52 protein-coding genes and 1 tRNA gene (2 of these 53 cut by a window edge) are annotated in these 57,671 nt (G+C 49.6%); 18 read left to right on the forward strand and 35 right to left on the reverse strand.

Annotated features, from left to right (window positions below; genetic code table 11):
• The 4 genes from CRO57_RS23125 to dctP form a co-directional block, all read right to left on the reverse strand.
• A protein-coding gene (locus tag CRO57_RS23125) for a GNAT family N-acetyltransferase (protein WP_170956227.1) crosses the window boundary here: on the reverse strand, positions 1–26 show its beginning. Its footprint begins 532 nt before the window's first position; 26 of the gene's 558 nt are visible here — the first part of the coding sequence; its start codon is at positions 24–26; its stop codon lies off the left edge, out of view.
• Positions 27–367: 341 nt separating this feature from the next.
• The gene (locus tag CRO57_RS23130) at positions 368–1,657 is read right to left on the reverse strand and encodes a TRAP transporter large permease (RefSeq protein WP_097155901.1); all 1,290 of its coding nucleotides are present in this window, start codon (positions 1,655–1,657) and stop codon (positions 368–370) included.
• The gene (locus CRO57_RS23135; RefSeq protein ID WP_141401325.1) at positions 1,648–2,223 is read right to left on the reverse strand and encodes a TRAP transporter small permease; all 576 of its coding nucleotides are present in this window, start codon (positions 2,221–2,223) and stop codon (positions 1,648–1,650) included. The genes CRO57_RS23130 and CRO57_RS23135 overlap by 10 nt, the downstream gene beginning before the upstream one ends.
• Before the next feature lie 71 nt (positions 2,224–2,294).
• Positions 2,295–3,287: a TRAP transporter substrate-binding protein DctP gene (gene dctP, locus CRO57_RS23140; RefSeq protein ID WP_170956228.1), complete on the reverse strand. Its 993-nt coding sequence runs from the start codon at positions 3,285–3,287 to the stop codon at positions 2,295–2,297.
• 647 nt (positions 3,288–3,934) lie between these two features.
• On the opposite strand from dctP, the gene CRO57_RS23145 reads away from it, so the two are divergent.
• Positions 3,935–4,393 (forward strand): Lrp/AsnC family transcriptional regulator, encoded by a 459-nt coding sequence (locus CRO57_RS23145; protein ID WP_097155904.1) that lies wholly within the window; start codon positions 3,935–3,937, stop codon positions 4,391–4,393.
• Positions 4,394–4,535: 142 nt separating this feature from the next.
• Here the strand turns inward: CRO57_RS23145 and CRO57_RS23150 are convergent, their stop codons facing one another.
• The 10 genes from CRO57_RS23150 to CRO57_RS23195 all read right to left on the reverse strand — a co-directional run bounded on the left by CRO57_RS23150 (position 4,536) and on the right by CRO57_RS23195 (position 19,696).
• Positions 4,536–5,180 carry a hypothetical protein gene (locus tag CRO57_RS23150; protein ID WP_141401326.1) on the reverse strand — a complete coding sequence of 215 codons (645 nt, stop codon included), beginning with the start codon at positions 5,178–5,180 and terminating at the stop codon, positions 4,536–4,538.
• A 438-nt stretch (positions 5,181–5,618) separates the two neighbouring features.
• The gene (gene torA / locus CRO57_RS23155; protein ID WP_097155906.1) at positions 5,619–8,066 is read right to left on the reverse strand and encodes a trimethylamine-N-oxide reductase TorA; all 2,448 of its coding nucleotides are present in this window, start codon (positions 8,064–8,066) and stop codon (positions 5,619–5,621) included.
• 110 nt (positions 8,067–8,176) lie between these two features.
• On the reverse strand, positions 8,177–8,791 hold the full coding sequence (locus CRO57_RS23160) for a TorD/DmsD family molecular chaperone (protein ID WP_097155907.1): 615 nt from the start codon (positions 8,789–8,791) through the stop codon (positions 8,177–8,179).
• Between the two features lie 115 nt (positions 8,792–8,906).
• Positions 8,907–10,088 (reverse strand): pentaheme c-type cytochrome TorC, encoded by a 1,182-nt coding sequence (gene torC / locus CRO57_RS23165; protein WP_097155908.1) that lies wholly within the window; start codon positions 10,086–10,088, stop codon positions 8,907–8,909.
• 713 nt (positions 10,089–10,801) lie between these two features.
• Positions 10,802–12,550: a dihydrolipoyl dehydrogenase gene (gene lpdA / locus CRO57_RS23170; protein ID WP_097155909.1), complete on the reverse strand. Its 1,749-nt coding sequence runs from the start codon at positions 12,548–12,550 to the stop codon at positions 10,802–10,804.
• A 12-nt stretch (positions 12,551–12,562) separates the two neighbouring features.
• Positions 12,563–13,864 (reverse strand): 2-oxo acid dehydrogenase subunit E2, encoded by a 1,302-nt coding sequence (locus tag CRO57_RS23175; RefSeq protein ID WP_097155910.1) that lies wholly within the window; start codon positions 13,862–13,864, stop codon positions 12,563–12,565.
• A 13-nt stretch (positions 13,865–13,877) separates the two neighbouring features.
• Positions 13,878–16,559 (reverse strand): alpha-ketoglutarate dehydrogenase, encoded by a 2,682-nt coding sequence (mdeB, locus tag CRO57_RS23180; RefSeq protein ID WP_097155911.1) that lies wholly within the window; start codon positions 16,557–16,559, stop codon positions 13,878–13,880.
• Positions 16,560–16,593: 34 nt separating this feature from the next.
• On the reverse strand, positions 16,594–17,145 hold the full coding sequence (locus CRO57_RS23185; RefSeq protein WP_097155912.1) for an OsmC family protein: 552 nt from the start codon (positions 17,143–17,145) through the stop codon (positions 16,594–16,596).
• Entirely contained in the window at positions 17,138–18,463 is a 1,326-nt protein-coding gene (locus CRO57_RS23190; protein ID WP_097155913.1) for a trans-sulfuration enzyme family protein, read from the reverse strand. Before CRO57_RS23190 ends, CRO57_RS23185 begins: the two co-directional genes overlap by 8 nt.
• Positions 18,464–18,496: 33 nt before the next feature.
• Entirely contained in the window at positions 18,497–19,696 is a 1,200-nt protein-coding gene (locus CRO57_RS23195; protein ID WP_097155914.1) for a methionine gamma-lyase, read from the reverse strand.
• 114 nt (positions 19,697–19,810) lie between these two features.
• Here CRO57_RS23195 and CRO57_RS23200 point away from each other — a divergent pair, with 114 nt between their 5' ends.
• Complete coding sequence (locus CRO57_RS23200) at positions 19,811–20,263, forward strand: Lrp/AsnC family transcriptional regulator (RefSeq protein WP_097155915.1); 453 nt, start codon at positions 19,811–19,813, stop codon at positions 20,261–20,263.
• A 207-nt stretch (positions 20,264–20,470) separates the two neighbouring features.
• Here the strand turns inward: CRO57_RS23200 and CRO57_RS23205 are convergent, their stop codons facing one another.
• From CRO57_RS23205 to CRO57_RS23215, 3 genes are read right to left on the reverse strand one after another with little or no spacing between them, the layout of a single operon-like run.
• Positions 20,471–22,069, reverse strand: a complete 1,599-nt coding sequence (locus tag CRO57_RS23205) for an AMP-binding protein (protein WP_097155916.1) — start codon at positions 22,067–22,069, stop codon at positions 20,471–20,473.
• 26 nt (positions 22,070–22,095) lie between these two features.
• A complete protein-coding gene (dmdD, locus tag CRO57_RS23210) occupies positions 22,096–22,902 on the reverse strand; it encodes a methylthioacryloyl-CoA hydratase (protein WP_097155917.1) in 807 nt (268 codons plus the stop codon).
• A 49-nt stretch (positions 22,903–22,951) separates the two neighbouring features.
• Positions 22,952–24,703, reverse strand: coding sequence for an acyl-CoA dehydrogenase family protein (locus tag CRO57_RS23215; RefSeq protein WP_280176211.1), 1,752 nt, complete (start codon positions 24,701–24,703; stop codon positions 22,952–22,954).
• Positions 24,704–24,846: 143 nt separating this feature from the next.
• On the opposite strand from CRO57_RS23215, the gene CRO57_RS23220 reads away from it, so the two are divergent.
• Positions 24,847–25,854 (forward strand): helix-turn-helix transcriptional regulator, encoded by a 1,008-nt coding sequence (locus tag CRO57_RS23220; protein WP_210200990.1) that lies wholly within the window; start codon positions 24,847–24,849, stop codon positions 25,852–25,854.
• A gap of 188 nt (positions 25,855–26,042) precedes the next feature.
• Here CRO57_RS23220 and CRO57_RS23225 read toward each other — a convergent pair.
• Positions 26,043–26,128: transfer RNA gene (locus CRO57_RS23225), tRNA-Leu, on the reverse strand.
• A gap of 300 nt (positions 26,129–26,428) precedes the next feature.
• Here CRO57_RS23225 and CRO57_RS23230 point away from each other — a divergent pair.
• Together CRO57_RS23230 and CRO57_RS23235 are read left to right on the forward strand one after the other, a co-directional pair.
• Complete coding sequence (locus tag CRO57_RS23230; protein ID WP_097155919.1) at positions 26,429–27,013, forward strand: YqaA family protein; 585 nt, start codon at positions 26,429–26,431, stop codon at positions 27,011–27,013.
• Between the two features lie 44 nt (positions 27,014–27,057).
• The gene (locus tag CRO57_RS23235) at positions 27,058–27,612 is read left to right on the forward strand and encodes a disulfide bond formation protein B (protein WP_097155920.1); all 555 of its coding nucleotides are present in this window, start codon (positions 27,058–27,060) and stop codon (positions 27,610–27,612) included.
• Positions 27,613–27,678: 66 nt separating this feature from the next.
• Here CRO57_RS23235 and CRO57_RS23240 read toward each other — a convergent pair whose 3' ends face one another.
• On the reverse strand, positions 27,679–28,323 hold the full coding sequence (locus CRO57_RS23240) for a DNA-3-methyladenine glycosylase family protein (RefSeq protein ID WP_170956229.1): 645 nt from the start codon (positions 28,321–28,323) through the stop codon (positions 27,679–27,681).
• An 85-nt stretch (positions 28,324–28,408) separates the two neighbouring features.
• Here CRO57_RS23240 and gluQRS point away from each other — a divergent pair, with 85 nt between their 5' ends.
• The gene (gene gluQRS, locus CRO57_RS23245) at positions 28,409–29,332 is read left to right on the forward strand and encodes a tRNA glutamyl-Q(34) synthetase GluQRS (RefSeq protein ID WP_097155922.1); all 924 of its coding nucleotides are present in this window, start codon (positions 28,409–28,411) and stop codon (positions 29,330–29,332) included.
• Here gluQRS and CRO57_RS23250 read toward each other — a convergent pair.
• Complete coding sequence (locus tag CRO57_RS23250) at positions 29,325–30,278, reverse strand: AEC family transporter (protein ID WP_097155923.1); 954 nt, start codon at positions 30,276–30,278, stop codon at positions 29,325–29,327. The two genes, gluQRS and CRO57_RS23250, sit on opposite strands and share 8 nt — an antisense overlap.
• Positions 30,279–30,592: 314 nt before the next feature.
• On the opposite strand from CRO57_RS23250, the gene CRO57_RS23260 reads away from it, so the two are divergent.
• Positions 30,593–31,690: a hybrid sensor histidine kinase/response regulator gene (locus tag CRO57_RS23260; protein ID WP_097155925.1), complete on the forward strand. Its 1,098-nt coding sequence runs from the start codon at positions 30,593–30,595 to the stop codon at positions 31,688–31,690.
• Between the two features lie 270 nt (positions 31,691–31,960).
• Here the strand turns inward: CRO57_RS23260 and CRO57_RS23265 are convergent, their stop codons facing one another.
• Positions 31,961–33,979 carry a protein meaA gene (locus CRO57_RS23265; protein WP_097155926.1) on the reverse strand — a complete coding sequence of 673 codons (2,019 nt, stop codon included), beginning with the start codon at positions 33,977–33,979 and terminating at the stop codon, positions 31,961–31,963.
• A 375-nt stretch (positions 33,980–34,354) separates the two neighbouring features.
• Between CRO57_RS23265 and ccrA the strand changes: the two genes are divergently transcribed.
• Positions 34,355–35,647, forward strand: a complete 1,293-nt coding sequence (gene ccrA, locus CRO57_RS23270; RefSeq protein WP_097155927.1) for a crotonyl-CoA carboxylase/reductase — start codon at positions 34,355–34,357, stop codon at positions 35,645–35,647.
• 78 nt (positions 35,648–35,725) lie between these two features.
• Here the strand turns inward: ccrA and CRO57_RS23275 are convergent, their stop codons facing one another.
• Positions 35,726–36,601 carry a YihY/virulence factor BrkB family protein gene (locus CRO57_RS23275; RefSeq protein WP_097155928.1) on the reverse strand — a complete coding sequence of 292 codons (876 nt, stop codon included), beginning with the start codon at positions 36,599–36,601 and terminating at the stop codon, positions 35,726–35,728.
• 428 nt (positions 36,602–37,029) lie between these two features.
• Here CRO57_RS23275 and CRO57_RS23280 point away from each other — a divergent pair, with 428 nt between their 5' ends.
• The 5 genes from CRO57_RS23280 to CRO57_RS23305 all read left to right on the forward strand — a co-directional run bounded on the left by CRO57_RS23280 (position 37,030) and on the right by CRO57_RS23305 (position 41,835).
• Positions 37,030–37,941, forward strand: a complete 912-nt coding sequence (locus tag CRO57_RS23280; RefSeq protein WP_097155929.1) for a DMT family transporter — start codon at positions 37,030–37,032, stop codon at positions 37,939–37,941.
• Between the two features lie 145 nt (positions 37,942–38,086).
• Entirely contained in the window at positions 38,087–39,766 is a 1,680-nt protein-coding gene (locus CRO57_RS23285; RefSeq protein ID WP_097155930.1) for an acyl-CoA dehydrogenase family protein, read from the forward strand.
• 119 nt (positions 39,767–39,885) lie between these two features.
• Positions 39,886–40,731: an SDR family oxidoreductase gene (locus CRO57_RS23290; RefSeq protein WP_097155931.1), complete on the forward strand. Its 846-nt coding sequence runs from the start codon at positions 39,886–39,888 to the stop codon at positions 40,729–40,731.
• Positions 40,732–40,753: 22 nt separating this feature from the next.
• A complete protein-coding gene (locus CRO57_RS23295) occupies positions 40,754–40,948 on the forward strand; it encodes a twin transmembrane helix small protein (RefSeq protein WP_097155932.1) in 195 nt (64 codons plus the stop codon).
• 479 nt (positions 40,949–41,427) lie between these two features.
• Positions 41,428–41,835, forward strand: a complete 408-nt coding sequence (locus CRO57_RS23305; protein WP_097155934.1) for a response regulator — start codon at positions 41,428–41,430, stop codon at positions 41,833–41,835.
• A 372-nt stretch (positions 41,836–42,207) separates the two neighbouring features.
• Here CRO57_RS23305 and lysA read toward each other — a convergent pair whose 3' ends face one another.
• From lysA to argH, 3 genes are all read right to left on the reverse strand, one after another.
• Positions 42,208–43,476 (reverse strand): diaminopimelate decarboxylase, encoded by a 1,269-nt coding sequence (gene lysA, locus CRO57_RS23310; protein WP_097155935.1) that lies wholly within the window; start codon positions 43,474–43,476, stop codon positions 42,208–42,210.
• 121 nt (positions 43,477–43,597) lie between these two features.
• A complete protein-coding gene (lptM, locus tag CRO57_RS23315) occupies positions 43,598–43,834 on the reverse strand; it encodes an LPS translocon maturation chaperone LptM (RefSeq protein WP_097155936.1) in 237 nt (78 codons plus the stop codon).
• A 120-nt stretch (positions 43,835–43,954) separates the two neighbouring features.
• Positions 43,955–45,355 (reverse strand): argininosuccinate lyase, encoded by a 1,401-nt coding sequence (gene argH, locus CRO57_RS23320; RefSeq protein ID WP_097155937.1) that lies wholly within the window; start codon positions 45,353–45,355, stop codon positions 43,955–43,957.
• Positions 45,356–45,511: 156 nt separating this feature from the next.
• Here argH and tlpA point away from each other — a divergent pair, with 156 nt between their 5' ends.
• Positions 45,512–46,186: a thiol:disulfide interchange protein TlpA gene (tlpA, locus tag CRO57_RS23325; RefSeq protein ID WP_097155938.1), complete on the forward strand. Its 675-nt coding sequence runs from the start codon at positions 45,512–45,514 to the stop codon at positions 46,184–46,186.
• Positions 46,187–46,323: 137 nt separating this feature from the next.
• Here the strand turns inward: tlpA and CRO57_RS25035 are convergent, their stop codons facing one another.
• The 10 genes from CRO57_RS25035 to CRO57_RS23370 form a co-directional block, all read right to left on the reverse strand.
• Entirely contained in the window at positions 46,324–46,500 is a 177-nt protein-coding gene (locus CRO57_RS25035; protein WP_210200991.1) for a hypothetical protein, read from the reverse strand.
• Between the two features lie 177 nt (positions 46,501–46,677).
• On the reverse strand, positions 46,678–46,884 hold the full coding sequence (locus tag CRO57_RS23330; protein WP_097155939.1) for a hypothetical protein: 207 nt from the start codon (positions 46,882–46,884) through the stop codon (positions 46,678–46,680).
• A 177-nt stretch (positions 46,885–47,061) separates the two neighbouring features.
• Complete coding sequence (locus CRO57_RS23335) at positions 47,062–47,943, reverse strand: 3-hydroxybutyryl-CoA dehydrogenase (RefSeq protein WP_097155940.1); 882 nt, start codon at positions 47,941–47,943, stop codon at positions 47,062–47,064.
• A gap of 211 nt (positions 47,944–48,154) precedes the next feature.
• On the reverse strand, positions 48,155–49,084 hold the full coding sequence (locus CRO57_RS23340; protein WP_097155941.1) for an electron transfer flavoprotein subunit alpha/FixB family protein: 930 nt from the start codon (positions 49,082–49,084) through the stop codon (positions 48,155–48,157).
• 22 nt (positions 49,085–49,106) lie between these two features.
• Positions 49,107–49,856: an electron transfer flavoprotein subunit beta/FixA family protein gene (locus CRO57_RS23345; RefSeq protein ID WP_097155942.1), complete on the reverse strand. Its 750-nt coding sequence runs from the start codon at positions 49,854–49,856 to the stop codon at positions 49,107–49,109.
• A gap of 232 nt (positions 49,857–50,088) precedes the next feature.
• Positions 50,089–50,790 (reverse strand): rhomboid family intramembrane serine protease, encoded by a 702-nt coding sequence (locus CRO57_RS23350; RefSeq protein WP_097155943.1) that lies wholly within the window; start codon positions 50,788–50,790, stop codon positions 50,089–50,091.
• Between the two features lie 38 nt (positions 50,791–50,828).
• Entirely contained in the window at positions 50,829–51,407 is a 579-nt protein-coding gene (locus CRO57_RS23355; protein ID WP_097155944.1) for a cob(I)yrinic acid a,c-diamide adenosyltransferase, read from the reverse strand.
• A gap of 146 nt (positions 51,408–51,553) precedes the next feature.
• Entirely contained in the window at positions 51,554–52,123 is a 570-nt protein-coding gene (locus CRO57_RS23360; RefSeq protein WP_170956230.1) for an acyloxyacyl hydrolase, read from the reverse strand.
• Between the two features lie 178 nt (positions 52,124–52,301).
• A complete protein-coding gene (gene hpt / locus CRO57_RS23365) occupies positions 52,302–52,835 on the reverse strand; it encodes a hypoxanthine phosphoribosyltransferase (RefSeq protein ID WP_097155946.1) in 534 nt (177 codons plus the stop codon).
• A gap of 135 nt (positions 52,836–52,970) precedes the next feature.
• Entirely contained in the window at positions 52,971–54,200 is a 1,230-nt protein-coding gene (locus tag CRO57_RS23370) for a zinc-ribbon domain-containing protein (RefSeq protein ID WP_097155947.1), read from the reverse strand.
• 151 nt (positions 54,201–54,351) lie between these two features.
• Here CRO57_RS23370 and ftsE point away from each other — a divergent pair, with 151 nt between their 5' ends.
• The 4 genes from ftsE to CRO57_RS23390 form a co-directional block, all read left to right on the forward strand.
• Positions 54,352–55,011, forward strand: coding sequence for a cell division ATP-binding protein FtsE (ftsE, locus tag CRO57_RS23375; protein ID WP_097155960.1), 660 nt, complete (start codon positions 54,352–54,354; stop codon positions 55,009–55,011).
• Between the two features lie 12 nt (positions 55,012–55,023).
• Positions 55,024–56,094 carry a cell division protein FtsX gene (locus CRO57_RS23380; RefSeq protein ID WP_097155948.1) on the forward strand — a complete coding sequence of 357 codons (1,071 nt, stop codon included), beginning with the start codon at positions 55,024–55,026 and terminating at the stop codon, positions 56,092–56,094.
• A gap of 83 nt (positions 56,095–56,177) precedes the next feature.
• Positions 56,178–56,945, forward strand: a complete 768-nt coding sequence (locus CRO57_RS23385) for a YdcF family protein (protein WP_170956231.1) — start codon at positions 56,178–56,180, stop codon at positions 56,943–56,945.
• A gap of 66 nt (positions 56,946–57,011) precedes the next feature.
• Positions 57,012–57,671, forward strand: partial view of a lysophospholipid acyltransferase family protein gene (locus CRO57_RS23390; RefSeq protein ID WP_097155950.1) — the 5' portion only. It continues 93 nt past the right edge of the window; only the first 660 of its 753 coding nucleotides appear in the window; the start codon lies at positions 57,012–57,014; the stop codon falls past the right edge of the window.

The raw sequence follows: 57,671 nt of genomic DNA on the forward strand, positions 1-57,671 counted from the left end.
AAGATACATCCATCAGACATACGCATAGGCTTGATCCGTATATATGGGAAAACGCTCCTCTCAACGATAAGAAAGCTATCCATTCCCCTTATGATATTCAAGCTAAACGAGCCCTGAAATCCTTGAATTACAGGGATATTATCTGCCCATTTGGTGGTCGTATCGAATAATCTCGCCCCTGTTCATAAGCACCTTTGATCACTTCAAAGATAGCCAACAAGATCACGGATGGATTGGATGAAGGATTCTCCAAATTCACATCCGGTATTCTTCATCTTCGATTACGTCATGATAACCTCCTTAAAAGCTATCATGACGTCAATCTCAAATGATTTGGGAACCCAGATTCTTAAAAGAGCCCCAATACCTATTCGAAGAAGAAATTTGGCAGGAACATTGGTATTTGAGGGATATATGTGATCAGCATCAATGTTGGCAACCATGCGAAGGTGATGAAGATCAATGTTGGCTTCATCATCGCTTGGACAGAAACACCGGTCACTCGTGATCCCAAAAACAAAAGAGGCGCGGTCGGAGGCGTGATATTTCCCATGCCCATATTGACGCCCAACACCGCCGCAAAATGAACCGGATCCATTCCCGTACTGACAGCAATGGGGGTCAGCAAAGAGGCGCTTAGGACAAGTCCACTAAAATCATCCATAAGCATGCCGATTAGGATCATCACAACATTGATCATCAATAGAACAACAACTGGATTGTCAGATACCGAATAAATCATGTTGCGGGCAATTGTAGGTACATCCTCAAAAATGAGGAACTTACTCACAATTAGCACCATGAAGATCATCACCATTACCACACCAATGGTGACACTCGACTCTTTCAAGGTTTCCCAAAAGATTTTCCAGGTCAGCCCTTTGTAAATCCAGAAACCAACAGGGATCGAGTATATCGCAGCAACACCCGCAGCCTCGGTTGGCGTCATGACACCGCCATATATGCCGCCCAGAATAACAACCGGCATCAAAATCGCCGGCACAGCGTTAAAGGTAGATTTTCCCAATGCTACAAACGGACTTCCATCGATTTTGGTCAGCTCGATATTTTTGGCATTTCTCAGCATAACAAAGTTGACGATGATCAGGAAAATGGTGAGTAACAATCCCGCTGCCAATGCTGCCAAGAAACACTTGAGAACAGACTGCTGTGTCAGCCAGGCATAGATCAATTGTGCTCCACTTGGAGGAATGAGCAAACCAAGAGGACTGGCACAAACCAAAAGAGCAGCTGAAAACCCTTCTGGGTACCTGTTACGGCGAAGATGCGGGAACATTATAGAGCCAATACAAGTCAGCGTAGCAGCGCCGCTGCCTGAAATAGCCCCAAACATGGCGCTAGCGAGAACGCAAGCGCCACTGAGTCCACCTTTAATTCGCCCCAACAACAATTCGGCAATAGCAACGATGGGGCCAGCGATTTTACCCCGTTGCATAAGATCTCCTGCCACAATGAACAGCGGGATGACCAGAATGATGATCGTGTTCATTTTCCAATGACCGGTTCCCATAAAGGCCGAGATATTGTGATCACCCAATAGCGCAATCAAAATCAACACCCCACCAAATGCCATGGGCACTGCAACGCCAGCGATCAGCAATGCGACGACAAGGAAAATTGAAAGCCCTAGCAACATTGTTCTTCCCCCATCAATTTGCACTGAACTGGGCTTGGCTCCCGGATCATTTGCGGTCCAAATCTCACAAGAACATAGACATGCAACAAACCATAGAAAGCCATGAAGAAAACCCCGAGAAAGATGCCCAGATGGGCAACAAAGAACGGAATTTTGAGGGCAATTGTTTTCTGCCAGTACGGATATTGCGCAATGCCGCTATCCAACAAAAGATAGGTCCAATACAGCATGACAAAGCAGATCAGTGTTTCCACGACATGCAGGCATAGTCGCCTGAGCCAAATGGCGCGCGCAGATTTGAAATAGGATTCAAGAATGTCAGCCCGGATCTGGGTATCTTGATAACTTCCTACACCACAGGCCAGAAAATAGAGCCAAAATGAGATTGGTAGCAACCATTCTTCATATGCGAAGAGATCCCAATGCAGGATATATCTAAAGATAACAACCATAAGAAAGGTCAGGGGAAGAATAAGCGTCGCAATCGCACTCATTGCCAGTTTCGCGGTCACCAGTTTTCGAACCAATCTCCCAAATCTGGGCGGTAATCCATCCGCTAGTTCCATATCAAAGCAGCCTTTCAGTAAAAAAACGCGCTCAGGCCTAACGACCTGAGCGCGAATATTTGTTTGATGTTTTACTTGCTCAGTCGGTCAAGAAAATCCTGACCAATGACATCTGCGACAGATGGCCAGATTTTTTCCTTTACGACAGCTTTGATTGCGGCGCGTTCCTCTGGGGTGAATGTGACAATCTCCCAGCCTTTTTCCTTGAGCTTACCCATGATCACATCGGTACGCTCCAAGGCTTCATCGGACATACGTCTTGCTGCTTTGCTTGCAGCTGTCTGAATAACTTCCTTCTGTTTCTCGGATAGTTTCGCCCATTTTCCGCCATTCATATAAATGAGCTGATTCTCGGTGAAGGCTGCATAGTCGAGATAAACGCTCCCAACATCACTGGCAGCAAAAGCAGTGTAAGCAAGTTCAGGAGTACAACAGATCGCTCCATCAATTGTGCCAGCTTGAACAGCGGGGAAAACCTCAGCCCAGTTCATGGTAGTTGTTTGATAGCCCAGAAGATCCATGGTCGATTTCGCCAACTGGGAACTCCAGACACGGAGGGTTGTTTTCTGGTTTCCAATACCACGCGGATTTGCAGGCATTTTGGTCGCAACAGCTCCAATCAGCCCTTCGACGACAGTAGACAAGTGTTTGATGCCGTGCTGCTCAAGAATCTCTGTGTAGAGCTTGTTATATTCAGCATTCGGGTTTTGGGTGATTTTGCGAATGTCGTCCGCGCCACCAACAAGAAATGGAAGACTTTGGAAATCAATACGGGGGTCAGCGACAGCATAAACACTGGCATGCACCATATCTACATTGCCAAACTTGGCATCATCCAACAATTCTTCACCAGACCCAAGCTGCCCTGCAGGGAAAAACTTAATATCAATCCCTACATTTGCCCCTTCAATTTCAGCAATCATATCTTCGAGAACACGATTGCTGGCATGCGCTTCTGGTAGGGTTCCTGCCAATTTCAAAGTGACATCAGCAGCCACAGCAGGAACTGCCAAGGTTGCAAGCACGGTCGCACTTACGAGGGTTTTGCGAATTTTCCGAAACATTATTTCCTCCCAAATATAATGAGTTTCAGGAACAAGTTCCCTGCTCATTTATAGAATTGCCAGTTTTTGCTGCATCTGGCCGGGAGTGATTTTTATCTCTATACCTGTTTGAAAATACCCTTGCTTGAAACAAGCAAATTTCCTTCAGACAAGTACAAAAGATATACAATATCTAATAGATGAGGGAATCTCCCTCTCCATTTTCATGGGTCCCAGCCAGGTTATTAACTACCCGGATGTTGAGAAACCTGACAGCACCACATGTCCTCTCGTGCTCTTTTCTTCTTCAACATCCCGGCGCTAGAATCCTAGCGGGATCGACAAAGCGATATGTGCCAAATTCTCCTGTTTTCAATTAAATTTCGACACAAATCATGCATTTGGAAATAAAATTTGGCATTAAATGTCAAAACAAAAAACGCTCTTTTATGTTGACCATCTCTGCATCCCGTACTGGTCGCCAGTGGATTGCACGTTATTGATGGGAGGGACGTCTGTCATTGGAATTGAAGGAATGCATGAAAACCATGCCATTGTGAACAAAGATTTTTATGTTTAGATTGACCGACCTCTCCCTTTGCTCACCTCGCCTCCATTATCTGATTATGATAATGTTCAATGGTGTTCACTGGATGCGGAGAGTGCAAATGGACGTCAAGGATCGCCAGATCATACGGGCTTTACAGGAAAACGGACGTCAAACCAATTCTGAGATCGCAGATCTAGTCAATTTGTCTCCCTCCCCCTGTTTACGCCGGATTCGCAATCTTGAGAAATCTGGCGCAATACGTGGTTATTCGGCAGATGCGGATCCAGTAATGTACGGGCTGTCGGAAACTGTCTTTGTCCGTATCAAACTGGAATGCCATAACAAGGATGGTGTGAAACAATTTGAGCAGAAAATTCAAAATATCGATGAAATATTGGAATGCCACTTGTTAACCGGTCCGATGGACTATCAATTGAAGGTGGTGGTTCCAAACATGGTTTCTTATGAAAACTTTATTCGAAGGAGCCTGCACCCCATACCGGGTGTTGTAACCATCGATACCTGTTTTGTTTATGGCACGATCAAAAAGAAAGCAGCCTTTCCAGAACTTGGCTGATGCCATCAAAAGACAAGAAATCCACTCCAATCGGCGTCATGACCAGGCAATTAGCATTGAGTGAGCATGGGCTGCAGGACGAATGGTTCGGGGCAAGGAACGCTGCAAAGGATCGCACCCAATCCGTCGTTTATGCAACTGATCAATTTACTCTGTGTTCTTGCATGTCTTTGGATCTATATTGCAAAAACTTGATTATCAGATTTCGCTCTTTTTTCGACAAACCAGCTCTTGAAGCCATGGCTTTCACATTCGAGGTCCATTGGTTTGCAGTATATCGACCAGGGACACGACGCTCATGACATGCGGTGCATTTCATGCTGAAAAGCTTATCGGCACGCGCCCATATTGCTTCGGCATCGGTCGTTAACATGTTGCTTGCGACCCAGCCATCCAATGTTGCTCGATGCCAGACAAGGCCTGTTTCAGGATCGGTACTGGCTTCCTTCTCAACAATCGAAACCGCTGCTTTTTTCTTAATAGCCAGATCAAGGATCCGCCTTCCCTGTACTGCATATAGCACTCGCTTGGTACCATGCTGATACCAGCCTTCAATTCTGATCTTTGCTTTGGACCCTTGCTGTTTCAGCAAGATCAGCTTGGCTCCGACCGTCAACAAGCCGATTGCTTTTGCATTGGGCTGATTGGTTTTAAAAATGGCAATATCAGAAACCGGATAAACAACCTTTTCATCAAATGCTCTCGCCATGGCTACCCCACAGCCCACATATGCTAATGCGGTCAGGCAACAACAGACCAATCCCATAAAGGCAGCTTTGAGTTTCATTCTTGCTTCCATGTGGTTGTTTGCAACAAGAAGATTGAACCAGTCGTGTCAGAATGCGCGATCCCCACCGCTCCCGACTTCGACCGGTTCACCTTTGTGGATCTTGTCAAAAATGGGAGGCCAAGTTTTCGATCTTGATAATGCGATGCTGGTACCAAGTGAAACATGCTACCTCAAACCATACCGATATCTTGCAGATTGACTGATAATCAGTCGCATTACCCACGATCAATATGGTCTCTGGACGTCGTATCGCGCCTTGAACTCGTCAGCGACCGAAACCCACCTACTCTTTTTTGCAATCAGATTCAGAACAAGCCGTCTGCCTTGCTTTCGTTCTATCCATGAAGAGGGGGCGTGCCCCCTCTTCTTCTTCTAAAATTTGTTGGTTATGGCGACAGGGATCTGCTGCCATAACCTTGTCGTGGAGAACCTGTATCAACCATTAACCGGAGTATTGAAGACCGTCACAGCTGGCACATCACCCTTAAACTTCTCGACATCAGCAATCGCAGTATGCCCACAATTGCCCTGCGCCAGTTTGGAGGTGCTGCGATTATCGGTCAGATTGTTGATGTCTCCATAGGAGCACAATTTTCCCATAGGAGTTTTGACCGGATCATACCATGCACCTTCACAGACCCGGATCACACCTTTTCGGATGTCATCTGTGACTACAGCACCTGCAAGGCATTGTCCTCGGTCGTTAAAGACTCGAACCACATCTCCATCAACGATGTCACGCGCCTTCGCATCTGCTGGATTGATCAGGCATGGTTCACGATCTGCGACAGTGTATTTTTCGCGCAGTTTGGTGCCACACAATTGACTGTGCAGACGATGTTTCGGATGGCTTGTCGTTACGTGAAGTGGGAATTTGGCATCGGGGCCATCAAGGCGTTCAAATGGTTCCATCCACATTGGATGTGGGGGACAATCATCGTAACCCATTTTCTCGATGTTGCGAGAATAGATTTCTATCAATCCAGATGGCGTCCCCAAAGGCTCCAATAATGGATCTTCGCGGAAGTCTCCATATCTGACATAATTTTTACCTTCATCAGTGATGGGGTAAAGAACATGGCCTTTTTCCCAGAAGGCATCGAAATCAGGCATATCAATGCCGGAGGAGTCCGCCTGATCATAAGCAGTTTTGTAAAACTGCCGGATCCATGCCATTTCATCTTTGCCTTCATCGAAGAATTCTCGACTGCCTAAGCGTTCGGAAATCTCTGCAAAGATATCAAAGTCATTGCGTGCCTCATACATTGGCTCGACGACTTTCTTCATGGCAATGATCGCATTGGCCGAATAGTCGCCATACATGGAAATATCGTTACGCTCATAGGTAGTTGTTGCTGGCAGCACAATATCTGCATGACGCGCTGTTGCAGTCCATTGGAAATCGTTGACGATAAAGGTCTCGACTTTTTCCCAAGCTTTCAGCATACCGTTTCGATCCTGGTGATGCATGAATGGATTGCCGCCGGACCAATAAACCAAACGAACATCCGGGAATATCTGCCTCTTGCCATTAAAATCAAATTCGCCGCCTGGATTTTCAAGCGCTTCGACCAGTCGGGACACCGGCAACGCAGTGGCAGCTTTGGATGGTTTTGAGGATGCCCATTTGCTCTCTTGTCTGCCACCATCAGAAATACCGGAAACTTTCGGGCCTGACGCCGATGGGGAACCGCCATTTGCATAGTGATAGGACAAACCAAAACCGCCGCCGGGCAAACCAATCTGGCCCAGCATGCAAGCCAATGTTACCAACATCCAGTGGGCTTGTTCACCATGATGCATGCGTTGCATGGACCAACCGGAAGACAGCATCGTGCGATTTTCTTTGAAATCACGGGCGAGCTGCTTGATGAGCTTGGCTTCGATGCCGCAGATTTCAGAGGCCCATTCTGCCGACTTTGGCTGACCATCTGTCTCACCCATTAGATAAGGCAGGAATTTGTCAAAACCCGTTGTATAATTTTCAAGGAAATCGGTATCCGACAGGCCTTCCGATTGCAGTGTATGAGCCATTCCAAGCATCATGGCTACATCGGTCTGAGGTTTGGGCGAAATCAGTTCGGCATCAAAATATTTGCATGTATCCGTTTTGATTGGATCAATGCAAATAACTCTCTTACCGGTTTTCTTGAAATCCTCCATACCTTTATAGCCACCATGGTCTGGAATAACCCAACCAATCTGATTGGTGACATAGGGATCGGCTCCCCAGATAACCAGAATATCGGTATTCTCGACAACAACTGGCCATGCCGTTTGTTGCTCATATACTTCCAATGTTCCCATCACATGGGGCATGATCACCTGGGAGGCAGCCGTGGAGTAATCGCCAATATGACTTACAAAACCACCTGATCCATTGAGCATGCGACGTCCCAATGTTCTGGCATTATGCAATTTACCAGGACTGAACCAGCCATATGAACCACCAAACAAACCTTCTGGTCCATGTTCTTTCTGGACACGTTTGATTTCATTTGCCACCAAATCAAGCGCCTTGTCCCAGCTAACGCGGACAAAGTCGTCCATTCCTCGGGTTTCCGGGGATGCTCCCGGACCACCTTCAAGATAAGCGCGCCGAACCATAGGATATTTGATCCTGGTCGGGGAATAGACCGAATCCATGACACCTTCCAGTTGTGAGCTTGGATATGGATCGTGCTCCCACCCTCGAACAGAGGTCCAGCGACCATCTTTTACAGTCGCGCGGAAAGCACCCCAGTGAGAACCGGTCAGTACCTCACCATTTGCCGCTCTGGCGACACCAGAGCCGAGAAGCGAAGGTCCAAACAGCGCACCTAAGCTAGCGACTGCTGTTGTGCCGAGGAATGATCTGCGGGATAAACCGTTTGTTTTAGCCATCATAGTCCTCCTTGGTTTCCTTTTGGTTTGATCAGTTACACTGATCGTTCGGTACCCGGAAAACATATTTTCCGAGTGAGGATTGGGGTTGATCTAGTCCGTTCCAAGGCTCAGGCAGCCTCGGAGAATTGGTTTAGGTCCAGTTCGACAAAACCAGCAACTGCTCCTGCCAAAGCTGCATAAAAGCCATGCCGATCGGATCGCGCACATCTGGTGGCAAACTCACCTATCCAACCTTTGAGCCGAGCCTCCAGGAAAGCTTCAAAATGCTTTGGCTGGTCCTGCCTTGCGGCCAATATGGACGCAACTTCAAGCTCAATGGAAATATGATCAGGTGGCTCAGGAAAATCTTGAACTATATGCATGTCCAATTGTTCCAATTCACGCTGCATTGCGCTGAACGGTTCCTGACAAAGCCGTCCCTCAGAGCTTCCATAGGCACTCTCATAGGGTGGAACACTGTTCCGACCTCCAACCCCAAGAAACAGAAATGCATAGACCGCTGCCAATTCTCTTTCTGTTTCTTTCGGATTTTCAGCCATCAAGGAAATGGCGTCGATCATGGGACGCATGAGTGGCATTTTTGCCAGTTTCAAGACGCCTTCATTGATCAGATTTGCAAGATTTTCTATATTTTCTACGGTTAATTCCCGGGCAAACAGTTCGGAAAAAAGAAGATAGATTTCCGACTTTTCTGAAGCGGTTGGGACTGGGATTTTTTCCATAACGATGGTTCTCAGCGTGTATGAACATCGTGGCGAGCTCTTGACGGATCATGTCGCGACGTTCGATTGAATCCAGTTGTTGTAAGTGCCGTGATCGTTGGATCGCGGAAGACCGTCAATGATGTCCGTTTCCACCGGTATCCGAGGCATGCAGCTGGAGATATTTTTGAACGAACCGATATTCCTGCTTGTTGAGGGAAATGAAACGCTTCATGGACTTCATGACACCAATCCACTGGTTGGCCAGATAGTGATCTGCGGCTGGTTTGCCGTGACAGGTGGTACAGGAAGCGGTATACATTTCTTCAGCCAGTCCCCACAATTCTTCACGATCAGCAAGAAGCTTTTCCGCTTTGACCCAGGCATCGAGACTGACCGGTATCCAAACCAGCTCCGTTTCCGGATCAGTTTTTTCCTCACCCAATTTGACTTGTTCAAGCGCTTTGGGTGACAAGGTAGCGGTGAAGATTCGATGGCTCATCAATTCATAGAATATGCGATCGGCTCCTTTTTGCCGCCAGCCGGAAATACGCACTTTGCGAGCATCACCACTTGTTTCCAGCACCTCAAGTTTGGTCGCTGAAATCAGGAGGCCATCACCACGACCTTGGTCAATTTTGTCCCTATCGAGCCAAAACGGCATCTCGGTCAAAGTAAAAAGCTCACTTGCTTTGGCACCGTCATCCTTCGCCTTTGCTTCTAGCTCTTCAAAGACCAGCTTGTAGCCGCTCGACATGTCTGGCATTTTGTGCGCGATGCCTTTGTGGCAGGAAATACAGGTATCGCCACGTTCTTTGGCCGCCTTCATCTGTTTGGCAGCCTTTTCATGCTGCTTATCAAAGGCCATGGCATCATAGGAATGACAGTTTCTGCATTCGCGACTGTTATTGCTTTCCATCTCGGCCCAGACATTTTTTGCAAGATGCAGTCGTTTGACTTCAAATTTCTCAGGCGTGTCTATGCTTGGGTCGATAAACTTGTAATAAAGTTCTTTGGTGGCGCGTATCTTGCGAACAACTTTATGCTGCCATTCTCTAGGAACATGGCAGTCAGAACATATTGCTCGAACTCCGGACGGGTTGGAATAATGCGGGGTCTTGATATATTCCTGATAAACGGTATCTTCCATCTCATGACAGGAAATGCAGAATCCCAAACTGTTTGTCTTTTCCATGGCGGTATGAAATCCACCCCAGAAAATGACGCCAGCAACTCCACCTGCAACGAGCAGTATGCCCGTTCCCCAGGTTGAACTGGGTTTACGAAACCAGTTCCAGATTGATTTTAGCGGTCCCATTGATTTTTCCCGAAGCCCATTGGTGGGATCTTGTTAGTCTTGCTATTTGATATTGCGAGAGATTAGGTCAGGACGTGCTTTTGGCTATAAGTATAATTCCATCGCAGGCATGACTATACTTAATTTGGCCGTCTATCTTTCGCTTTAGATGTTCATCCAATTATTAGATATTATGTTTTGTCTAATAATTTTGGGTTTTACCTAGATGTAACAAAGCAATGGGTATGGATGCTGGGTTATTGCCGGTTTTTTATTATTGATGATTTCTTTGATTTTCCAACACATGACATTATTTCCTTATTTATGTCGCTTATTATTATGTCAGAATTTCATTGGCAGGTGCTTGCTAATTGCGTAATTCGGAAGCGCTATATTAGCAGAAGATGCCAAATCAAAATAAAAATTGAATATAAAGAAAATATGTCGCAGTAAAATTACTTATTATAGAAGTAATAAATCGATATAATAATTTTTAATATATTTCTCGATCGTCGATATATCTGCATTTGCAGATCGCGAAAACGACCAGGCATTCGTAAACCAAATAGCCGTCTGGCGTTGGCCTATAATCAGGATGAAGGTCGATGCGAAAGGGTAAATTGATTTTTGGGAAGGGACCAAAGAGGTAATATTATATGAAAAACATGCTCATTGATTACCGGTCTGCGGCCAATCGGCAGCAGACCGGTTCTTTTGTGAGCGTTTAACCTTGGTCACAAATCCGTAATTGTGCCTTCAAAGACTTCTGCGGCGAGGCCGACGGATTCCGAGAGAGTCGGGTGAGGATGAATTGTCAGTGCAATATCCTCTGCATCGGCTCCCAACTCGATTGCCAAGGCAACCTCTGCAATCAGATCTCCAGCATTCTGCCCTACAATTCCTGCACCAAGAATCCGTTTGGTTTTTGGGTCAAAGAGCAACTTTGTCAGCCCATCGTCACGGCCCATTGCGAGAGAACGGCCAGACGCCATCCAGGGAAACACAGCTTTCTTGACAATGATCCCTTGCTCTTTTGCTTCATTTTCCGTCAAACCGACCCAAGCAACTTCAGGATCGGTATAGGCAACTGAGGGTATCACTGCAGCATCAAAGGCTGCCTTATGGCCTGCTATGACCTCCGCAGCAATATGTGCCTCATGAACAGCCTTATGGGCAAGCATTGGCTGCCCGACAACATCACCAATGGCTAAAATATGCGGAATATTTGTTCGCATCTGCCTGTCAACCTTGATAAACCCACGCTCATCAACAGCAACTCCAGCAGTTTCAGCTGCTATTTTTTTGCCATTTGGCGCGCGCCCGACGGCGACCAGAATCTTGTCATAGGCCTCCCTACGGGTTTCCTCGCCTTTTTTGAAGGTTACGATAAGACCATCTGCAGCTGCCTCAACCGCAGTTACCTGCGTTTGGAGCATGATTTCCTTGAAACGGGAGGAAGCCCGTTTCATCAAGGGAGCAATCACATCCTTGTCCGCTCCTGGAATGATTTGTGGCATCATTTCTACAACGGAAACTTGTGAACCAAAACGCTGATACACTTGCCCCAGCTCCATTCCGATAATTCCGCCACCCAGAACCAGCAAACGCTTTGGAATATCCTCCAGCTCCAAAGCGCCTGTACTATCAATCACACGTGGGTCTTCTGGAATGAACGGCAATTTAACAGGAGAGGAACCGACAGCAATAATCGCATTTTGGAATGATACAGTCTTCTTTCCTTCAGCAGTTGAAACAACAAACTGATTGGGACCGCCAAAGGTACCAAATCCCTGAATAGTCGTGACCTTACGCTTTCTGGCGAGACCTTTCAGGCCCCCGGTCAAGCGAGAAACCACACTTTTTTTCCAATCTCGAACCTTATCGAGATTAAAACTCGGTGTGCCATAGTCTACACCATGCGCCGAAACCTCTTCTGCCTCATCCATAACCTTTGCGATATGCAGCAATGCTTTGGAGGGAATACAGCCGACATTGAGACAAACGCCGCCCAAAGTGTCACCATTGTCGATCAAAATGACTGATTGCCCCAGATCCGCAGCACGAAATGCTGCACTATAGCCACCGGGACCAGCTCCCACGACAACCGTATCAGCATGGAGGTCACTCCGAGGCAAATCCGCCATTTTCTCGGATGGAACAGTGCCAACCGGATCAGAAGCAATATTTGGTTCTACCCCTTGAGAGAGCAAGGATGCTTCTTGCGTAGCAGCTTCATTTTCCGTTGGCTTTGCTGCCTCAAGCATCATGATCGCAGAGCCCTTGCTCACAAGGTCTCCCTCTGCAACCAAAATTTCGGTAACTTTGCCCGCAATTGGTGCCGGGACTTCCAAAGTTGCCTTATCGCTTTCTAGCATCAAAAGAGGTTCATCAATCTCAACGACGTCACCCTGTGAGACATTGAGCTCAATGACAGGGACATTAGAAAAATCGCCAATATCCGGAATCTCAACCTTAACTGTCATGGTTTCCTCCAATCACAGGTTAATTCGACGGAAATCCTGAAGGATCGTCTGTACAGTTTTGAGGAAACGGGCTGCTGCAACACCATCAACCACACGGTGATCCCAGCTCAGACTCATTGGTTGAATCAGCCGGGGCTGGAAGGTCTCTCCATCCCATACTGGTTTCACTGCTGAGCGCACCATACCCAAGATGGCCACTTCCGGTGCATTGATGATTGGGGTAAAATTTTCACCACCGATTCCACCAAGGGAAGAGATTGTAAAGGTGCCACCTTGCATATCAATTGGTTTGAGTTTGCCTTCACGCGCTTGACCAGCAAGAGAACCCATTTCCGCCGCGATCTCTTTCAAACTCTTTTGATCGGCATCCTTAACAACAGGAACCACCAAACCATCAGGCGTATCAGCGGCTACACCGATATGATAATATTCCTTCATCACCAGCTCATCACCATCCAATGAACTATTGAATTTCGGATACTCTTTTAGAGCTGCGACAACGGCTTTTACCACGAAGGCCAGAATTGTCATCTTCACGCCTTCTTTTGCTTCCGAATTTACCTGCTTGCGGAAGGCTTCCAAATCGGTAATGTCGGCGCTCTCAAAATTCGTCACGTGAGGAATGATCACGGAATTGCGCGCAAGGCTTGGACCGGATATCTTCGCAATACGCGAGAGTTTCTGACGGGACACCGGACCAAATTTGGCATAGTCGACAGAAGGCCAGTCCGGCAATTCCAGACCAAGTCCGGGGCCGGCATTTGTTGGTGAGGAAGGCGAAGTCTGCAGCGCTTGCTTAATCCAGTTTGCAATATCCTCGCGCGTGATACGCCCTTTGAGACCGCTTCCGCTTACCTGACTAATATCTACGCCCAATTCACGCGCAAATTTGCGAATGGACGGGGAGGCATAAACCATATTGCCAGACATGGGACCGGGCAATGGAAGAGAATCCGAAAGCTTCGGAGTAGGGCTTTCAGCCCCTTTTTCAGAGGCAACAATTTCGACCACTTTGTCTGGTTCGGCCTTTGTCTCAGGAACAGCGTCCGATACTGGTACCGATCCGGCAGTGTCCACTGCATCCAACAGAGCGATCAAATCTCCCTTTGAAACTGTATCTCCCTCCCCTAAAAGCACTTCGGCTACGGTGCCAGCAGTCGGAGAAGGAACATCCAAAGTTGCCTTGTCGCTTTCGAGCACCAGAATGGTGTCGTCTTCCACGATTTGATCACCGATCGTGATCGGAAGCTCAATCACAGGAACATCATTGAAATCGCCGATATCGGGTACACGCAATTCAATTTTCTTTGTCATTGTCTTCGCTTTCTCACACAGTCCAAGGGGCAGGCTTGCCCGCGCTCATTCCAAACCTTTCAATGGCTTGCTTTTGCACGTCTGCATCGATTTTGCCTTCACGGACCAACGTTTCAATTGCTGCAAGTGCAATATTCTGACGATCCATTTCAAAGAAAGCCCGCAAAGCTTCTCGCTGATCACTACGTCCGAATCCGTCGGTGCCAAGGGCAACAAAACGCTGAGGGAGATATTGTGCAATCATTTGTGGAACGGCACGCACATAGTCAGTTGCAGCAATTGTTGGGATTTGGGTGCCAAGAGTATCTTGCAAATGTGAAGTGCGAGGTTTTTCTTGCGGCTCATAACGGTTCAGCCGCTCCATCTGCTCTGCATCGCGCGACAATTCCGAGAAACTGGTGACACTGAAGATATCGGAAGCAATATCAAATTCAGCCTCTAGGATTTTACCTGCCTCAATTACTTCCAGCAGAATGGTACCCGCACCAAGCAGATTGACCTTTGCCTTAGTGTCGGAACTCCCATTCTCGTCGACCTTATAGAGACCTTTGATAATCCCTTCTTCGCTCCCGTTGGGCAATGATGGTTGCGCATAGTTCTCATTCATCACCGTGATGTAATAGAATTCATCAATCTGCTCTTCCATCATTCGCTTGGTGCCATGATCCATAATGACGGCAAGCTCATAAGCAAATGCTGGATCATAGCTTCGGCAATTTGGAATAGTCGCTGAAATCAAATGGCTAGACCCATCCTGGTGCTGCAGACCTTCGCCTGAAAGAGTAGTCCGTCCAGCTGTTGCACCCAAAAGAAAACCGCGAGACCGTTGATCAGCTGCAGCCCAGATCAAATCACCAACGCGCTGGAAGCCAAACATCGAGTAATAGATATAGATCGGCAGCATTGGCATGCCATGTAGTGAATAGGATGTCGCTGCAGCAGTCCAGGACGACAATGCTCCCGCTTCGGTGATGCCTTCTTCAAGAAGCTGGCCATTCTGAGCTTCTTTGTAATACATCATTGAGCCTGCATCTTCCGGCTCGTAAAGCTGACCATCAGGTGCATAAATCCCGATTTGGCGGAACAAATTGTCCATTCCAAATGTGCGCGCTTCATCTGCAACAATAGGCACCAGACGCGGGCCGAATGCTTTGTCTTTCAGCATTCCGCCCATCATGCGTACGACAGCCATGGTCGTCGACATTTCCTTGCCATTTGCTTCCAACGCAAATTTGGCATATTTCGTAATATCTGGAACCTTGGCCAATGCCGGCTCCGGCGCCTTCCGAACGCGGGCTGGCATGTATCCACCAAGAACCTTGCGACGCTCGTGGAGATATTGCATTTCCTCGCTATCGGCATCAGGCGTGAAGATGCGCATGTTTTCGACATCTTCATCTGTCATGGGCAGTTCAAAACGGTCGCGGAATTGGAACAGTGCATCGGTGTCCAATTTTTTGGCCTGATGGGCAATCATGCGCGATTCACCAGCACCACCCATGCCGTAACCTTTCTTCGTTTTGGCGAGGATGACCGTTGGACGCCCTTTGTGAGCCTTTGCAGCAGCAAACGCCGCGTATAGCTTTCGGAAATCATGGCCACCACGCTTGAGATTGTTGATCTCCGCCTCGGTCATATGTTCCACAAGGGCGGCGCTGCGTGGATCGGCATTGAAGAATTTCTCACGATTATAATCGCCATCCTTCGCACCCAGATTCTGATATTGGCCATCCACGGTTCCTGCAAAGCGGCTTAAAAGGATATTTTCCTTGTCACGGGAGAAAATTTCATCCCATTCAGATCCCCAGAGAACCTTGATCACATTCCAGCCAGCTCCGATGAACAGAGATTCCAATTCCTGAATTACCTGGCCATTGCCACGAACGGGACCGTCCAGACGCTGCAAGTTGCAATTGATTATGAAGGTCAGATTATCAAGACCTTCGCGGGCGGCCAGGGTCAAACCAGCAATCGATTCCGGTTCATCCATCTCTCCATCACCGTAAACACCCCAGACATGGCGGCCTTCGGTATTGCCTAGACCACGTGCCTGAAGATACCGCATATATCGTGCCTGATAGACCGCACTCAACGGACCAATTCCCATAGATCCGGTGGGAACTTGCCAAAAATCCGGCATCAACCAGGGGTGCGGATAGGAGCACAGGCCATTGCCTGCTACTTCCTGACGATAATTGTCCAGTTGTTCACGGCTCAGGCGTCCTTCAAGATAGGCTCGCGCATAAATGCCAGGTGCAGAATGTGGCTGATAATAGACCAGATCCCCACCAAACTCATCCGTACGGGCTTTGAAAAAGTGGTTGAAACCAACCTCAAAAATCTCCGCTGCAGAGGCATAGCTCGCAATATGCCCCCCCAAGCCGCCATAGGCTTCGTTTGCCCGGACCACGGTCGCCAAAGCATTCCAGCGAATGATCGATGTCAGTCGATTTTCAATTTCCAAGTTGCCCGGATACGATCCCTGCTGTTCAACAGAGATCGTATTTCTATATGAGGAATAAGGCTGCTCTCCCGTTAGCAATCCCTCCACACGAGCTGTCTCTTCAAGCGCCTTGAGGATGAATTGTGCACGTTCATCTCCTGCGGCTTCCTTGGTGCTGATGAGAGCATCAAGCCATTCCTGTGTTTCAGCTGGATCGATATCTGCTTGAGGGTTTTGCGAACGAGTTTGCATAGGCTTAATCCTAATTATTATTTGAATTTGGGCTTCAGTCAGTGACCGTTGTGCTGATGATCTCACCCATCAACTGTACTGGATTGATAACCGTCTGAGCATTGGGACTGTGAGCGATTGCTTTGCGATGCAGTTCTTCAAACTGCTCGGGCGTACCATTCCCGGCTACATGAATTTTGTAGTTTATTTGCGGGAACCCAACAGGGGTGTTTGTGGTAATTCCCATAAAGCCACGCAAATCAAGCTCACCGTCAAAATCTATTTTTACGGATTCCAGCTGGATCCCTGCAGCACTCGCTCCTGCAAGAAAAGCGACCATCATGCAAGATCCCAAGCCAGATAGCAGAAGCTCCTGAGGATTTGGTCCGTGATTGTTTCCCATCAACTGACGTGGTTCATCCGCTTTCCAGGAAAAGGATCGGTTCACACGATGGGGGCCTACCATCATTGGTTTTGTCGATATATTTGATCGAGTACCACTTTCCCAATCAATTTCGATTCCATAGTTCATCACACCCTCTTCAGGACTATCTGAAACTTCATTGACAAACTCACTAAGAGCGGCGGTAGGAATGGCGTTACGCATTTGCTGCTTCCTTATTATGTTTGGCGATTGCGTTGAGGGCATAATCAAAGTCGGAAATGAGATCGTTGGCATCCTCGATCCCGACCGACAGTCGGACGCATCCAGGATGAATTCCAATATCTTCTCGTTGTCTGGAGGTCATGGTTGCCTGAGACGAGTTGAATGGAAGGCTGATCAAGCTTTCAACTCCGCCAAGGCTGGTCGCCTGTTTTGGCAGCTTGAGATAGTCCAGCAAACGCAATGCAGCCTGATCCCCACCTTTGACGAAGAAGGTCACATTTCCTGTACCCATTTTCATCAGTTTCCTGGCTCTCTCATGATCCGGATGGCTCGGCAACATGGGATAGAGGACACCCTCTACCTGAGGATGGCTCTCAAGGAATTTAGCGAGCGCAGTTGCGCTCTCTTCATGGGCACGCATGCGGATTGGAAGCGTTTTTAGACCGCGTTCCAATAGGAAGCAGGCATGAGGATCAAGCGATCCTCCATAATTCAATAACCGAGGCCAAACTACATCCACCAATTTGCGTGGGCCAGCTACAACACCTGCGATCAGATCAGAATGACCATTGAGGTATTTTGACGCAGAATGGACCACCAAATCCACGCCCAATTCCAATGGGCGCATAACAGGAGGTGGCGCGAAAGTTGAATCCACCACAAGACGAAGATTGTACTTGCGCGCAATCTCCACCAAACGAGGAATATCTACCACCTTCAGCACAGGATTGGTGATGACTTCAAAATATAACAGTTGAGTATTTGGTTGAATGGCAGCTTCGATACCGTCCAGATCATAAGAATCGACCAAAGTGGTAGACATGCCTAAAGACGGAAATTCCTGATTGAACAGATTATAGGTTCCACCATAGAGATCACTTGCAGCGACCACATGCGCGCCCTTGTCAACCAACGCCAGAACCGCTGACGTGATCGCCGCCATGCCAGAACTGAAGACAATTGCCGACTCGGCCCCTTCGAGAGCAGCCAGCTTTTCCTGGACTGCCCATTGAGAGGGATTGCCATAACGGCTGTAGATGAAGCGATCTCGTGCGTATCCGCCTTCTACAGATTCATATTGATCGGTATCCAACACAAATGTTGAAGTCTGATAGATGGGGGTACCAACTGCACCAGTTCTTGGATCATCATGCGTTCCCGCATGAACTGCCCGCGTGGATAAACCCAATTCCCCAACATGATCCGTACCAAAAGATGGCCCCGTCTGTCTTTTCCGCTCTAGTGAGTTCAACCATTTGTCTGCTGCAAGGGTAGACATATTGCTAGAACTGTCTCCGCGAATATTGGACTTCGACATATGACTCTCCTATCTGAGAAATGATCTTGCTTTTCAGACTAAAACTGTTTCGTGTGCATCAAGCGCCGTCATCAGATCGGCAAGAATGTCTTCAACATTCTCCAGCCCCACAGACAGACGAATAAGTCCCTCTCCAATGCCATGCTGAGCGCGCTCTTCCGGGGTATAGGTAGAATGGGTCATGCTGGCGGGATGCTGTATAAGGCTTTCGGCATCACCCAGGCTGACCGCCCGCTGGATCATTGACAGTCGGTTCATGAAGGTAATGCCGCCTTCTTTCCCACCGACCACCTCAAATGGAATCATCCCGCCAAAATTCGACATTTGACGCATCGCCAAGGCTTTTTGCTCAAAACTGTCCAAGGAAGGATGATAAACTTTGACGACCGCTGGATGCTGTTCAAGAGCCGCAGCAATCTGGGTTGCGGATTTGCAATGCTGTGCAACTCGAAGACTAAGGGTTTTCAGGCCACGCATTACCAGCATTGCTGTCATTGGAGCCATCACGGCTCCGGTCATATCCTTGACACCCACAAGTCTGATATTTGCAATATCCTCATGACTACCGATCACCATACCTGCTACGAGGTCTCCGTGACCGCCGAGATATTTGGTCGCCGAGTGCACTACAATGTCTGCACCATGTTCCAGAGGACGGGTCAAAACCGGAGTAGCGTAGGTGTTATCGACAACAACCTTTGCATTCACTTGATGTGCAATATTGGAGATTTGCGCAATATCAATCAGGCGGTTGTTGGGATTGGCGGGGGTTTCAAAATACACAACCTTGGTCTGATCATTGATCGCGTCCTGCAAATTCGCAGGATCCGTCATGTCCACAACCGTAACCTTGACGCCAAATCGGGTAAGACCGTGGGTCAGAAAGGCAAAAGTGCACCCATAGAGAGTTTTGTCGACAATCACTTCATCTCCTGAACTGATCAATGACCAAAACACCGATGTAATAGCACCCATACCTGAAGCCGTTGCAAGTCCAGCTTCACCCGCCTCCAAGGTTGCCATGCGCTTCTCCAGCAACACACAGGTAGGGTTCGCAATCCGAGAATAAAAATACCCTTCCCGCTCTCCTGCAAACATCTCACCCCCTGCTTCGGCATCCTCAAATGCAAAGGTCGAGGTCATATGGATCGGTGGTGTCAATGCACCGTCATGGTCCTGGGGGTTATAGCCATGGTGGATAGCACGTGTTGCGAAACCTTTGTCGACAGTCATGATGGGTACTCCTGCAATCATATTGCCCAAGCATCCCACACTCGGAGAGGCGATAACTTGCTTTTTATACCCAAATATGAAAGACAGTTGGCATTAAATGCCAAGGAATGCTAAATGGACAGCAAAGATCGCCAAATTCTTCGCGCACTTCAGCGCAATGGCCGAATGACAAATCTGGAGCTTGCCGAAGAAGTCAGCTTGTCACCATCCCCGTGCTTGCGTCGGTTACGAAATCTGGAATCATCGGGTGCGATCACCGGCTACAGTGCAAAGGTAGATCCAAACACATATGGCCTCCCTATCACCGCCTTCGTTCATGTTCGTTTGAAACAACACGATGATGAGACCGTTAAACAGTTCGAAAACCGCATCCAGCAACTTGATGAGGTTCTGGAGTGTTTCATGTTAACCGGAGGAACGGACTATTTCTTAAAGGTGATGGTATCCGGCCTTGATGCCTATGAAGAATTCATTCGAAACAAATTGCATAAAATCAATGATATTGGATCGATCGACACCAGCTTCATTTATAGCGTCGTGAAACAGACAAATGTTTTTCCGCTCTGAGCAATTGGTCAGTCTTGATCGCAATTGCGGCTCAATGATACAGATTCGCCAGAATTCCTGAGTAGAAATGCTGAAGAGGCTTTCTGGCGGCAGGCGAGCATCCTCTTTCCTGCATACTAAAAAATGCTTCGATACAAGTCTTTGTTTCGAAGCATTTTTGGAGGTATTTTCACAGAAAACAAAACCGAAAATACATTCCCTGACACGCTATTGCATGTCGAGTTTTCGCGCTAAATTTCGCAAATGGAATTTCTGGATTTTCCCGGTTGATGTTATCGGCAGATCGCGGAAAACAACCGTTTTGGGCGTCTTGAAACCCGGTAATTGCTCACGACAAAAGGCAATGATCTCTTCACTATCTATTTCAGCATCATCGCAAAGTTCCACAAATGCGCAGGGGACTTCTCCCCACTTGTCATCAGGCTTGGCTACGACCGCCGCAGCGGCAACAGCAGGATGCCTATAAAGCACAGCTTCAACCTCTACCGATGAGACATTTTCACCGCCGGAAATTATCACATCTTTCAAACGGTCACGAATTTGAAGATACCCATCTGAATGAATGACTGCTCCATCGCCTGACCAGAAATACCCGTTTCTAAATGCTTCTTTTGTTGCTGCTGGATCTTTGTAATAACCCTTCATTACCGTGTTGCCGCGAATGGCGATTTCCCCTTGTCTTTGCCCATCTCTCGGGACCTTGGTGCCATCTTGTCTGTCATATACTTCGATAGCTTCCACCATAGGAAACCGCACGCCCTGCCACGATCGACGCTCAGCAGTTTCTGCTGGCGTCAATCCCGCCCATGTTTCCTGAGGCAAACACTGAGAGACATGACCGTAGGTTTCAGTCAATCCATAGACGTGCATCACATCCATACCCAGAGCATCTGTCGCTTCCAGAACGGATGGCGGCGGTGGCGCTCCGGCGGTCATTACCTTGATGCGCGGTTCAAAAGGCTGCGCTGGGACTGCCTCGCTTTCAGCCATCATCTTCAATACGACAGGAGCTGCACCAAAATGAGTCACAGATTCCCTCTTCATAAAGTCAAACAGCATCTCGGGATGATTGGTATCACTAAACACAATGGTACCGCCAACAATTGCCAGCATCCAAGGATGCCCCCATCCGTTACAATGAAACATAGGGACAACTGACAAATAAATCGGTCGCGCCGAGATCTGCCACGCAGCAACAGTACCCAACGCCATCAAATAAGCCCCTCGATGATGATAGATCACACCTTTGGGTCTTCCTGATGTTCCTGATGTATAATTGAGTGAAATGGCATCCCACTCATCAGAAGGCAAGCTAAGCCGATCAACAGGTTCGGCCAATAGAAGATCACTATAATCATCATCATCCCCACCAATCTGTATGATACGAAGCAAGGCTCCGGACAAGGACAAAGCCTTTTCCAACAACGGTCTCATCTTTTCACTAACAAAGACAAATTGGCTATCGGAGTGGGCAAGGATATAGGCGATACTTTCAGCTTCCAGACGAATATTGAGAGTGGAGATTACTCCACCCGTAGCAGGTATCGCAAAATGCAACTCCAATAATTCGGGGCAGTTTTCCGAGAGTACGCTGATGGTGGTTCCTTTCACCACCCCAAGATCCGACAAACCTTGAGACAAACGGCAGGTCCGTTGATGGGTCTGTTTCCAAGTCCGCCGAACCTCTCCATGAACAACAGCAATCACATCGCCATATACATCGCCAGCTCGTTCCAGAAAAGAAACCGGTGAAAGATTCACAAAATTTGCGTCACCTTTGTCAAATACATCGAAATGTTGCTGCATCCTAGTTTCCTCTTGTTACCAGTCCCTTATGAATTCGGGCGTATCCGTGCGGCGGTTTTGTTGGCAAAAGCCTCCAGGCGAGCACGGGCGGCCGGTTGGGTATTCACGACACCTGCCACTACCGCTTCAGCGTAAGCTGCGTCCATTCCAGACATATTGTTGAGATGGCTAATGGCCGAGCAAATAGCAAAGTTGGTAAGTGGTAAATTTGCAGCGACCTTATCGGCTAACTCAAGGGCCATCTCATAGCTGGAACCTTCCGTGATATATTGTGCAAGGCCCAGATCAACCGCGTTCTGGCCTTGATAAACCCGGCCGGTGAGGATCATATCGATCATCCGCGATTTGCCAATCAGGTCGGAGACGCGAATAGTAGCCCCCCCACCCGTGAATATGCCTCTTTGTCCTTCTGGAAGCGCGAAGTATGTGGTCTGATCCATGATCCGCACATGAGCTGAACTGGCCAACTCCAGCCCGCCTCCAACGACCGCACCATTGAGCGCAGCAATAACCGGCACACCGCCATATTCCATCTTGTTGAACGCTTCATGCCAACGCAAACAAACATGCATGAACTCGTCCGGACTACGATCTTCTTTCCAGTGTTCGATAAGATCAAGCCCAGCACAAAAGTGATCGCCTTCTCCACGCAAGACAACCGCCCTTACACCATTCTGATGGGCTGTGCTAAAGAAAGTCACCAGATCTTCAATGGTTTCAAGATCAAGAGCATTGCGTTTGGTAGGACGATTGAGCGATATTACATGCACTCCATTGTCATGCCCTTGAATAGCCAGCTTCCCTCTTGCATTAATTTCCTTGTAATGATGCATGGGATATTTCCTTTCAATTTTTCAGATCTTTGCCGGGCATTGATTTCTGTTAAGCAGCACTGTTATTGGCAGCTATCAAATTATCTACCCCTGCAATGACCCGCGCACCATCCGCCATCACATCAACCAGCACATGCTGAGCATAAAAGAGAGCGGTGGTAACCTTGCTGGTCATGAATTCAGTGTCTTCATTACTTCGAATTTTTGCTTCAGCCACCAAAACCGAGCGCCCTAGCTGCCAACAAGTGGCTAAATTGCTCGTAAGCATCAGAAATGGATGTGCACCAGAAAAAGCTGCATTCATGTTTTTAGGGGCAGTTTCAAGAAGCCAATCCAAAGAAGTCTCAAAAGACTTCCGTGCGGTTTGCAATTGAACAGAAATCTTTTTCGCCTTGATACTGCCTGTCATTAAAAGCCGCTCGGTCTCGGCGACCAAGTTGGCAAATTCGCAGGCTGTTCCGCCTCCATCATGCAATATCTTGCGTCTCAAAAAATCATTGGCCTGAATGCCCGTCGTACCTTCATAAATGGGTAATATACGTGCATCTCGATAGAGTTGTGCTGCACCAGTTTCCTCGACAAACCCCATGCCACCATGGATTTGAATATTTAGTGAGGTGATCTCTACTGCCTTTTCAGTACAATAGGCCTTGACGAGTGGCGCCAGAAATTCAGCCAGTGATTGTGCAAGAGGCCTTTGCGTATCTTCCCCATATTTGCCCAGATCCATCCAACCTGCCAACGAGTAAGCCAGGGCTCGGCAACCTTCAGTCAAAGCTTTCATTCGCATGAGCATACGCCGAACATCCGGATGGTGTTTGATTGCAACAGAATCAGAACCATCAAGCGCGCGGCCTTGTATTCTCTGAGCTGCAAAGGCCAATGCCTGCTGATAGGCACGTTCAGAAATGGCGACGCCCTGCATACCAACAGCAAAACGGGCGTTCATCATCATCACGAACATATAGGTGAGACCATGTCCTTCCTCACCGATCAGATAGCCCTTTGCTCCCTCATATTCCAGAATGGCAGTGGGACTGGCGCGCACTCCCAGTTTGTGTTCAAGGCTTGAGCATTGAATGTCATTGCACTTGGTATATGTACCATCTGCGCTCTCCAGATATTTAGGTACAATGAAGAGGCTGAGGCCCTTTGATCCTGGTGCTGCACCGGGGGTGCGAGCCAATACCAAATGGATAATGTTGTCCGAGAGTTCATGATCGCCATAGGTAATAAAAATCTTGGTGCCAAAGATCCGATAAACTTCGCCCTCAACCGGCTTGGCCTTGCAGCAAATCCGCCCAAGATCACTACCAGCCTGCGGCTCGGTCAGATTCATGGTAGCCGACCATTCCCCAGAAATGAGTTTGGGCAGATATCGATCCTTCTGCATCTTCGAGCCTTGAGCATCCAATAGATGGATTGCCCCATCGGTTAGCAGAGGACAGAGCCCGAAGCTCAGGTCAGCAGAATTCAGCATTTCTGTTGCTGCAGCTCCGACTATTCCGGGAAACCCCATTCCTCCATAATCGACAGAATGTGTAAGACGCTGCCAGCCCATTTTGACAAATTCTTGATAAGCAATACCGAATGGTTCGGGCAGAACCACCTTGTTGTCGACGAGTTGAGCACCAACCTCGTCACCAATAGAACTGAGAGGAGCAATCAACTCGGAACAGAAGCGTGCAAACTCTTTAAGAACCGCCCGGATATCATCATGATCCACATGAGAATAATGAGGAAGATCACCGACATCGGACCAGTTTGACAGATATTCAAGACTGAATAGCATATCTTTCATCGGTGCATCATACGCCATCTTGCATACCTCTAGATTGTTTCTTATTGACAATAGAAAGGTTTCAAAGGCCAAAACAAGCTCATATTTGGACATCCTACTTTCCAAAAGTGACAAAATATGCTTATTAATTGGATATTATGTCCATGTCCGATCCTGTAAATCTTGCGACTGTTTCCTCTCAATTCATTGGCGATTGGCTTGATGCGTTGAGCGGTTATTGCTCGGAGGATGAGCTCGACTCTTTTCTCTATCGATCAGGTTTTCCAAGCCGTTCATCTCAAGGAACCACACGAGTGACCCTTGATCAGATCGTGCGTCTATATCAGATTGCAGCGGTCGAAACAGAAGACGAAATGATGGGACTTTGGAGTCGGCCTATTCGCGCAAGGGCTTTGCAGCATCTTTTGACGACAGTTCGCGAGGCGTCCTCATTGCCCTCAGCTTTGTTCCGTTTTGTGACATTCTGGAACCTGTTGCTCGACGATTATCAATTTGATCTGGAGGACAAGGGCGATCTGATCACACTAAGGCTAATGTCGAAAGAGCGGCAATCAATACAGCGTTTTGGCCATATGTTGATCTTGAAATTAAGCCACGGACTACTGTCTTGGCTGGCTGGCCGGGAGGTGCCTGTCCGGGCGGTACAGTTTGCGTTTGATTGCCCCGATTTTGCTGAGGATTATTCGATCATCTTCCCCGCTTCGGTTTCCTTTAATGCATCTTTTTCGGCCATTACCTTCGAGCCAGACACATCGGCACATCTCACCCCCCGCAGCAAGGCTGAATTACTACAATTCCTTACACGAGCTCCCAGAGACTGGATCTTTACCGCATTTCACGAACACAAACAGTCTCTGCGTGTGCGTGATTTTCTCTTCCGGTCCGGTTGGGAGCAATGTGGCCTTATTGATGCAGCCAAAGAAATGAATATGACTCCGAGAACATTAATGCGCCGATTGGAAGAGGATGGTACGTCTTTTCAAGCCATCAAAGATGGCCTTCGCAGAGATATGGCCATCCGTAGCCTGAGGAACGGTCGCAAGAGCATTGAACAAATCTCCCAAGAGGTAGGTTTCTCATCTGCCGCGAATTTTCACCGGGCCTTTCTGCGCTGGACCGGTGCCACCCCTAGCACCTACCGACCATCATAATCCGTCCGACCAACCCCATAAAGCCATTGGAGATATTGTCTGAGCGCAGGGGTGCAGCATCCCTAACCATACCCGAATACCATGTGCTGGGGTATCAAGTGTTCAGCTATGTTCTGGATGATGCTCTGAAATAGACGAAAAGCTCAATATTCATGAGCCTTTTGAATTTATCCATGTTCAAGGAAAGATGGTGCCCCTGGCCCGACTCGAACGGGCACGTCCAGTGGACAGCAGATTTTGAATCTACCGCGTCTACCAGTTCCGCCACAGGGGCACGTGAGGAGCGAATATAGAAACTTTTTGCGCCCCGTCAACAGATATTGAGCGCAATTGTCATATCTTCAACACGATTTATCGCTCCCTTAACAATTCCACCATTCCCCTTTGCTAGGACAGCATCAAGCATTAAAGCCTTTCCCATGATTGTTGAAGCACGGAAAAGGCTTGAACTTAATCTTTGGAAGCGAATTCTTGTCCGAAAAGTACTTCAATTTTTCAGGAATGCGCTCTAGATAAGGGCGATCACGGATTACCCGGCAACTCAGAATTAACGGATCAAGGAAAGAGAGAGCAGATGCTGAGAAAACTCTATGACTGGACCATGTCGCTGGCGGCATCACCAAGAGCCAGCTGGGCCTTGGGGTCAGTCTCTTTCATCGAAAGTTCCGTTTTCCCGATCCCGCCTGATACGCTGCTGATCCCGATGGTGATCGCAAAGCGCCAAAAAGCATGGATTTACGCCTTCATCTGTACCATCACATCCGTGCTTGGTGGTTTGCTTGGCTATGCCATTGGCGCATTGTTGTTTGATCAAGTCGCTCAGCCGATCCTGCAATTCTATGGCTATGCCGACAAATTCTCAGACTTTGCCAATCGCTACAACGAATGGGGCGTCTGGATCGTTCTGATCGCAGGTCTCACCCCCTTCCCTTACAAGGTGATCACCATTGCATCCGGTGCAACCGGCCTGCCAATCACCGTCTTCACGTTGGCATCCGTTGTCGCAAGAGGCCTGCGCTTCTTCATTCTTGCAGCGCTTCTCTACTGGCTTGGCCCTCCTATCCGCGACTTTATAGAGCGGCGTCTGGGCCTTGTATTCACAGGGGCGATGGTTTTATTGATTGGTGGATTTGTCGCTGCCAAATATTTGCTGCAATAGGCGGCGATAAAAGCAGCACGAAGTTTGTTTATAAGGCGCAAATCATGGCACTGACCCAATCCACCGGCACAACTCAGAAACTGGCAGCCCTTCTTTTGTTGCTGGGCGCAATTGCTCTGCTCGCGGGCGCTCTGGGTTTTCAGCACATTGGCGGCTATGTACCTTGCAAGCTCTGTCTTGCCCAGCGTGAGCCGCATTATGCCATGATCCCCTTCTCGCTTGCGCTTTTGTTCGCCGCCTGGCGTCAATGGCCCGCCACTCTGATTAGGATCACATTTCTGGCGCTAGCCGCCGTGATTCTCTATGGCGCTGGAATTGGTGTCTATCAAGCCGGTGCGGAATGGGATTTCTGGCTCGGCCCCAATGATTGTGGTGGCGGCGTAGCAATCACTGAAAGCGCCACCGATCTGCTGGCCCAGATCAACAAGACCAAGATTGTCAGCTGCAACACCGCCTCCTGGCGCATGTTCGGCCTGTCCTTTGCAGGCTGGAATGTGGTTGCTTCCAGCATTCTGGCAGTCATTGCGCTGATCGGCGCTTTGGCACCTGCTCTCTATGCAGATCGCCTTCTTGAAAAAGTCATCAAGAAAAACGCCTAGAGAGTGTTCCCGAAAAGTTGCAGCACTTTTCGGATAAGAGCTCGCTTTAAAACAATAGTTAAAGCCTTACAGAACACCGTCACGCCCTGCTTTCAGGGCGTGATAATAAGCCCAGAAAAGATGCGCCGCTGCACTGCGTTCCGGCGTCCAACGATCGCTCGCGATTCTAGCAACTGACTTGGCGTCTGGTTTGTCTGCCAGACCCAAACCCTTCCCCACAGCCACTTGCAAAGCCAAATCTCCTGCCGGGAAAATATCCCGATGACCAAGGCAGAACAGCAAATAGATATCTGCCGTCCATGGGCCAACTCCGTGCAATGAGCAAAGCCTGGCGTGCGCTTCGTCCCCCGGCATCTCGACCAAAGCTGCCAAATCAAAACCGTCCTGAAGCGCGGTGCAGATGGCTCTCACCGTGCGTACTTTGGGACGGGATAGAGATAATGCACGCAAATCCTCATCACTCGTTCCAGCAATCACGTCCACATCACAGTCAGGAAATGCCTCGCTGAACCGCCCCCAAATTGCGCGGGCAGAGGCAACTGAGACCTGCTGAGCCAGAACAATGGCCAGCAAACCCGCCAATCCTTTCTCTCGTTGGCGCAAGGCAATCGGACCGGGCAAGCAGGCATCTCGAACATTTTGCAGTCGATCATCAAGCGACAGCAAGCGCTCCATGGAGTGATCCAAATCCTGCTGAGATCTCAATTGCATTGATACCATTCCTTCGGGTCGAACTGGACGCTTATCATCAGGCACGCTATCAACAAACAAGAGCAAATCAAACAGACAAGAATTCATGTCAGTCATTCTTCGTTTCGCCCCCAGCCCCAATGGTGCCCTGCATCTCGGCCATGCCTTTTCCGCCCTTCTCAATTTTGAATTGGCAAAACGCATGGATGGCCGCTTTTTGCTGCGGATCGAGGATATTGACCTCGCCCGCTGTACCGATGGGCGGATCAACCAGATGCTGGATGATATGAGATGGCTTGGCCTTGAATGGGAGGACGAGGTTCTGAAGCAATCCAGCCGCTTCGATGCTTATCAGCAAAAACTGGATGAACTGAAAGAGAAGGGCTGGCTTTACCCCTCTCATGCCAGCCGAACGGACATCAAAAAGGCCGTAGTGATTGCCAATCAGAACGCATCTGAGCCATGGTCTTCTGATCCCGATGGCGCTCCGCTCTATCCCCGCCATTTGCTGGGTGAAAAAGAAGATCCAAACCAGCAAAACCAAACGCCTCCGGCCTGGCGACTGGATATGACAGCAATCTTGAACCAGCATCCGAAGCTCAAAGAGCAGGTTTGGCGCGAGTTGGGACCTCATCCAGATGGCGAAACTATCCTGAACCAACAGATGGCAATGGATGCTGCAAGATGGGGAGACGTGATTCTGGCCCGAAAAGACTGCCCGACATCCTATCATCTCTCGGTCACGCTGGATGATGCCTTGCAAGGCATCACGCATATTGTTCGCGGGCAGGATCTATTCTGGGCCACGGGCCTGCATCGGCTGTTACAAGTTTTGTTCGATCTACCGGAGCCGACTTATTTTCATCATGGCTTGATCAACAACGATCAGGGGCAAAAGCTCTCCAAGTCCAAGCAGGATATCAGTCTGAAAGCCTTGCGCGAGCAAGGCTACAGCGCAGCAGACATCCGAAAGGCCTCAGGCATCGATGATATCGATCTGGACAAATTGGCTGCTTCTCTTCTTAGCTGACAACAACCAACCAGAATGGGAAGGCAACAAAAGCCATCAGAACAGACAATGTGATACTGTTGGCGGCAATGCCATGGCCCACTTCAAACTGTTCTGCAAGCAGATAGGCATTCACGCCGGTTGGGCAAGCCGAAACCAGCACAATAGCTGCAGCCCACAGCGGATCCATCGGCAGAACGAAGAAGGTCACCCAATAGCAAAGGGCGGGGAAAGCAAGCACCTTCAAAAGTGCCAGTACAAAACCGGGAGCAATATTACCGCGCAATCCATAATGGCGCAGCCCCATCCCCATGGAAATGAGCGCAAGCGGTAATGCGACCGGCACCACCCGATCAATCACCAGTCCAGCCAAATAAGGAATAGGCCATCCAAACACACCCCAAATTCCTCCAGCCAGAATACCGTAAATGATCGGGTTTTTGCCGAGGCTGAAGAAAACCCGTTTAATCATACCCCACCAGTCCAATTGACCCAATCCACCGCCATTTTCCTTGGCAGCAAAGCCTTCCACCATGGCCGATGTGACCAGCATCATGACCGGCAGATGGATGGAAAGCAGAATCAGAACTGGAACCAATCCTTCATCTCCAAAAGCCCCGGAAACCACCGGGATACCAAACAGAACCGTATTGGAAAAGGCCGCTGAAACACCGGCAATCACAAGGGCTGGTCCTTTGCGCGAAAAGCCCCAGCGCACGGCTAACATGGCAGCAAGCCAGATGACTGCGACGCAAAAGAAATAGGAAATCCAAATCAGCCAAGGCGCCTGTTCAGCCGGGTCGTTGCTGGCCAAAGCCCGGAAAATCAATAAAGGGATCGGTACCATGAAGGTGAATTTCGACAGGATTGTCCCGCTTCCTTCCGGTAACAACTTGCTGGCCAACAATCCATAGCCAAGCGCGATGAGGCCAAAAATTGGAAAAACAAGCGAGAAGACATCAACCATTATGGCCAAACCTGCATAATCTGAAAAACAATATGTTCAGGGACTTGCCAAAGGAGAAATGGCAGTGAAGAAAAGTCTATATCCTTGTAACCACAGGATATGTTGAACCCATAAACAAGCTCATGATATGGATATAGTAACAAGATTGCTTCCATAATGGCGTAAAACTGGTTGAGCTGACCAGTGCCAATTGGCCGGCATCGGGGTGAGTAGCGCTTTTTCCCCATTCCCAATGCTCGAACCTTTGTTTTGAGCCTATTCATATCCGAAAACCGCGCTCACTTTTCGGGAATACGCTCTGGCAGGCTGTGACAATGAAAAAAAGACCCGATATCACACCCAAAGTGCTGGAGACAGACAGTCTGCACCATGATTTACGAACTCATATCACCGCCATTATTTCCCTCAGCAATCTTATAAAAAAGTCCGGAACGCAAAACCAGACCAATCATCTGATCGACGCCATCCACTTGGCTGCTGACAATGCTTTGGCCATCATGGATGGTGGTGTCCGTGAGCCGGCCCAGCCTTGCATGGATGGAACATCCTTACAGCAATGCCTCAGTGATTTTCGAACGCTAGCGCTTGGGCTGGTCCATAGTACCAGTTCCAGCTTTTCACTGACCTTGCATGACACCATCAAGGATCTGCCACCGATCATACTGGATGTGGCTCAATTACACCGGGTTCTGATGCTGTTGCTTGATAACGCGCTGGCCTATGCAGGCCCGGCTGATATCAGCCTTGCTGCGAAATTGCACAGCCAGAGCCAGCAGCTACAAATCACGCTTTGCGACACCGGCACCGGCTTTGGGCAAGAAGATCCGGAAAAGCTCTTCATGCCCTATCATCGGGGAGCCAAGGTGCCGGAAAAATCCGGCTCAGGCCTTGGCCTTTGGAGTGCACGCAACATCATCAGCGTCATGGGCGGAACAATCACTGCCCAACGAAACAGCCCCAAGGGCGCTTGTTTCCAGATCCTGCTACCGCTGATTCCTGTCTTCTCACAATCGGATGAGGAGAATGCTGCATATTCAGAAGAACAGGCTTCCTCAAAAGCACTTTCAGATTTGTCCATTTTGGTCGTTGACGATAACAAAACCAATCATCTGATTTTGGGTGAAATGCTCAAAGCGATGGATATCCGCGTCCATCATGCGGTCTCAGCCGAGCAAGCACTACAGGCTTTGAAACAAACCATCCCGGATCTAATCTTCATGGATATCCGCATGCCCGATATTGATGGCTGGGCCCTTGCCCGCACCATCCGCAATGACAAGCGTTGGGAAAAAATCCCCCTTATCGCAACCTCATCGGATAAAGCTCCCAAAAGCTTGGTGCTATTCGATGGCTGGCAACAAAGACCCATCCGCGCGGCAGATCTGGTCAGTCATATTCGGAATAATATTTGATTCTCTCTCACGGCAATTCGACGCTACGCGTCGGCCTCCGAGTGGGCGGGCCATGCGGCCCGGTCACCTATCGGTTCCCGGCGGAAACCTATGTTTCCGCCGAATTCTTTTATCCTTGAGAGATTGATTTGGGAAAAGGACCCGCAAAAGGAAATCCTTCCTTTTGCGACGGCCGATAGGCAAGCGCGAAGCGCCCCGTCTGGAGCCCTGATCAAAGATCAGGAATAGCGCGAAGACGTATTAATGCTAGGAACAGCCGGTAAGAGCAAACTAAGCCTGCTTACCAACCAGATCGGCAATGTCCTTCATGATCTCGTTCAGCTGGAAGTCCTTTGGCGTATAGACCGCAGAGACACCATAGCCTTTGAGTTCTTCTTCATCTGCTGGCGGAATAATGCCACCGACAATCACAGGCACATCATCCAGCTCGGCTTCCTTCATCTGCTGCATCACATCGCCGACCAAAGCCAGATGTGAGCCGGAGAGAATGGAAAGACCAACCACATGCACGCCTTCTTCCAGAGCTGTATTGACGATCTGCTCAGGTGTCAGACGGATCCCCTGATAGACGACTTCCATACCGCTATCGCGGGCTCGAACGGCAATCTGTTCCGCACCATTGGAATGGCCGTCCAAACCAGGCTTACCAACCAGAATTTTCAAACGACGCCCAAGCTTGTCTGATGTTGCATTCACAGCATCGCGAACGTCGCTCAAGTCATCGCCATTCACACGGGCGGCTTTGCCAACACCAGTCGGCGCACGATATTCACCAAAGACATCCCGCAGAACCTGACCCCATTCACCGGTGGTTACACCAGCCTTGGCGCAAGCAATGGATGGCTCCATGATATTCTCACCAGCTTCAGCAGCCTGACGAAGCGCTGCCAAGGTTGCTTCCACAGCACTATTGTCGCGCTGAGCACGCCACGCTTTGATTTTATCCACAGCTTGGCCCTCAACCTGTGGATCAACGGTCAAAATACCGCTGTCTTCACCGCCGGACAGAGGAGATGGTTCAGTCTGATTGAACTTGTTCACACCCACGAGGGTCTGATCGCCGGTCTCAATGCCTTCCAAGCGCTTGGCGTTTGATTCGACCAGTTTTTGCTTCATATAGCTTGATTCAATGGCCGAAATCGCGCCGCCCATTTCTTCGATCCGGGCCATTTCTGCCTTGGCCTCAGCTTTCAAAGCCTCAACCTTGGCGTCGATTTCCTTGGACCCATCAAAGATATCGCCATATTCCAGAAGATCAGATTCGAAGGCCATGATCTGCTGCATACGCAAGGACCATTGCTGATCCCATGGACGCGGCAAGCCAAGTGCTTCGTTCCATGCTGGCAGCTGGACCGCCCGGGCACGGGCCTTCTTGGACAGCACAACAGCCAGCATCTCAATCAGGATACGGTAGACATTGTTTTCCGGCTGCGGCTCGGTCAAGCCAAGGCTGTTGACCTGCACACCATAGCGGAAGCGGCGATACTTTTCTTCGCTAACCCCATAGCGTTCAAGGCAAATTTCGTCCCACAAATCCACAAATGCGCGCATTTTGCAGATCTCGGTCACAAAGCGCATACCAGCATTCACAAAGAAGGAAATCCGGCCAACTGCCTTGGGGAAATCTTCTTCCGATACCGCTCCTGTTTCTTTCACAGCATCCAGAACCGCAATGGCTGTGGACAAAGCATAGGCCAATTCCTGCACCGGCGTCGCACCTGCTTCCTGCAAATGATAGGAGCAGACATTCATCGGGTTGAATTTCGGCATTTCCCGGTAGGTAAAGCCAATGATATCAGTGGTTAGACGCAGACTTGGCGCTGGCGGGAAGACATAGGTGCCGCGCGACAGATATTCCTTGATCAGATCGTTCTGCGTGGTGCCGGACAGTTTGGAGCGATCCGCGCCCTGCTCATCTGCTACAGCAATATAAAGCGATAAAAGCCAAGCTGCTGTTGCGTTGATGGTCATGGAGGTATTCATTTGCTCCAGCGGGATCTGATCAAACAATTCCCGCATATCACCAATATGGGAAATCGGCACCCCAACCTTACCAACTTCCCCCCGAGAGAGAGCATGATCGGGGTCATATCCGGTCTGGGTTGGCAGATCGAACGCCACTGACAAACCGGTCTGCCCCTTGGATAGGTTCATCCGATACAAGGCATTGGAATCCTTGGCCGTTGAGTGACCGGCATAAGTACGGAAAATCCATGGGCGATCTTTTGGCTTGCTCTGGCCAGCAGCATCAGATGCTGATTTTGGGTCCAGGGTCCCTGTTTTGGTCATGACGATTTCTCCCGACACATATTACTAAAGCTCATCCTCGAAAAGTTGCCGGACTTTTCATAATCGGATCGGCTTATCTCTCGAAAGCACAAGTTGGTCCAAGTGATATCACTGTACCTACGGCGAAATACCCTCTTCTCAATCCGCACGAACTGCGCTTTTTTCATCATGCAATTATATAACCGCACAACGGCATGACACATAGTCTTCTTCGCATGCGCAAAATGCAAATTGGCAATAAGAAGCATATCATTCAATGTATTTTTTTAGGATAGTTTCGCGACTGCGTTATAAATTGTCGCTTGCGTCGAACCCCTGCTGCGGTGCAATATGCGATTGACTGAGACTTAGAGTAAGACCATTCAGGAGGAGAAAATGGCTGAAGAACTCCTTGCTCAAGGCACAACCGGCGAGAAAAAAGATCTCTATGAACTAGGTGAGATCCCACCTCTGGGCCACGTTCCTAAGGAAATGTACGGATGGGCCATCCGTAAAGAACGTCATGGCACCCCGGAAAAATCATTCCAGTTGGAAGTGGTTCCAACCTGGGAACTGGACAGCCACGAAGTGCTGGTGCTAAACATGGCCGCTGGCGTCAACTATAACGGCGTCTGGGCTGGCCTTGGTGAGCCAATCTCTCCTCTGGATGTTCACAAGAACCCGTATCACATTGCTGGTTCTGACGCGTCCGGCATCGTTTGGGCCGTTGGCCGCAAAGTGAAAAACTGGAAAGTGGGCGACGAAGTTGTCATCCATTGTAACCAGGATGATGGCGACGACGAAGAATGTAATGGCGGCGATCCAATGTTCTCACCAACCCAGCGCATTTGGGGCTATGAGACACCAGACGGATCCTTCGCTCAATTCTCTCGCGTACAGGCTCAGCAGCTGATGCCGCGTCCAAAGCACCTGACCTGGGAAGAGAGTTCTTGCTACGTTCTGACCCTGGCAACCGCTTACCGCATGCTGTTCGGTCATGCTCCACATGATCTGAAGCCTGGCCAGAATGTTCTGATCTGGGGCGCTTCCGGCGGTCTGGGCGTGTTCGGTGTGCAGATTGCTGCCGCCGCTGGTGCAAACGCAATCGGCGTGATCTCTGATGAGACCAAGCGCGATTATGTCATGAGCCTTGGCGCACGCGGCGTTCTGAACCGCAAGGACTTCAATTGCTGGGGCCAACTGCCAACAGTGAATTCCGACGAATATAAGGACTGGTTCAAGGAAGTTCGCAAATTCGGTAAAGCGATCTGGGACATCACCGGTAAAGGCAACAATGTCGACATGGTGTTCGAGCATCCGGGCGAAGCAACCTTCCCAACCTCCACTTTCGTTGCCAAGCGTGGCGGCATGGTCGTCTTCTGTGCTGGTACCTCTGGCTTCAATCTGACCATGGATGCCCGCTATGTATGGATGCACCAAAAGCGTGTCCAGGGTTCTCACTTTGCTCATCTGAAGCAGTCCATGGCTGCCAACCAGATGGTGATCAACCGTCAGGTTGATCCTTGCATGTCCGAGGTTTTCTCCTGGGAGCAGATTCCAAAGGCACACGAACTGATGCTGGCAAACAAGCACGCACCGGGCAACATGGCTTGCATGGTCAATGCCACCCGCACCGGTCTGCGTACGCTGGAGGACACCATCCTCGCCTCCCGTGGCGAAGAAGTCTAATTAGCTGGCAATTGCCATATGATCAAAAAGAAAGCCGGGTAATGCCCGGCTTTTTCTTTATTCTCTTGAACACGATATTCAGTTGGTGCTGCCTGGATGTTCCAGTTCTGCGCGAGAAATCCTGTTCTGCTTCATCCGAAGCAATCGCATCCGCAGTGCATTCACTTCTGCTCCAATCAAAAAGATGGAGGAAATGATATGCAAAAAGATGAGTGTCGTCACAACACCAGCCAAACCCGCATAAACACGGGAGTAGGAGGCAAAATTCGAGAGATAATAGTTGTAACCCTGCCCGGCCAGATACCATAGCACCAGCGTGACCACCACACCGGGCCATAAATCCCGCCATTCAATTACCCGCATCGGCAGCCAACGGTGACTGGCCACCAGAAAAGCCAACAACATCGGCAAGGCAATGCCAAGGCGAATGATATCGAAGGTAAATTCAAAATTCTCCAGCCACTGGGCGTGTGGCAGTGCCAGGTTCCAGATGATCGGCGCAAAAAACAGACCAGCCGATACCGCCACAAGCACCAGCCCCGCGCCAAGAATGGCAATCAAACCGCCAGCCCGACGAGACCAGATGGAGCGGCGCTCATAATAGCCATAAGCGCGATTCAGACCTTCCCTGAGACTTTCTACTGCACCGGTCAGTGTCACCAGAAAGATCAAAGCCGAGACAGAGAGCAGGCGGCCACTGCTTGCGCTCACCACTGCATCCACTTCCGGCTGCAAGATATCGGCGATGGCATCGGGAAGTAAAATGGACAAGGCATGCTGAACAACCGGCCCCAATTGATCCCCACCAGCCAGAATTGTGAAACCTGTGACCAGCAGCAAGAAAGGAAACAGAGAAAGAAGAAGCGAGAAGGCGATGTTGCTTGCCAGAGCAATGCCATGATTGTCCAAAAAGCGCCAAAAAAGCCGCACCGGTAGTGATATCCACTCAGCCATATACCCGATCTATCCTTAATCCCGTTGCCGGGAAGGTCTGACAGAAACAATTCATCCTATGACTTTGACATAGGAGTGAAGAACAACTTTTCCACCTGTCAAAACACATCTGATGACTATTGCATTTGCAAGCGGCGCTTTATTTCTCTGTTTCAACGCGCATCCCTGTCCGAAAACGACCTCAACTTTTCAGAGTTGCGCTGAAGAGCCAAAGATTCGCAATCATTAGCTATTGCATAGCAAATCCGACAGCAATCAGCATCCGAAAGTGACATTATTACCCAAAGAGCGTTCAATCGCGCCACAATGGTCTATTTTCCTTGAAGCTTTGCTCCAAAACTGGCAAGGAGGCTTCATACCCTTCCCTTCTGCGACCCACCTTGATGTTGATGGGTCTCTCTTTTCGCTGAATAGAAAGTCCCCGGCTCATGACCAGCAGCTTCTCTCAGAAACTGGGCCAGCTAACTCCCATCCTGTTCGTCTTTCTCTGGTCCACCGGATTTATCGGTGCACGCATGGGTGCTCCCTATTCAGAGCCAATGACATTTCTGACCATTCGCTTTGTCATAGTTCTGGTCTTGCTGATTCCCCTTGCCCTTTTGTTGAAGGCAAAATGGCCCTCAGCCAAGGAAGCCTTTCATGCCTTCATCGCAGGTTTGCTGCTTCATGGCGCTTATTTAGGTGCCGTATTCTGGGCGATTGATGATGGAATGCCAGCGGGGCTTGCTGCACTGGTCATGGGATTGCAACCTGTTCTGACGGCCTTTTTTGCGGCAATGGTGCTTAAGGAAGCCATCACCCGCAATCATGTCATGGGTTTCATTCTGGGCATGATTGGTATTTCCCTGGTTCTCTATCCACGCCTGCAGGGTGGAGATTTCTCGGTGACGCCTGCCCAAATTACGGCATCTCTCATTGCTGTTCTCAGCATTTCCGTTGGTACCATTTATCAAAAGCGTTTTGCCAGCAATCTGGACATGCGCACCTCTACCGTATGGCAGTATATTGCTGCAGCGCTTTTGGTCGGTATTGTTGCCTATATGACCGAAACCCAAACTCTGGACTGGACGCCTGACTTTATCTTCGCACTTGGCTGGCTGGTCCTGGTTTTATCTATCGGCGCCATTTTCCTTTTGCTCTTTCTCATTGAGCAGGGAGCAGTCTCAAATATTGCTGGACTTTTCTATTTGATTCCTGCCGTAACCGCCATTTTCTCCTGGATCTTGTTTGATGAACCGATCACGCTCATCCAGATTGTCGGCATCATCATTACAGGCGCGGGAGTTTTCCTCGCCAGCCATGCGAAATTGGCGAACATGCGCAACAAAACATCACATTAATCCTATGGCCTATTGCGTTTGTTGCAGAGCAGCGTCACTGTGCACTGCAGCAAACAAAACCAAACCTGTATGACTAGCAGGATCAGTCGCCCCGGTTTGAGCACACTTTGCTCTGATTGACTGATCACAAGGGAGTGCCATATCCATGTCTCTGACCATCGAAACAGTGACCATTGAGACCCCGGATTCTTTTAATTCCGACATGGAAGCCGCCGTCAAGGCAAGTGAAACCCTTCTTGACGCCATCATTGATGCCGTGCGTGAGAAAGTCGTGGTGGACGGCAAAGTCAACTCCAAGAAGGTAGAAGCCGAACAGCGTGCCACTCATGGCCTCGCCTGGTTCGCCACCTATGTGGAAGCTTTGAAAGAAATGAAGGGCTATGCCGCTACCATGAGTGCTGAGGGGCGCTTTGGTGAGATGGAAAGCCTGATCACCCGTATGGCATTTGGCGAATATCTGGCCCAGATCTTTGGCGGCATCCCTATGAATCAGGGTGAAATCGTTCGCCTATCTGATTTCGGTGTCTCCGAAGATGCTGTTGCAGCCGCTCAGACCTCAGAGGTCAAGCGTCTGATGGCTGAGGGTAACACGCCAGAGATCCGCACCCGTCTGGTTGCTCTGATGGAAGCGGCTGAAGGCTCTGCTTCGTTTGGCGATGCCGGTCTGGATGAAACCATGGAAGCCTTCCGCGAGGAAATGCGCCGCTTCGCGGACAGCGAAGTCACCCCGCATGCTCACGAATGGCATCTCAAAAATGAATATATCCCGCTCGATATTGTCAATCAGATGGCAGAAATGGGCGTATTCGGCCTAACGATTCCAGAAGAGTTCGGTGGTCTTGGTCTGGGTAAGGAATCCATGTGCGTGGTCTCCGAAGAGCTGTCCCGGGCCTATATCGGCGTTGGCTCCCTTGGCACCCGTTCCGAGATTGCAGCCGAGCTGATCATCTGCGGTGGTACCGAGGAGCAAAAGGCCGAATGGCTGCCAAGGATTGCTTCCGGTGAAATTCTGCCAACCGCCGTCTTTACCGAGCCAAACACCGGTTCCGACCTTGCCAGCCTGAAAACCCGCGCTGTTCTGGATGGCGAGGCTTACAAGGTCACCGGCAACAAGACCTGGATTACCCATCCGGTTCGCGCCGACATGATGACCCTACTCACTCGCACCAATCCAGATGAGCCAGGCTACAAAGGCCTCTCCATGCTGTTGGCGACCAAACCTCGCGGTGATGATGCCATCCCATTCCCTGCAGAAGGCATGGATGGCGGTGAGATTGAGGTTCTCGGCTATCGCGGCATGAAGGAATATGAAATCTCCTTCGACAATTTCGAAGTCAAAAAAGAGAACCTGTTGGGTGGTGTGGAAGGCCAAGGATTCAAGCAGCTGATGCAGACATTTGAGTCCGCTCGTATTCAGACCGCAGCCCGCGCCATCGGTGTGGCTCAGTCCGCGTTAGATCTTGGCCTGCGCTACGCTCAGGAGCGCATCCAGTTCTCCAAGGCTCTGATCAACTTCCCGCGTGTGATTGACAAGCTGGCAATGATGGCTGTGGAATTGATGATTTCTCGCCAGCTCACCTATTATTCCGCACGTCAGAAAGATCACGACAAGCGCTGTGATCTGGAAGCTGGTATGGCAAAACTGCTCGGCGCTCGCGTTGCCTGGGCTGCTGCGGATAACGCCTTGCAGATCCATGGTGGTAATGGTTTCGCGCTGGAATATGCCATCTCCCGTGTTCTCTGTGACGCCCGTATCCTCAATATCTTCGAGGGCGCTGGCGAAATTCAGGCGCAGGTCATCGCTCGTCGTTTGCTGGATAAGTAAATGATGGCGGGGATTACCCGAGAAAAGACAAAAAGAGTGATCGCTCCGCGATCACTCTTTTCTTTTGCCCTGAGCTTTCCTACATCTGAACGAGCAATTTCAATGTAGGTGAGATTTTCATGACCAAACGTTCCATCCTGATTACCGGCTGCTCCACCGGCATCGGCCTTTGCTGTGCTTTGGCCCTCAAAGAAGAAGGATGGGAGGTTTTCGCAACAGCACGAAAAGATGAGGATCTTGAAAATCTGCGCAATCAGGGTCTGAATGCGCTGTATCTCGATTATACCGAACAAAACTCCATCGACGCGCTTGTAAAAACCGTTCTCGAGCAAACTGATGGTACGCTGGATGCGCTGTTTAACAATGGTGCCTATGGACAGCCGGGTGCTGTTGAGGATCTGCCAACTTCGGCTCTTCGCACACAGTTCGAAACCAATTTCTTTGGCTGGCATGAACTGACCCGCCAGATCGTCCCCGTCATGCGCAAACAGAGGCATGGCCACATCATTCAATGCTCATCGGTTCTGGGCCTCGTAGCCTTGCCTTATCGAGGTGCCTATAATGCCTCCAAGTTCGCACTGGAAGGTCTGACTGACACATTGAGACTGGAGCTGCATGGCAGCAATATTCATGTGGTGCAGATCGAACCCGGCCCCATTACCTCCCATTTCCGCCTTAATGCGTTGGAAAAACTCAAGGCCAATATCGATACGGAAAATTCTGTCCATGCGGAGAAATATAAGGTGCGCCTTGCCCGGGGCACGTCAGTAGATCCAGCAAGTGCAGACAAGGATACCTTTGAGCTTCCACCCGAAGCCGTGCTGGCGAAATTGCAAAAGGCATTGACCTCAAAAAATCCCAAAGCCCACTATTATGTAACGGTTCCTACCTATATCATGGGCATTTCAAGAAGACTGCTACCAACGAAGCTGCTTGACAAAATCTTGCGTGCCAATGGTGGCTAGCTAAAGACCTTCAGGAGACCCCATGTCCGCCATCTTGCCCAGTCTGGTCCCTATTGCCCTGATCATCGTTGCCATCGTGCTGGTCATGGGACTTCTCAATATGCTCAAGGGCAACAATCCCAATCGCTCGCAACAACTCATGCGCTGGCGCGTCATCGCACAGTTCGTCGCAATCATCTTGATCATGCTCACTATTTATGTGACATCGGGAGGTTAAAACCTCCCGTTTTTAACTCTCACGGCTTTATACCTCTTACCGGCGGTTCCTCGCTTTGCTCGGGCCTGCGAGAGCACGCACTTTCGCACGAATCCTGATCCGAAAAGTCTGCAACTTTTCGGGGATACGCAGTGCGCTTGCCTATCGGCCGTCGCAAAAGGAAGGATTTCCTTTTGCAGATTCTTTTCCCTCACAAATCTCTCAAGGATAAAAGAAGTCGGTGAAAGCATCGCGCTTTTACCGGGAACCGACAGGTGACCGCAGCTTGGCTGCGCACTCCCGTAGGCCCTGATCATCAGATCAGGAATAGCCGCGAGGGGCATAAAGCCGCGAGAGAAAATATGTTTCCCACGGCTAAAATTTGCGCATCCATCCCCAAACTCCAATTCCTTTGCATTTGATCAACTATTTTATTGTCATGATAGGTCAATAACTGAAGTGATTCAGGTGCGATAAAAGAATGATGGGAGTGGTAGTGGATGGCCCGTATTCTTCTAACAGAAGATGATGATGGGGTTCGCATGTTTGTCCAGCGGGCATTGATGATGGATGGTCACGATGTCGAAATCGCTGAAGACGGCATGGATGCCATGGATGTGCTGAACGAGCAGGACGGTGATTTTGATTTGTTGCTGACAGATATCAAAATGCCGATGATGGATGGCATTGCTCTTGCAAAATCAGCTTCCAAAGATTGGCCAGAGATGACCATCTTGATGATGACCGGCTTTGCCGATCAGCGCGAGCGTTGCGAGAAATTGGCAGTTCACATCCATGATGTGGTGCCAAAGCCCTTTTCGCTGGCGGAAATTCGCAAAGCCGTCAAGGACGCTTTGTCCGGTACGGTGGTAGCACCGCAATCGCTGAGCGCAAGCATGCTGAACTAGGTCGAACACATCATGTGTTTCAAAAAGGATGGCTCTTAGCCATCCTTTTTTATTGGAATTTAATACCTCTTACCAGCTATTCCTCGCTTCTGCTCGGGCCTGCGAGAGCACGGGCCGTCCTTGCCGATACGCTTATCATCTCGCTTTGGCTCGATGGCGTATCATGTCGGCCCGGTCAGCTATCGCTTCCCGATGAAAACCAAGTGTTTTCATCGAATTCTTTTCCCTTGAGAGCTTGACGAGGGAAAAGGACCCAGAAAAGAAAATCCTTTCTTTTCTGACGGCCGACAGGCAAGCGCAAAGCGCACTCCCGTAGGCCCTGATCATCAGATCAGGAATAGCCGTGAGGGGAATAGAGCCGTGAGAGGTAACTTATGCCAACCAATCCGGAATCTTATCCAGTGCCAGCATCTCTTCATAAGTTGGCCGCTCACGGATCACATGCCACTGATCTCCATTGACCAGAACTTCTGGCACCAATGGCCGGGTATTATAGGTGTTGGCTTGAACCGCACCATAGGCGCCGGCAGACATCACAGCGATCAGATCACCGGACTGCATCTGCGGTAAAGGCCGATCAAGCGCCAGATAATCACCTGTCTCACAAACCGGACCAACAATATCGACATTGGAGGTCGGGGTATCAAATCCTGGTTCAGTGATTGGGCGAATATCATGCCATGCGTCATAAAGCGTTGGGCGAATCAGATCGTTCATCGCCCCATCAACAATGACAAAAGTCTTGCCTTCTCCGTCCTTGCGATACACCACTTCGGTGACCAAAATACCAGCATTGCCGGCAATCAGGCGGCCTGGCTCGAAATAGACTTTGCAATCCAGATCGCGAACATGCTTTTTCACGGTCTCCGCATAATCACGCGGCAGTGGCGGAGGTGTCTGGCTGGACTGATAGGGAATACCCAAACCGCCACCCAGATCAACATGGTCGATATCGTGACCTTCTGCACGTAACGTCTTGACCAGATCACCAAGGCGCTCAAATGCTGAATCGAACGGCTCCAACTCGGTAATCTGACTACCGATATGCATATCAATGCCGGTTACCTTGATACCGGGGAGCCTGGCAGCATGGGCATAAACATCCTTTGCCTGCTTCCAGGGAATACCGAACTTGTTCTCGGACTTACCAGTTGAGATCTTGGCATGAGTTTTCGCATCAACATCCGGATTGATACGCAGGGAAATCCGCGCTTCCTTGCCAAGGACATTTGCCACTTCACTCAGCAAATCCAGCTCGGGCTCGGATTCTATATTGAAGCAAAGAATCTCCTGTTCCAAAGCAAAGGTCAGTTCACGTCGGGTTTTACCCACACCGGAAAACAGGATCTTGCTGGCTGGAATGCCCGCCGCCAAAGCGCGACGCAATTCACCTTCCGAGACAACATCTGCACCAGCACCCAAACGCGCCAAGGTCTTCAATACCGCAAGATTGGAATTGGCTTTCATCGCATAGCAAACAAGTGAAGGTACATCACCAAAAGCTTCGCTGAAGACCTTGAAATGACGTTCCAAAGTCGCACTGGAATAAGCATAGAAAGGTGTACCGATTTTTTCTGCCAATTCAGGAATGGCAACATCTTCGGCATACATGACACCGTCTTTATAATCGAAATGGTGCATGACTAAATCCCTCTCGTCACGGCCTGTACATACAGGACATCAAGTCCGGCCAAACCTTTTTCGGCCATCTCGTCTCTTGGAAGTGGCTACAAATGTGTAGAACGCGAACCGGCAACAACGATTATAGTAAACCGTCCAGAATGAAGCGATCATCCGGTGCCTTGGTTGGCACAGGTTCAACCACCTGCCCATCTACCTTGCCATCAACCACGTCTGGATCGACAGGATCAGTTTGGACATTGGTATTGCTGGTTGGAGCCACAAGAGGGCCTTTTTGTCCGCAGCCAGACACGGCCATACCCAATACAGCCAGAACAACCAATGTCAGTCGTTTGGAAGAAGCAGAAATCAAAGCCATCCGGGCAGCTCCTTGAGAATATATGCTGGTTTTCCCAGCTTATGGATCTGAAATTCCAGATCCTGCAAAGACTTGCCAGAATGTAGCACATTCCGGCAAGCCCATTGGAATTAGAAACGACTATTGCTTAGCTGCCAGGTCTTTTTCAAGCACTTTCAACCAACGTTTTGCCTGTTTGCGGACATTCTGAGGGGCGGTGCCGCCATATGAGACACGGCTGCGCACCGATTTGTCGACAGAGAGAACCGTGAACACATCTTCGGTGATAGTCGGCTCAACAGACTGCATGTCTTCCAGAGTAAGGCGATGCAGCTCAATATTACGCTCGGATGCCATGGCCACGAGACTGCCGGTTACATGGTGAGCATTACGGAATGGCATATCGAGATTGCGCACCAACCAGTCAGCAAGATCGGTTGCCGTTGAATATCCAGAACCAGCAGCTTTCTTCAACTCTTTCTTGTTCGGCTCCAAATCCTTGACCATACCGGTCATGGCCGCGATGCAAAGAGACAGATTCTGCAAAGCATCAAATGCTTGCTCCTTGTCTTCCTGCATATCCTTGGAATATGTCAGCGGCAGACCTTTCATCACGATCAGAAGAGCATTCAGCGCGCCAATGATACGGCCAACCTTGGCACGAACCAGTTCGGCAGCATCAGGATTGCGCTTCTGCGGCATGATGGAAGAGCCGGTAGAGAATTTGTCAGAAAGCTTCACGAAACGGAACTGGGCGGAAGACCAGATGACCAGTTCTTCAGCAAATCGGGACAGATGCATGGCGCAAATGGATGCAGCAGAGAGGGCTTCCAGAGCAAAATCACGATCAGACACACCATCAAGGCTGTTGGCGGTAGGACGATCGAAGCCAAGAGCTTCAGCCGTCATGTGACGATCAATAGGGAAAGAGGTACCCGCCAGCGCCGCACAGCCCAATGGGCTCTCATTCATGCGTTTGCGCGCATCACGGACACGGCCACGATCGCGGCCCAGCATTTCCACATAAGCGAGCATATGATGGCCAAAGGTTACCGGCTGCGCACTTTGCAAATGGGTGAAGCCTGGCATCACCACGCCTGCATGCTCGGCTGCCTTTTCGACAAACACCATCTGCAATTCAGCCAGCTGAAGATCCAGCGTATCCATGGTGTCGCGAACCCAGAGGCGGAAATCGGTCGCCACTTGATCGTTGCGAGAGCGAGCGGTGTGCAAACGGCCCGCACTTGGGCCAAGTAAATCTGCAAGGCGGCTTTCCACATTCATGTGGATGTCTTCCAGTGCACGCGAAAAAGTGAATTCCCCGTGTTCGATCTCATCCTGTATCTTATCGAGGCCATCTGTGATGGCCTTGGCATCGTCGTTGGAGACGATACCCTGATGAGCCAACATCGCCACATGGGCTTTGGAGCCGGTAATATCTTGAGAATAGAGTTTTTTGTCAAAATCGATGGAAGCGTTGATTTCTTCCATGATGGCATCAGGACCTTCCGAGAAACGTCCCCCCCACATTTTGTTGCTCATTGTTACCGTCTACCTACGTCAACGGGTCATTGTAAGGGCCGCTATCAACAGCGGATGGAACAATGACCGACAAGAAAATCACATGCTGCATTTTTGCTTCATTTGGCAATATATAGTGCATCCTGATTGTCTGCCTAGAGGAAGGATCCAGCCAGAATGACCAAACTTACCCCACCAGTCAGCCCGACAGCTATTCAACACCACAGATTTGGCCAAAATCTGGCGCGTGCCAGCCGGGGACTGGCAACAGCATGTCTGGCGGTATACGTGATCTTTGGGGCATCTGGCAATGCGCAATCCGCAGAGCATTGCACCGCATCCAAGACTCTTGCACAGACTATTAAACCAATGGTGGGTGGAGCCATTGCTGCATTGCAGATTTCCCCTCGCCCAGGCGACATGAGTGAGCTGACCTTCAATGACGCAAATGGCGAGGCCAAAACCATTGCTGATTTCAAAGGCAAGGCCATCCTGCTCAATCTCTGGGCCACCTGGTGCCCACCCTGCAAAAAGGAAATGCCGGATCTTGATGAGCTGCAGGCCAAGCTGGGCAGCGACAGTTTCGAAGTTGTAGCTGTCAATATCGATCGCAAGGGACCGGAAAAAGCCATGGCCTTTCTGGATGAGATCAAGACCGAGCATCTGGCGCTTTATTCAGACAAGAGCATGAAGATCTTCCACGACCTGAAAAAACAAGGCCTTGCTTTCGGCATGCCAACCACTTTGGTTCTGGACAAGGAAGGGTGCGCTGTTGGCTATATGGCCGGCCCCGCCGCTTGGTCCGACGATAAGGCCGTTGCTCTGCTACAAACAGTGATTGACAACAAATAGGCCAGAAATGCATTGATGCCCTCCCTCACCATCCGTCACGGTATCCTTGTGGGCGGTTTGGGGAGGAAAAGGCTCGGTTCAAGATTTTTAAAACAAAATTCCAATAAAATAGGCCGGAAAATCCGACCTATTTTGCTTCATGCAGAAATATCAACCGCACCACCCAATCCGGGTGGTGGAGGCGGTGGACTTGATGGGGCCTTAGCGGCTGGTGCCGCATTGGCCGTTGCCGCGGGTGCTGATGGTGCAGGACTTGGCGCAGCAGCAGCTCCATGACCGCCAGCACAGCTGGCACAACCCGATACTCCAGACATATAATACTCCTCGACTAAAACACTTGCCGCCTTACGGTGCTGGATCGTGGTTAACCGAAGTTGAAGAACAGCTCGCGACCTGATCACAAATCTGTGTGAACTTCAGGATTTCTGCCAAAAACAACAAAACCCGGCATAACCGGGTTTTGTAAAATCATACATTTAAATGCAAAGGCATCAGGCCTTGATGTTGACTGCTTTACCCATTCCTGCTGGCGCAGCTGCATCATTTTGCTGACCTTGCTGAACCAGTTTATCGAGAAGCCCAGCCATGGCATTGTCTGAATTTTGTGCCATCTTGGCCAAAGTCACACCAAGATCCATTTTTCCTTGCGCAGCGTTTGTATAGGCAACAGAAGCACCAAGAGAAGCTACATTGGACATAATCGGCTCCAGATATCATCAATCGAGATCAATCTGACGCGAGACTACCATTCATCCCCTTAAAACGTAGTTAAGAAGTGATAACCGGAACCAAGACAATTTGAACGAGTAAAATATAGAAAAGGCCGCCAGTTGGCGACCTTTGAAACGTTACTGTGATTGGCCTTAATCTCGACTTTAACGGGTCGGGATTGGCGTCTCGCCTCGGTAATCGTAGAAACCGCGCTGTGTCTTGCGACCCAGCCAGCCCGCCTCGACATATTTGACCAACAGCGGACAAGGACGATATTTGGTGTCAGCCAGACCATCATAAAGAACCTGCATGATGGAAAGACAAGTATCCAAACCAATGAAGTCGGCCAATTGCAACGGCCCCATTGGATGATTGGCGCCCAAACGCAATGCGGTATCAATGGCTTCGACGGTACCAACACCTTCGTAAAGAGTATAGATGGCTTCGTTGATCATTGGCAGCAAGATGCGATTGACCATGAAGGCAGGGAAATCTTCGGATACGGCAACAGTTTTACCAAGATTGTCAGCAAACTGCTTCGCGACCGCAAAAGTAGATTCATCTGTCGCAATACCGCGCACCAGTTCGATCAACTTCATCATCGGAACCGGGTTCATGAAGTGAATGCCAATGAAATGCTCTGCTCGGTCGGTCGATGCTGCCAAACGGGTGATGGAAATGGAAGAGGTATTGGATGCAATGATTGCATCCGGACGAATGATAGGTGTGACGGCAGCGAAAATCTTGCGCTTAACGTCTTCATTCTCGGTTGCGGCTTCAATAACCAGATCCACATCGGCAAGAGACTCCAATGCTACATTGGCCTTGATCTTGTCCAACGCATTATTCTTCGTCTCTTCAGAAACCTTGCCGGAAGCTACCTGACGGGCCAGATTGCCCTGGATGGTCGCCATAGCTTTATCGAGATTCTCTTGAGAAATATCGTTGAGAATCACATCATAGTTCGATAGGCCGCAGACATGAGCAATTCCATTGCCCATCTGGCCTGCGCCGATAATTCCGATTTTTTTGATTTCTGAAACCATGTGTATCACCAGTTGCCATAAATATGGCCGAATGAATGCGGGGTGGCCCTAGAGGTGGGTCCTAATACCAGTCCGTGACTGGTCGTTCTAATCGCGGGAGGAAGAACAGAGCCAGCCGGAAATGTCCGAAAGCGATACTGGCAGACTTTTACTCATTTCGCAAATGCGAAAAGAAGAAAGGGCGCGGATACCGCGCCCTTTTACATCAATTTTACAGTGCTTTTTCGAGCTCTGGAAGGACATCGAAGAGATCGGCAACGAGGCCGTAATCTGCGACCTGGAAGATTGGGGCTTCTTCGTCCTTGTTGATGGCAACGATGACCTTGGAGTCCTTCATGCCAGCCAGATGCTGAATGGCGCCAGAGATACCACAAGCAATATAAAGCTCCGGTGCAACCACCTTACCAGTCTGGCCAACCTGCAGATCGTTTGGCGCATAGCCCGCATCAACCGCAGCACGGGAGGCACCGATGGCCGCCCCCAGCTTGTCAGCAACAGGAGTAAGAACCTCCTTGAACTTCTCTTCGGAGCCCATTGCACGACCACCGGAGATGATGATCTTGGCAGACGCCAGTTCCGGGCGATCGGACTTGGACAGCTCTTCACCAGCATAAGCTGAGATGCCTGGAGCATCAGCAAGACTTGCTGCTTCAACTGCGGCAGATCCATCATTGCCAGCAGAGGCAAAGGTCGCGGTCCGAACAGTGATGACCCTCGTTGCATCAGTGCTCTTCACGGTCTGAATAGCGTTACCGGCATAGATCGGGCGCTCAAAAGTATCAGCGGATACCACTTTGGTGATGTCAGACAGCTGCATCACGTCCAAAAGGGCTGCCACACGTGGCATGAAGTTCTTGCCGTTGGCGGTGGAAGCCGCAACAATCGCATCATAATCACCAGCCATGGCGACAATCTGAGCAGCCATTGGCTCGGCCAACTGATGCTCCAGCTCATCGCTTTCAGCAACAATCACTTTGGTAGCACCAGACAGTTTGGCAGCTTCCTCAGCCACTGCACCGCAATCTTTACCAGCCACCAACACATGCACGTCGGCGCCCAATTGGACAGCGGCAGTCATCGCCTTGGTGGTCGCATCATTCAAAGCCGCATTGTTATGTTCGGCAATCAAAAGGGTCGTCATATCTCTATCTCCTCAATCTGCCTTACAGTATGCCAGCTTCGTTTTTCAGCTTGTCAACCAGCTCAGCGACATCTGCCACCTTGACACCAGCCTGACGGGCTGCAGGCTCAACGGTGGAGAGAACTTCCAGACGAGGAGCGATATCAACGCCATAATCAGAAGGCGCTTTGGTGTCCAAAGGCTTCTTCTTGGCTTTCATGATGTTCGGCAAAGACGCATAGCGTGGCTCATTCAGGCGCAGATCGGTGGTAATCACCGCTGGCATGTTCAGCTCGACCTTCTGCAGACCGCCATCGATCTCGCGGGTGACAGTCACTTTGCCTTCGCCAAGCTCAACGTCAGAAGCAAAGGTGCCCTGGGGCCAGCCAAGCAGAGCTGCCAGCATCTGGCCGGTCTGGTTGCTATCATCATCAATGGCCTGCTTGCCAAGAACAACCAGCTCAGGATTTTCTTCAGCAACAACGCCCTTCAGCAATTTGGCAACGGCCAATGGCTCAACGGTTTCATCCGTCTTGATCAGGATCGCACGGTCTGCGCCCATCGCCAACGCAGTGCGCAGAGTTTCCTGAGCCTGCTGCGGGCCAACCGAGACAACAACAATCTCGGATGCCTTGCCAGCTTCCTTCAGACGAATGGCCTCTTCAACCGAGATCTCATCAAACGGGTTCATCGACATCTTGACGTTCGCAAGTTCAACGCCAGAGCCATCGGCTTTAACACGGATCTTAACGTTGTAGTCAACAACCCGCTTTACGGGTACCAGAATCTTCATCGAGTATGTCTCCAAAGTGAGCACAAAGTGCCCCAATCGTATTTTCGATGCGCTGACTTGCCCTTGCAGATCAACAAGCCGCGCATTTGAGTCCCGGATGGTCGGACAGGACGGTATTTCCTCTCTTGCCCGGTGTCAACGGTCCGTGAGTCGGAGTGCTATGAGAAAATATTATGATGCTCCTGCTTTTCTCACAGCTTTGATGCCGCAGACCCGACAATTGAGAAGAATATCAGGCCTTATCATCCCAATATCCATCCAAAAGCGACACATTGGTGCGTTTCATGACGGGGATCAGCAATGCGCCGAAAACCGCTCCACCAATATGAGCCCACCAAGCAACCCCACCTTCGGAATCAAGCCAAACATTTATAAACTGCAAGATCAGCCAGCCACCAAGACAAATGTAGGCAGGAACACGTAACGGGATTCGTCCAAGAAACAATCCCCATATCTTGATATTGGGATGAAGCATCAAATACGCAGCCACAATTCCCGATGTTGCTCCGGATGCACCAATCAGCGGAACCGGAGATCCCCAGCTAGCAACAATATGAAATGCGGCTGCTCCCATTGCGCAAAGACAATAGAAGAGCAGGAACCTGAAATGTCCCATGGCATCTTCGACATTGTCGCCAAATACCCAAAGAAAGGCCATATTTCCAAGAAGATGCATCCAGTCCGCATGCAAGAAAGCATAGGACAAAGGAGCCGTCAGCAAAATCGGATCTGATAGGGCCAGACCGACGGCTTGAAAATCTGAGAACTGCCGAGGAATCAAACCAAAAGCAAGGGCATAATCCTGCAGTACCAATCCCGCGCTACCAGAATTGGTCAGCAAGAAGATCAGCACATTCAAAGCGATCACACCAAGCGTGACGAATTGCAGGCGAACATGAGTTAGTGAGTTTTTGTCATGCAAAGGGATGAACATAGCAGAACCCTATCGGTCAGATGGCTAAAACAGAAAACCTATCGGGTCTTACCCGGTATCCATAAGATATCCTCACGCCCCTTGTCGTTGGTCCAACGAGCTGCCACAAAGAAAAAATCAGATAGTCGATTGATATATTTAATGGATTGAGGGGAAATATTTTCTTCTTCGATCGCTGCCAATTCCGTAACCAGGCGCTCTGCACGGCGCGAAACTGTCCGAGCATGATGCAAATGCGCCGAAGCAGCACTGCCACCAGGCAGAATGAAACTCTTCAACGGATCAAGATCGGTATTCAGCTGATCGATTTGTCCTTCCAGCCGCTCAACCTGACTATCCAGAATTCGCAAAGGCTCGTAAGGCAGCTCCTCTCCGGTATCAGGCGTTGATAGATCCGCCCCCAGATCAAACAGATCATTCTGAACATCTGACAACATGGCATCCAGTTCTGCAAATTCCGCCATGTACAAACGGGCCAAACCCACGATGGAGTTGGTCTCATCCATCGTGCCATAAGCATCGACCCGCAAATCATGTTTGGCCCGACGCTCGCCATTTCCAAGCATCGTCGTACCTTTATCTCCCGTGCGGGTATAGATCTTATTGAGTTTGACCATTATTGGCCCCTTTTCTGACTGAAGAGCGTAAACACAGGAATGCAGGCAAAAGAAAAAGCGCATTTGTTTCCAAATGCACTTTATCAAACGTCTCAGCCTTATCAATCCATCCGAATGACAGGATGGATCAACACAGGATCATATGATCAGAATTTGTATCCGACACGTCCACCGACATGGGTCAATCCATGGTTCCATGTACCAAGGCCGGCATTTGAGAGATGTTCCACAGTCAACATGAAGCGATAATTATCGTAATCGAAACCAATGGAAGCGGTCTCACGGAACAGAGCACGGGTACCAAGTGGCTCGCGCTTAGGATCGGTATCTTTCAAATTGCCATCATGAACAGCACCGCCGAAGCTGGCCTCAATAAAGACGGGACCCCAGATTGGATATAGCCAGCTAAGACCAACATAACCATAGCTGGTGTCACCTGCAGTATTCACCGATCCACCTATATGAGGACGCGGTGTCAGAAGCACATTCAGGAAGGACTTGTCTTCAGCATCACCCCAAAGTGGTGAGAAAAGCACCTCACCCTGGATATCGATAGAGCCCTGTTCGCGTCTGTCAACGTCATGAGCGAGAACGCCCATACGCAGTTCGCTGATGAAAGGACTGGGTGATGACAATGCAGACCCATAGTCTGCGGCATGAACCAACCCAGAACTTGCCATCAACAGACCAGCCGTCAAAAAAAGTGTTTTGCGCATACCCAATCCCATTCAGTCAATATCGTCGCGATACTCAGTCAAGATCCTGTTTACTGGAACACGAAGAAGTTTGCCACAAAAACCTGAGGTTAATTCAAAACTGGCAGCGAAGCGTGATATTTGCGTAACAGAGGGTCAATTTACCCCGTGAACACTCAAGCTTATACGGCAGGAAATCTTAGTCTTCCGGGTTCAGATATCCTACGAACGGCACTTCACGATATGCATGTCCCTTATCCATACCATAACCAACGACAAATTCATCGGGGCATTCAAAACCAACATAGTCGCCATCAATCTCTGCTACACGCTTACCTGGTTTATCCAGCAAGACAGCCACGTCGGCCCGACGAGCCCCCCGTTCATTCAGTAATTGCTTGGCAAAAGCCAGTGTTCGTCCGGATTCCAGAATGTCATCGATAAGCAGAACATCACGTCCTTCGACGAGTGTCTCAATATCCCGCACAACACGTACATTCCCGGTTGATTTCGTTCCACTGCCATAGCTGGATAGCGACATGAATTCTACTTCCAGCGGAACGCCTGCCCGATATAGAGATCGCAACAAATCCGCGGCAAAGACGAAGCTGCCTTTTAGCACTGCAATCACGAGCAGATTTTCGTAGCCCGCATTGGCGATTTCCTCTGCCAGATCTGCATTGCGTTTGGCCAATGTATCCTCGTCATAGAGGACATGGATAATGTCAGTCATGAAGATCTGATCGTCCGTTTCTCTCGAAAACTCCGAATTCACCTGAAATCATCGTAGCAGATATCAGAAAACCCAGAGTTTTTCATATAACCAGAGTCCGAAAAAATTTCGGCGGTCAACATCAGACCCTGGTACCTATTTGGAGGGAGTCACTCGCAAAGAAATCTGCTTCGCCTGGACCGGAGCCGCCACCTGAGAAGAGACCGTCTTGCTCTCTCCTGGCCCCAAGCCAACTCCCTCTGGTTCCAATGACCATGAATATAGCTCTATGCCGTCCTTGCCAAGCACTGAAAGCTCCACTTTTGGCAATAAAACCGGCTCTCCCCCAGCATTCACAAGATCAGCCTCAACAGATATCACGGGTGTGCCGGATTTTTGTTGCAACCGAGCAGAGACACCACGCAAGGAAACCCCGCTGAGATTGACCTCCATTCCCAACATGGAATAAAGACCGGCAAAATCCGGAGACAAGCGAACAAATGTGGCTGGCATTGCAAAAAAGCCCACAATTAACATAAGACTCGCGACCAAAGCACCACCACCGCTTAACCAATAGAGGCGATCATTCTTGCCATCGCCGGCAGTTTTGTTTTTCGCACGGCCTTTCGAGTGCCGCTTTTTACGAACAGCAGATTCTATATCCTGGCCGGTTTTGCCTTTCCCTTTTGCGACAGCTTTTTGTGCTTCAAAAGCATCTGCATCCATCATGTCAACAACGGGGCTATCCTGATCTGATCTCTCTGACATTGCCGCTTGGGTTACATCAATCTCGGGCGCAGAATCATCCTCTCCAAACAAAGCATCAATGTCGCCCTGGCTTTGCTCCTCTCCACTATCAGAAGGATTATCAAACAATGCATCAATATCGCCCTGGCTTTGTTCTTCCCCCCCATCAGAAGGACTGTCAAACAATGCATCAATATCGTCCTGGCTCTGATCATCCCCGCCGCCGGAGGGGCTATCGAACAGAGCATCGATATCATCCTGGCTCTGATCCTCACCACCATCTGAAGGGCTGTCAAACAATGCATCAATGTCATCCTGGCTCTGATCATCCCCGCCGCCCGAGGGGCTATCGAACAGAGCATCGATATCATCCTGGCTCTGGTCTTCACCAGCACCTGAAGCGCTGTCAAACAAAGCGTCTATATTGTCCTGGCTTTGTTCTTCGCCGCCAGAAACCATATTCTTTACATCGTCCTGACTGGTATCCAGTGCTTGCTCCAGACTTTTGGCATCATCAGCTTCCGACTTGGCCAACCAGGTATCACCGCAATTGGCACATCGTACTTTGCGACCGTTTTCCCCCAGATAATTGTCTGGAACCTGATAAGAAGTAGTGCAGTTGGGGCAGGTAATCTTCATGGAAACAGCGCCGCGTTTGACCGATCGACATCAAGCCGTCGATATTTTTCTTTTCCGAATCATCCACAATATAGATTATCAACAACTGGCGCTTTGCCAAGACAGATGCAATCAGGCAATCTCATCCCAATCTTATACGGGAGCGACAGCTTTGATTCGGTTTGAAAATGTAGGATTGCGCTATGGTGTCGGTCGCGAAGTGCTCCGCGATGTCTCCTTTGACATCGGCCCCAACTCCTTCCAGTTTCTTTCCGGTCCTTCCGGTGCGGGAAAAACGTCTCTCTTGCAGCTGATGTTTCTATCATTGAAGCCAAATAGGGGATTGATCAGGGTCTTTGGCAAAGATACTGCACGCCTTGATCATGATGAGTTGGCAGAGTTACGTCGCAATATCGGCTTTGTCTTTCAGGAATTTCGGCTTCTCAATCACCTGACTACATTTGAGAACGTTGCCTTGCCTTTGCGCGTGCAAGGACTGTCCGAGCAGGATTACAGAACAGACGTGAAGGAATTGCTGCAATGGGTGGGACTTGGCCATCGCATGCATGTCTATCCACCCGTCATGTCTGGTGGCGAGAAGCAACGAGCGGCCATCGCACGTGCCCTCATTTCCCGTCCGAAACTACTCTTGGCTGATGAGCCTACCGGTAACGTCGACCCCATTCTGGCACGCCGACTGCTCCGTTTGTTCATCGAACTGCATCGTTCTGGAACTTCTATCGTCATTGCCACCCACGATACCGGTCTCATGGATCAAATTCAGGCTCGCCGAATTGTGCTCAATGACGGCGCTTTGTTCATTTATGACTGATGGAGACCGTTCATGATCAATACTCCATCCAATACCCAGAATTTGTCACAGGGTTCAGGACCGAACCTTGGCCCAAACGGCAACATCCCTCCCATGCCCTCTGCTTCGACACCACCTCCAATGCCGTCGTCCGAACAAAGTGGTGGTATATCTCACGAGCGCTCCAGCAACCCCTTTGCCATTGGCAAAAGACCCGGTCCAATCGTTCCCAAAGGAACAATTGCCGGCCACGCTTTGGTACTAGTTATCGCAATCATGAGTTTTTTGGCCGCCCTCACAGTTGCTGCGGTGACAATGATTTCGAGTGCGACTCGTGACTGGCAAAGCGATATTGGCCGAGGTGCAACCATTCAAATTCGCCAAATTGATGGTATCGATATCGAAGCCCAGTTGGCCAAAGCCATCGAAATCGCCCGAGCCAGCCCCGGCATTGGTGAAGCCACGGCATTGAGCATCGCTGAATCCAGTGCCTTGCTGGAACCTTGGTTGGGGCTTGATCTTGCATTTGACGATTTACCAATTCCAAGACTGATCGAGTTGACGATTACCAATCCCTCCGATGTCGATTTCATTGGGCTATCTTCCAGACTACAAGCTGAGGTCAAAGGAGCAATTCTCGACAACCATCGTTTCTGGGTTGAACGCCTTCGCTCCATGGCCGAAACCGCCATTCTGATTGGCTTCACAATTTTATTTCTGGTGCTTGCAGCAACGGTACTTACTGTCATCTTCGCCACCCGTTCCGCGATGGCAGGTAATCAGGAAACAATAGCAGTCCTTCATTTTGTTGGAGCCAGCAACCGTTTCATCGCTTCAGAATTCCAACGCAAATTCTTCACTCTTGGTCTGAAAGGCAGTTTGGCAGGTGGGTTGTTTGCTATTTTGACTTTCGTGATTTTCCAGCTTCTGCTTTCCAATGACACTGCAAGTGCAGCGGCCGATCAGATGCAGGCACTTCTGGGCGTAATCGGGCTGGATTTATCAGCCTATCTCGCAACGCTCGGGTTGACATTTGTCATTGCGATTCTCACAGCGATAACAACAAGATTGACGGTGATGAAGACTTTGAGCAAACTGCATTAACATGCGACGATTGCTCAACGATCATGACCGGCTAGAAAAAGACACACTCATCTGGCATGTTTCATGTCATTCTTGGAACAAGGATGAATCACTTAACCGATGGCAGAACGCCTTATCTTGGGGATCCAAAGACAGAAATGTCAGATCACACAACAGCCAGTGCCCCTTTTGCTTCTCCATCCAACCTGTCACCACCCAACGGCAAGACAGGCACTCCTTCTCTTGCGCCCAAAACTCCGGGCAGTCATCGTAATCTCTTGAGATGGCTTTTGGCATTTGCGGTTCTAGGCTTGTGTCTATGTGCCCTGTTGATCTGGGGCTTTTTGCTTTTCGCGTCCAACGCCCTGCAGACCCGCTCAAACCTTCCCGACAAAGCCGATGCAATCGTTGTTGTAACCGGTGGCAAAGGACGACTTGAAGCAGCGGGCTCTTTATTTGCGAAAGGACTTGGCGACAAGTTGCTGATCTCAGGAGTTCATCCCAAATTCAAACTTGGTCATTTACCTAGCAATCTGAAAATCAGTAGTGAGAAACGAAGCTGCTGCATTGAGCTCGACCGCCGTGCTCTGAACACGGTGGCCAATGCAACCCAAACCGCTCAGTGGGCTCAGAAGCATGGTTATGACAATCTGATCGTCGTGACCAGTGCTTACCACATGTCACGTACCATGCTGGAAATGCGACGCGCTTCACCTGATATTACCTTCCAAAGCTATAGTGTACCGCATACAAACAATGAGACATTCAGGCGACGGATAAGCAAACCGGATACACTCAAACTCCTCATCAAGGAATATGGCAAACTCCTTTTGGCCTTTTTCCAGTTAAGCGGCGAGCGTCTGGCGAAATGAGGATGGACACAGCGCCATTTTTCGCACATAACGAGCAAAATCCACGACGATGTGAGGAAATGAAACATGCTGTTTCTCCGCTCCGCCCTGTTTAATACAGCATTTTACCTCAATACGGCCTTTCTGGTAGCGATCTGCATGATCACCTTTGTTCTCCCACGGTACTATATCATTCAAGTCATTCGCTTCTGGGGCACCTCCACCGCTTGGCTGTTTAAAGTCATCGTCGGCGGAACCGTCGAGTTTCGAGGTAAAGAAAATATCCCGGAAGGTGGGATTATCATGGCCTCCAAGCATCAAAGCGCTTGGGAGACTGCTGCTCTCCTTCCTTTGGTCAAAGATCCTGTCTACATTTTCAAACGCGAACTGCAGCATATTCCCTTTTTCGGCTGGTGTTCTATCAAAGCTGGTATGATTCCTATCAACCGTGGTCAGAAATCGAAAGCGCTGAAGCAGATGCTCAAACGCGCCAAGGAAGAAATTGCAGACGACCGCCAAATCATCATCTATCCGGAAGGAACCCGTCGTCCTGTTGATAGCGAACCACAATATAAATTTGGCATCACCTCTATCTATCAAATCCTGAAAGTGCCTTGTGTTCCTGTTGCCCTCAATTCCGGCCTTTTTTGGCCACGCCGCAGCTTCATGCGTTATCCTGGTAAGATGATCGTTCAGATCCTTCCCCCGATTGAACCAGGTCTGAAAGGGCAAGAATTTTTCGACACA

The sequence above is a fragment of the Cohaesibacter gelatinilyticus genome, from assembly GCF_900215605.1.
In the GTDB taxonomy this organism is placed as follows: Bacteria; Pseudomonadota; Alphaproteobacteria; order Rhizobiales; family Cohaesibacteraceae; genus Cohaesibacter; species Cohaesibacter gelatinilyticus.

Coding starts and splice junctions, on each gene's coding strand:
- CRO57_RS23130 (WP_097155901.1), bottom strand. CDS start 1,657: ATGTTGCTAGGGCTTTCAATTTTCCTTGTCGTCGCATTGCTGATCGCT.
- CRO57_RS23135 (WP_141401325.1), bottom strand. CDS start 2,223: ATGGAACTAGCGGATGGATTACCGCCCAGATTTGGGAGATTGGTTCGA.
- dctP (WP_170956228.1), bottom strand. CDS start 3,287: ATGTTTCGGAAAATTCGCAAAACCCTCGTAAGTGCGACCGTGCTTGCA.
- CRO57_RS23145 (WP_097155904.1), top strand. CDS start 3,935: ATGGACGTCAAGGATCGCCAGATCATACGGGCTTTACAGGAAAACGGA.
- CRO57_RS23150 (WP_141401326.1), bottom strand. CDS start 5,180: ATGAAACTCAAAGCTGCCTTTATGGGATTGGTCTGTTGTTGCCTGACC.
- torA (WP_097155906.1), bottom strand. CDS start 8,066: ATGGCTAAAACAAACGGTTTATCCCGCAGATCATTCCTCGGCACAACA.
- CRO57_RS23160 (WP_097155907.1), bottom strand. CDS start 8,791: ATGGAAAAAATCCCAGTCCCAACCGCTTCAGAAAAGTCGGAAATCTAT.
- torC (WP_097155908.1), bottom strand. CDS start 10,088: ATGGGACCGCTAAAATCAATCTGGAACTGGTTTCGTAAACCCAGTTCA.
- lpdA (WP_097155909.1), bottom strand. CDS start 12,550: ATGACAGTTAAGGTTGAGATTCCGGATATTGGCGATTTTTCTAATGTC.
- CRO57_RS23175 (WP_097155910.1), bottom strand. CDS start 13,864: ATGACAAAGAAAATTGAATTGCGTGTACCCGATATCGGCGATTTCAAT.
- mdeB (WP_097155911.1), bottom strand. CDS start 16,559: ATGCAAACTCGTTCGCAAAACCCTCAAGCAGATATCGATCCAGCTGAA.
- CRO57_RS23185 (WP_097155912.1), bottom strand. CDS start 17,145: ATGCGTAACGCCATTCCTACCGCCGCTCTTAGTGAGTTTGTCAATGAA.
- CRO57_RS23190 (WP_097155913.1), bottom strand. CDS start 18,463: ATGTCGAAGTCCAATATTCGCGGAGACAGTTCTAGCAATATGTCTACC.
- CRO57_RS23195 (WP_097155914.1), bottom strand. CDS start 19,696: ATGACTGTCGACAAAGGTTTCGCAACACGTGCTATCCACCATGGCTAT.
- CRO57_RS23200 (WP_097155915.1), top strand. CDS start 19,811: ATGGACAGCAAAGATCGCCAAATTCTTCGCGCACTTCAGCGCAATGGC.
- CRO57_RS23205 (WP_097155916.1), bottom strand. CDS start 22,069: ATGCAGCAACATTTCGATGTATTTGACAAAGGTGACGCAAATTTTGTG.
- dmdD (WP_097155917.1), bottom strand. CDS start 22,902: ATGCATCATTACAAGGAAATTAATGCAAGAGGGAAGCTGGCTATTCAA.
- CRO57_RS23215 (WP_280176211.1), bottom strand. CDS start 24,703: ATGAAAGATATGCTATTCAGTCTTGAATATCTGTCAAACTGGTCCGAT.
- CRO57_RS23220 (WP_210200990.1), top strand. CDS start 24,847: ATGTCCGATCCTGTAAATCTTGCGACTGTTTCCTCTCAATTCATTGGC.
- CRO57_RS23230 (WP_097155919.1), top strand. CDS start 26,429: ATGCTGAGAAAACTCTATGACTGGACCATGTCGCTGGCGGCATCACCA.
- CRO57_RS23235 (WP_097155920.1), top strand. CDS start 27,058: ATGGCACTGACCCAATCCACCGGCACAACTCAGAAACTGGCAGCCCTT.
- CRO57_RS23240 (WP_170956229.1), bottom strand. CDS start 28,323: ATGCAATTGAGATCTCAGCAGGATTTGGATCACTCCATGGAGCGCTTG.
- gluQRS (WP_097155922.1), top strand. CDS start 28,409: ATGTCAGTCATTCTTCGTTTCGCCCCCAGCCCCAATGGTGCCCTGCAT.
- CRO57_RS23250 (WP_097155923.1), bottom strand. CDS start 30,278: ATGGTTGATGTCTTCTCGCTTGTTTTTCCAATTTTTGGCCTCATCGCG.
- CRO57_RS23260 (WP_097155925.1), top strand. CDS start 30,593: ATGAAAAAAAGACCCGATATCACACCCAAAGTGCTGGAGACAGACAGT.
- CRO57_RS23265 (WP_097155926.1), bottom strand. CDS start 33,979: ATGACCAAAACAGGGACCCTGGACCCAAAATCAGCATCTGATGCTGCT.
- ccrA (WP_097155927.1), top strand. CDS start 34,355: ATGGCTGAAGAACTCCTTGCTCAAGGCACAACCGGCGAGAAAAAAGAT.
- CRO57_RS23275 (WP_097155928.1), bottom strand. CDS start 36,601: ATGGCTGAGTGGATATCACTACCGGTGCGGCTTTTTTGGCGCTTTTTG.
- CRO57_RS23280 (WP_097155929.1), top strand. CDS start 37,030: ATGACCAGCAGCTTCTCTCAGAAACTGGGCCAGCTAACTCCCATCCTG.
- CRO57_RS23285 (WP_097155930.1), top strand. CDS start 38,087: ATGTCTCTGACCATCGAAACAGTGACCATTGAGACCCCGGATTCTTTT.
- CRO57_RS23290 (WP_097155931.1), top strand. CDS start 39,886: ATGACCAAACGTTCCATCCTGATTACCGGCTGCTCCACCGGCATCGGC.
- CRO57_RS23295 (WP_097155932.1), top strand. CDS start 40,754: ATGTCCGCCATCTTGCCCAGTCTGGTCCCTATTGCCCTGATCATCGTT.
- CRO57_RS23305 (WP_097155934.1), top strand. CDS start 41,428: ATGGCCCGTATTCTTCTAACAGAAGATGATGATGGGGTTCGCATGTTT.
- lysA (WP_097155935.1), bottom strand. CDS start 43,476: ATGCACCATTTCGATTATAAAGACGGTGTCATGTATGCCGAAGATGTT.
- lptM (WP_097155936.1), bottom strand. CDS start 43,834: ATGGCTTTGATTTCTGCTTCTTCCAAACGACTGACATTGGTTGTTCTG.
- argH (WP_097155937.1), bottom strand. CDS start 45,355: ATGAGCAACAAAATGTGGGGGGGACGTTTCTCGGAAGGTCCTGATGCC.
- tlpA (WP_097155938.1), top strand. CDS start 45,512: ATGACCAAACTTACCCCACCAGTCAGCCCGACAGCTATTCAACACCAC.
- CRO57_RS25035 (WP_210200991.1), bottom strand. CDS start 46,500: ATGTCTGGAGTATCGGGTTGTGCCAGCTGTGCTGGCGGTCATGGAGCT.
- CRO57_RS23330 (WP_097155939.1), bottom strand. CDS start 46,884: ATGTCCAATGTAGCTTCTCTTGGTGCTTCTGTTGCCTATACAAACGCT.
- CRO57_RS23335 (WP_097155940.1), bottom strand. CDS start 47,943: ATGGTTTCAGAAATCAAAAAAATCGGAATTATCGGCGCAGGCCAGATG.
- CRO57_RS23340 (WP_097155941.1), bottom strand. CDS start 49,084: ATGACGACCCTTTTGATTGCCGAACATAACAATGCGGCTTTGAATGAT.
- CRO57_RS23345 (WP_097155942.1), bottom strand. CDS start 49,856: ATGAAGATTCTGGTACCCGTAAAGCGGGTTGTTGACTACAACGTTAAG.
- CRO57_RS23350 (WP_097155943.1), bottom strand. CDS start 50,790: ATGTTCATCCCTTTGCATGACAAAAACTCACTAACTCATGTTCGCCTG.
- CRO57_RS23355 (WP_097155944.1), bottom strand. CDS start 51,407: ATGGTCAAACTCAATAAGATCTATACCCGCACGGGAGATAAAGGTACG.
- CRO57_RS23360 (WP_170956230.1), bottom strand. CDS start 52,123: ATGCGCAAAACACTTTTTTTGACGGCTGGTCTGTTGATGGCAAGTTCT.
- hpt (WP_097155946.1), bottom strand. CDS start 52,835: ATGACTGACATTATCCATGTCCTCTATGACGAGGATACATTGGCCAAA.
- CRO57_RS23370 (WP_097155947.1), bottom strand. CDS start 54,200: ATGAAGATTACCTGCCCCAACTGCACTACTTCTTATCAGGTTCCAGAC.
- CRO57_RS23380 (WP_097155948.1), top strand. CDS start 55,024: ATGATCAATACTCCATCCAATACCCAGAATTTGTCACAGGGTTCAGGA.
- CRO57_RS23385 (WP_170956231.1), top strand. CDS start 56,178: ATGAATCACTTAACCGATGGCAGAACGCCTTATCTTGGGGATCCAAAG.